This window comes from Maribacter dokdonensis DSW-8 (assembly GCF_001447995.1).
Taxonomy (GTDB): domain Bacteria; phylum Bacteroidota; class Bacteroidia; order Flavobacteriales; family Flavobacteriaceae; genus Maribacter; species Maribacter dokdonensis.
On record NZ_LDPE01000001.1, the window covers coordinates 1,095,758 to 1,153,428 of the forward strand.

The window sequence follows — 57,671 nt, forward strand, 5'->3', positions numbered from 1 at the left end:
CTCAACAAGAATACCAAGCAGATATTGTAATGACGGGAATTGACAATTTAGGTTTGGTCAGTGATATAACAGAAGTTATTTCTGATATTATGCACGTAAATATGCGAAATCTAAATTTCAGTACAGATGGTGGCACCTTTAAAGGTAAGATTACTGTGGTGGTCAAAAACAAAGCTGTCTTGAAAAAATTGACCGATAATCTTATGAACATCAACGGTATTGATAAAGTTACTCGTATTTAGAAAAAGGAAATTAAAATTTAACTGTACCTTTGTGCATTAATGCAGTAAATATGTCTTCTGATAAAAATCAAGAAATTGTAAAAAACGTCTTCACTACCTTTTTAGAGGACAAAGGACATAGAAAAACACCCGAACGCTACGCTATTCTACAAGAAATTTACGAAAGTGATGAGCATTTTGACATAGAGTCACTCTATATTAAAATGAAGAATAAAAACTATCGTGTAAGTAGGGCAACTCTCTATAACACCATTGAACTTCTATTAGATTGTAAATTGGTTCGCAAGCATCAATTTGGTAAAAACCAGGCGCAATATGAAAAATCATACTTTGACCGTCAGCACGATCATGTAATCTTAACGGATACGGGTGAAGTAATGGAATTTTGCGACCCTAGAATACAATCTATCAAAAAAACAATTGAAGAAGTTTTTGATATTAAGATAAATACACATTCCCTATATTTTTATGGGACTAAAAATACTCCTGCCAAAGATGCAGGTAAAAAAGAAATAAAATAAGACTAACCAAGTATATAATATTTAGATGGCAGTAGATTTATTGTTAGGCCTACAATGGGGTGACGAAGGAAAAGGTAAGATAGTTGATGTATTAACCGAAAATTATGACATTATTGCTCGCTTTCAAGGCGGACCAAATGCCGGTCATACTTTAGAATTTGATGGTATTAAGCATGTTTTACACACTATTCCTTCAGGTATTTTTCACAAAAATGCGGTAAACGTAGTTGGTAATGGGGTGGTTATAGATCCTGTTATCTTTAAAAAAGAATTAGATGCGTTAAAGAAGTTTAATTTAGATGTAAATTCTAAATTATTCATTTCAAGAAAAGCACATTTAATTTTACCTACCCACCGTTTACTTGATGCAGCCTCAGAAGCATCTAAAGGAAAAGCAAAAATTGGTTCTACTTTAAAAGGTATTGGTCCTACATACATGGATAAGACCGGTAGAAACGGTATGCGTATCGGTGATCTGGAATTAAACGACTGGAAAGATAAATACCGTAGTCTAGCCAATAAGCACGAAGCCATGATCAGCTTTTATGACGTAGACATTCAATATGATTTGGCTGAGCTAGAATCAGATTTCTTCAAAGCTGTAGAAGAATTGAAAAAATTGACCTTTATAGATAGCGAAGAATATCTATACCAAGCTCAAAAAGCGGGTAAAAAGATATTGGCGGAAGGTGCACAAGGATCATTGTTAGATATTGATTTTGGTACATACCCATTTGTAACCTCATCAAACACTACTGCAGCAGGAGCATGTACAGGCTTAGGTGTAGCCCCTAATCAAATCGGAGAGGTAAAAGGTATTTTTAAAGCGTACACAACAAGAGTTGGCAGCGGTCCTTTCCCTACAGAACTTTTTGATGAGGATGGTGAAACTATGGGCCGTGTAGGTAATGAATTTGGAGCTACTACAGGTAGACCAAGACGTTGTGGATGGTTAGATTTGGTTGCCTTAAAATATGCGGTTCGTGTTAATGGCGTAACAGAGCTAATGATGATGAAAGGAGATGTTCTTAGTGGATTTGAAAAACTAAAAGTTTGTACCGCTTATAATTACAAAGGTGAACAAATAGAGCATTTTCCATATAACATTGAAGCAGAGAATGTAACTCCCGTTTATTCTGAAATGGATGGTTGGAAAGAAGATTTAACCAAAATGACCTCTGCCGATCAATTACCAAAAGCATTAAATGCATATATAGATTTTCTAGAGAAAGAATTAGAAGTGCCTATTAAAATTGTTTCTGTGGGTCCAGATAGAACGCAGACAATTCTAAGATAAGCATTAAGCGGCTAGAACAGGTTGTTCAACTTTCGAGAATGGCGATATAGGGAAATACCTTTATCGCCATTCTTTTTTTTTGTATTTTCAAGTTTATGTAAAATTTACATTTTACAATTCAACAACAACTTAACTACAACTCAAAAAAATGAAAAAAACCACCTGCTCAACTTTGCTTTTTTTTCTTGTATTGACAATAGCTTGTAAAACAGAAAAAAAAGACAAAGCTGAAGAACAAACCGTTACCCAACAACAAACCGAAAACGAATGGATCACCCTATTTGATGGTACATCTACAAAAGGATGGCGAGCTTATAACGGAAAAGAATTACCACCGGGCTGGATCGCAAAAGACGGAGAACTACAATTTGACACCGAATTAGGTAAGGAACAAGACTACACCGGCGGCACAGATATTATATATGGAGCTGAAGAATTTGACAATTTTGAATTCTACGTAGAATGGAAACTACCAAAAGGAGGTAACAGTGGCATTTTCTACCATTTAAAAGAAGGGTATGATAGCCCACCGGAAGTTGCTCCTGAATACCAATTGATAGATGACGAAAATTACGCAAGCATTCACGACCTTACAGATTACAATTTAAGTTTAGGGTATACTGACAACCCGGAAGAACTAAAACCATTACAACAGACCGCATCTGATTATGCCATGCACGCAGCAGACCCTGAAGGGAAAATTCTGCACCCTGTTGGCGAATGGAATACTACAAGAATTATTTTCACCCCAGACCAGGTAGAACATTGGTTGAACGGTAAAAAAGTAGTTTCCTTTGTTCCATGGGATGAAGCCTGGTACGAAAAAAAGAATTCAGATAAATGGAAAAACAGCGAAGATTACGGCAAGTTTAAAACTGGCTATATCGGTTTTCAAGATCATTCTAGCCCTATTTGGTTCAGAAATATAAAAATCAAAAAACTATAACTACCACACCAATGAACAAAAGAGACTTTTTAAAGAACGCAGCGGCATTGTCCACATTTGTATTATTACCATCTGGACTCTGGTCTTGTAAAAAAGAAGTAAAAAAACTGACCAGATTACGCACGGCGCATATTGGTGTAGGTAATATGGGGGCAGAAGACTTAAAAGCCATTTCATCTCACAATAAAGTGGATGTCACTGCACTTTGTGATGTTGACGCCAACAATCTGGCTGCAGCAAAAGAACTTCACCCAAATGCAAAAACGTATACAGATTACAGAGTAATGCTGAAAGAAATGGGCGAGGAAATAGATGCAGTAGTTGTATCTACACCTGATCACACCCATGCTCCCGCTTCTATGATGGCAATGGAAATGGACAAACCCGTATATTGTCAAAAACCCCTCACCCATTATGTATCAGAGGCCAGGGCTATGAATAAACTAGCTCAAGAAAAAGGATTGGTCACTCAAATGGGAATTCAGGTTCATTCATTTTATGACTATAAACTTGCCACCTTATTGATTCAATCTGGTATTATAGGTAAAGTACACACGGTTCGTGCATGGTCCCCAAAAGATTGGGGTTATGACGGACCTGAACCTACAGGTTCTGACCCTGTTCCTGATTCATTAGACTGGAATTTATGGTTGGGCACCTCAGCAGAGAGACCATATAAAGAAGGTTTTTACCACCCTGGAAATTGGAGAAAACTAGTTGATTATGGTTGTGGAACATTGGGAGATATGGGAGTTCATATTTTTGACACCCCTTATAACGCACTGGCTTTACAGGTACCCAAAACCATAAAAAATGAATGCAGGGAACCTAATGGGTTTGGCTTTCCTCAAAACAATGTAGTAACCTATGAGTTTCCACAAACTGAATTTACTACAGAAACATTAAAATGGGTTTGGTACGACGGTCCCGGTGCACCAAAAGATCATGAAGATTTAATTTTACCGGGTGCGGAAAATGTAGTCACCAAAGATGATAGTTCCAAGGATAGTATGGAAGATAAAATGTCCTTAGACACTAAAACTGCAGATGAAGGAACACTACCAGACCAAGGTGCTATGTTCATTGGAGAAAAAGGAAGGTTATTGCTACCTCACTTTATGCAACTACCTAAAAAAATAGTAGACGGTAAATACGTAGACATTTCCGCAGAAATAGAAGCAGTGGAAAAAGCGAACAATATGGGCAAACCAATTCGTAATTATGATACTGAAGGTCCTAAACATTATCATCAGTTTGTAGATGCTTGTCTAGGTACAGATAACACTACAGCACCATTTTCGTATGCATCAAGGTTAACGGAAACTATATTATTAGGTGTCATTGCCGGTAGATTCCCCAACCAAGTATTGCACTGGGATAGTGAAAATGCCAAGTTTGCCGAAGAAGAAGCAAATGCATTTTTACAAGGCGATTATAGAAATTTCTAATCAATATTATATCATAAAAAACCACTTTCGAGTGGTTTTTTTATACCTATCTTTAAAAGAACATACCACCACCAACCTTTTCATCAATGTCAAAAATCTTTAATATCATCTTTAGATGTATTCTACTGTTCATAGGCATTCTTATCCTTGAAAGCTGTAAAGAAAGTACTCCTCCAATAATTGACATAAAACCGCATTCTTCAATTGTCCTTATAGGAAATAACTTGGGATCTAGAATGATGGAGTATGGAAGCTTAGAAACAGAATTCCATTTGCGTTATCCTACAGATTCACTTTTTATAAGAAATATGTGCGATGCCGGAGACACCCCAGGCTTTAGACCACATTCTGGTCGTGTTTCCCCATGGGCTTTTCCCGGTGCAGAGAATTTTCAAACAGAACTTGCACAAAATTCTGGAAGTGAAGGAGAGTTTGAAACGCCAGACGAATGGTTAACTCGTCTTAAAGCTGATATTGTCCTAGCCTTTTTTGGTTACAATGAATCATTTGAAGGCGCTGAAGGTTTAGATAATTACAAAAAAGAATTAGATGCATTCATAAAGCATTCATTAAAACAACGCTATAATGGTACTACTACACCGCAATTGGTATTGATTTCCCCCATTGCTTTTGAAGACTTATCAGACCATATAGATGTCCCTAATGGTCAATTAGAGAATAAGAATCTAAATTTATATACTGCTGCAATGAGCGAAATTGCAAAAGCAAACAACATACCTTTTATTAACGTTTTTGAAGCATCAAAAAAATGGTTTAAAAATACCAATGATGATTTCACCATTGATGGCTCACAAATGAATAAAGTAGGATATGAAAGTTTTGCCAAATTCTTAGCTGATCAACTTACCGGCAATACTTCCGTAAAACTAGAAAATAAGAGAGTAGCAATTAAAGAAGCTGTTCTAGAAAAGAATTTCTATTGGCACAATGATTATAAGATACCCAATGGCGTGCATGTTTTTGGCAGAAGACACGCACCCTACGGACCAGACAATTATCCGTATGAAATAAGAAAAACAAGAGAATTAACAGCGATCAGAGATACTGCTATCTGGGCGGCAGCACAGGGAAATACATACAACTTTAAAGCTGCAGATGCATTAACAAGCAAATTGCCCCCAGTAACAAGCAATTATAATTTAAGCGAAGGAGATGCTATTCATTACAAATACGGAGAAGAAGCCCTAAAAACATTGACCGTACCAAAGGGCTATAAGGTAGAATTGTTTGCCTCGGAAAAGGAATTCACCAATTTGGCAAATCCTGCACAAATTTCCTTTGATAACAAAGGTCGTTTATGGGTTGCTACCCTACCCTCTTATCCACATTACAGACCGGGCGATGCCAAGCCAAACGACAAGATTATTATTTTAGAAGATACCGATAACGATGGCAAAGCTGATAAGGAAACAGTATTTGCCGAGAACTTACATTTACCCATTGGATTTGAGTTCTCTGCGGAAGGTGTTTATGTAAGCCAAGGCACTACCCTAAAGTTATTCAAAGACACTGATGGTGACGATAAAGCTGATACGATAGAAACCATACTAAGTGGATTTGATGATCATGACACCCATCATGCCATTTCTGCTTTTTGTGCAGACCCTTCTGGCGCTTTTTATATGTCAGAGGGGCTATTTCTTCATACCAACGTAGAAACCTCATACGGTCCGGTCCGTGCTACCAACGGTGGGTTTTATAGATATAATCCACAGCGTAAACATTTGGAGCGAACCTTACAAGTGCCTGTTCCTAATCCGTGGGGTATTGCTTTTGATGATTGGGGGCAAGATTTCTTTTTGCATACCTCTGGTCCTAAAGTAAATTGGATGATGCCCAGTTCTTTAAAGCCCATCTACGGAATATCATCACCGTTAACGGAAGAGTTGATCGAAGAAGCACATCGTGTAAGACCAACTTCTGGTCTGGAATTTGTTTCAAGTAGCCACTTTCCGGAAGAAATACAGGGCGATATGTTACTAGCCAATTCCATTGGCTTCCTAGGATTAAAACAACACAGAATGCTAGAAGATGGCACCGGTTATACCACCAAACACCGACAAGATTTAATAACAAGCACTGATCCTAATTTTAGACCGGTTGAGCTAGAATTTGCACCAGATGGTTCACTTTATCTAGTTGATTGGCACAATGTATTAATTGGACACATGCAACACAATGCCCGTGACCCATTACGTGATCATGTACATGGTAGAATTTATAGGATTACTTACCCTTCTAGACCTTTGATAAAACCTGCACAAATTGATGGCACAACAATATCCCAACTTTTTGAGAATTTAAAATTGCCAGAATATAGAACACGCTATAGAACTCGTAGGGAATTAAGGGGAAGAAATGCGACAGAGGTATTGGACTATTTAAAAATTTGGATTACCAGCTTAGATAAGAACGACCCCAATTATGAACATCATAGGTTAGAGGGTTTGTGGGTATCTTGGGGAATGAACAAGGTAGACCAACCATTACTGGAGTCATTGTTAAAATCTAACGACCACAGAGTACGATCTGCCGCAGTTAGGGTCACAAGGTATATGGGGCATCAATTGAACAATGCACAAGAATTACTGAAGAGTGCTGCAAATGACTCCCACGGTAGAGTTAGGTTAGAAGCTATAACAGCAGCATCATGGTTACCAAAATCTGAAGGAATGGAAATTCTAGAAGTTGCAAAACAACATCCACTAGATGAATGGATGACCGATGCATTCAATTTTGCGGAAACCAGATTAACAGGTAACTTCCTAAAAACTAATAAAGAAGAATTATTAGCATCACATTTAAAGGGTGCAGATTTAGAAGTTTTTGCCAAAGGAAAAAAAATATATGAAACCGAGGGTTACTGCATAACTTGTCATCAAGAAAGCGGTACCGGATTACAAAAAGCCGGTTATCCAACACTAGTGGGGCAAGAATGGGTTTTGGGCAATGAAGAAAGATTGATAAAATTAGCCCTTCACGGACTTTACGGACCAATGAATATCATGGGCAACCATTACAAAGGTCAAGTACCCATGATGGCTTTCAAGGGGCTGTTAAATGATGATGAAATTGCTGCCGTACTTACGTATGTTAGAAATTCATTTGGCAATAAAGCATCGGTCATCGATCCTGACAAGGTAAAAGAAATTAGGGAAGCCACTAAAGACCGTAATAAGTTCTATACCGCAGACGAGTTGTTACAAGAGCATCCTATGAACTGATACAATAAAATAGAGACCATATGAAATTGAAATATGCTACATTACTAATTTTGACCATATTAATAGCTTGTGGTGAAAAAACAAAAAATAAAAAAGAAATCATTTCAGAAGAAATTAAAGCTCCACACATTGTTTTTGTCACTGGCGAGGAAGAGTACAGGTCAGAGGAAACGTTTCCTATGTTGGCAAAATTGGCAAAGAGAGAATTAGGCGCAAAAGTCTCCATTGCCTATTCTATTGACAGCTCAGGATTTATTGACCCTAACAGAACTGACCATATTGAAGGATTAGAAGCTTTGGAAACTGCTGATTTAATGGTCGTATTCATGCGTTTTAGAAACCTACCTAAAAAAGAACTAGATTACATAACCAATTATGTAGAATCGGGCAAACCAATTGTGGGTTTTAGAACCACTACCCATGCATTTAAATATGATAATGACTCTACTTTAACAACATATAATGAAGAATGGCCCGCAAAAGTTTTTGGGCAACAATGGATTACGCACCATGGCCACTTTGATGATGGCAAATTTCCTGTCACGGATATTTCAATTAAAGAAGGTAAAAGTGATAATCCAATTTTAAACGGCTTTTCCGAATTTGAAGCATATTCATGGTTATACCATGTTGATGGCGGAGATTGGAAATTGCAGGGCGATAGTAAACCTATTTTAATGGGGCATTCCACCAAATCTCAACACGAAATGAATGGCAAACTAGATCAATTTTCTTTGGACAACCCCGTTGCTTGGACAAAAAGCTATACTGGCACTTCTGGTAAACCTGCAAGAGTATTCTTCACTACCCTTGGTCACCCCTATGATTTTAAACTTCCCGTAATGCGCAAAATTGCCATGAACGGAATTTATTGGGCGTTAGGTAAAGAGGGCAATATCCCGAAGGAAGGAGTAAATGTAACATTAGATGAGCCGTTTGAACCAAACAACTCGGGTTTTGGGCAGAAATTTAAAAAGAATCAAAAACCATTAACCAATTTTTAAAGTATGGCTTTATCACGAAAAAATTTCATCAAAACCAGTGGATTAGGAGCTTTGGCACTAGGTACTGCATCTTTTACAGCTAACTCAAACAGTAAAAAAACAGCAAACACTACCGATCATCAACTTAACATTGGGTTGGCTTCCTATACACTTAGAAAATATAGCTTAGATGAACTCATAAATATCACAGAGCGCTTAGGATTAAAAGATGTAGCGTTTAAAAGCTTTCATTTACCATATGAAGCAAATAAGAAAGAACTCACCTTTATACGTGAAAAAGTTACCGCAAGGGGACTCAATTTATATGGCGGTGGGGTCATTTATATGAAATCACCTAAAGATGTAGAAACCTATTTCAATTATGCAGATAATGCAGGTTTGCCTATGATTATTGGAGCACCGGAACATGATTTATTACCATTGGTAGAGCAAAAGGTAAAAGATACGGGTATCAAATTGGCTATACACAATCACGGTCCGGAGGATGTAGTTTTTCCCTCCCCAAAAAGTGTCTATGAAAAAATTAAGGGCTTAGATTCCAGAATAGGTCTATGCATAGATGTTGGTCATACTTTTAGGCTAGGACTTGACCCGGCAGAAGAACTTATAAAATATCAAGATAAATTATTTGATGTCCATATAAAGGATATAGATGCGCCAATAGAAAAAGGTCAAAAAACCATTTTAGGCCACGGCAAAATAGACTTACCTGCCATTTTAAGTACTTTAAAGAAGATTAATTATGCCGGTATTGTTGCTATAGAATATGAAAAAGACGCCAACCACGCCATTTATGGACTGTCAGAATCTGTAGGATATATAAGAGGTGTTTTAAAAATGATATAATTTCTGACCTGGATTTTTTAAATAATAACACGGTATAAATTGCTTTGTATAAAAGTCACTTTTGCACAAGTAAATGTCAAAAGTATCTTAACCATGGTAAGGCTCTTTTAAAATATCCTATTTTTGAAAAAATTTTTAGGTTGAAAAAGATTTATTCAGTTGTTCTTTTGTTCTTTGCCTGTTCTTTTTTTGGTGTTGCCCAGCAAGATGGCAATGAAGAAGAACCCAAGCAAATTAATATTGTTTACGGTGCCAACTTCACTAAAAACGAAGCTGAATACCCAGGCGCCTCTATATTCAGTAAAGATACACGCCAAGTACAATTTGAACACCAAGGTGCCGATCTGTGGTGCGATGTAGCAATTTACTACCAATTAGAAAACCGTTTAGAAGCTATTGGCAATGTCATTTTAAAACAGGGTGACTCCATAAAAATGACCAGTAAAAAAATCAACTATTTGGGCGATGTAAAACTGGCAAAGGCTTGGGGTAATGTAGTTCTTACTAATTCTGACATGACGTTAAGAACAGATACCCTTCGCTTAGATCGTGAAAAACAAGAAGCATTTTATCAAGATAATGGTACTGTAGTTGATTCCGCAAATACATTGACCAGTAAAATTGGCAAGTATTTTATGGAACTCAAAAAGTATCAGTTCTTAGATAGTGTTCATGTTCAAAATCCGGAATACACTTTAGATTCTGAACAGCTAGATTACTATACAACTTCTAAAAATGCTTACATGTACGGGCCGTCGACCATAAACGGGGAAACGTATAAAATTTATTGTGAAAGAGGGTTTTACGACACCAAGGTAGAAACCGGCTATGGTATCAAAAACACGCGTATAGATTATAACAATCGTATTATTGAAGGTGACAGTGTGTACTTCAACAAAGTTCAAGAATTTGCTTCGGCCACCAATAACATTACCGTAACCGATACTATTAACAAGGGTATTATCAGAGCCCATTACGCAGAGGTGTTCAAAGCCAAAGATTCTGTCTTTGCAACTAAAAGAGCTGTTTCTATTTCTGTTCAAGAAAGAGATTCGCTGTATGTACATGGAGATACCTTAATGGTCACCGGCAAACCAGAAGATCGTGTTCTAAGAGCGTTTAGAAATGCAAAATTTTACAAAACAGATTTGAGCGGTAAGTGCGACAGTATTCATTCCGAGGAAAAGACAGGCATTACTCAATTGATAAAAAACCCTATTATTTGGAACGGTGCCAACCAGATGACAGGCGATAGTATTCATTTAAAATCGAACTTGGAAACCGAAAAGCTAGATTCTTTAAAAGTACTAAAGAACGCCTTTATAATTTCTTTAGACAGTGTAAGCATGACAGGCTACAATCAAGCTAAAGGAATTAATTTGTTCGGCAAGTTCATTGATAACGAGCTAAAACTAATTGATCTGGTTCAAAATACCGAGGTGGTATATTATATGTATAACGATGATGATGAACTTATTGGAATTGACAAAACGGTCTGCAGTAAAATCAGAATCACCATGGTAGATAATGATATAGAAGATCTGACCTTTTACACCGATCCAGATGGCGATATCTTCCCCGAAAAAGATTTACCGGAAAACAGTAGAATATTAAAAGGATTTGTATGGCGTGGCGATGAGCGCATACTAACCAAGGAAGATATATTTGATGAAGACGATAATAACCTGAAACTCGTGGTTATTAATGGTATAGACAACCCCATTGATATTGATGCAGAAGAACAGCAACGTAGTCAAAACGAATCTGACCCTATCAACAACATACCTGCGCAAGACAAAGCAACAGATCCTAAAAAATCTGTAAAACCTAAAAAGGTGAAATAAATATTTCACATGAACAAGGACTTTTTAAAATACCAAGCACAAACCTCTCCGTATCCTTTAGGTATGGAGGTATCATACGCAAATGGCAGTTATATTTATGATACCGCAGGTAATGCACATTTAGACTTTGTGGCCGGTGTTTCCGCTTGTACACTTGGGCATTGTCACCCCAAAGTAGTGGAAGCCATTAAACATCAAGTTGAAAAATACATGCATGTTATGGTGTATGGTGAGTATGCACAATCACCGGCAACCGACTACACAAAGCTATTGGCCGAACAATTGCCTGCACCTTTAGAGGTAACTTATCTGGTGAACTCCGGCACGGAGGCTATTGAAGGAGCATTAAAATTAGCGCGACGATATACAGGTCGCTCAGAAATTATTGCAGCAAAATCCGCATATCATGGCAATACAATGGGCAGCCTAAGTTTAATGGATTTTGAAGAACGCAAAAGTGTTTTCCGACCACTCTTGCCCGATGTTTACCATATAAAATTCAACAAAGAAAAAGATTTAGAAAAGATCACTACCAAAACGGCCTGTGTCATATTGGAGACCATACAAGGTGGTGCCGGCTTTATTTTACCGGAAAACAATTATTTAAAAAAAGTTAAGGATCGTTGTAAAGCTGTTGGTGCATTATTAATATTGGATGAAATACAACCTGGTTTTGGCAGAACGGGAAAGCTGTTTGCATTTGAACATTTCAACTGTGTGCCAGATATACTTGTAATTGGAAAAGGAATGGCATCTGGTCTTCCTGTAGGTGCCTTTACAGCAAGCAAAGAGATTATGCACAGTCTAAGTGATAATCCTAAAATGGGACATATAACTACTTTTGGCGGCAATCCAGTAATTGCGGCATCTAGCTTAGCTACACTGAACGTATTGCTGAATTCTTCGTTAATAGAAGACACATTAAAAAAAGAACAACTTTTTAAAGAACTTTTAAAACATCCAAAAATAAAAGAGGTCAAAGGCAAAGGTCTCATGTTGGCCCTAATTATGGATTCACCAGAAACGGCCAATGAACTAGTACTAAGAGCCAAGGATAAGAATTTGATTCTATTTTGGCTATTGTTTGAAAATAGGGCCGTACGTATTTCTCCACCATTGACCATATCAGAATTGGAAATTAGGGAAGGATGTGCCATTATTTTAGCGCTACTTAACGCTATGTAAATCAATGTTGTTAACTAATTTGTTAATAATATAGATTGGCACAATGGCTGAAAGCCCTTACAAACACTTACTTTTAATATATCTTGTAAAACTAAATAGTGCCTATGGCGTTAGAATCTAACGAGAGACCGGACAAGCCAATTACGAAATTTGAATCAATGTTAAAGACAGATGATGTCTACTTCTTTGATGCCGAAGATTTTGAAGATATTATACACCACTATTTAAACCATGGTAAAATTTCCTTGGCTAAAAAGGGGATAAAAATTGGGCTACAACAACATCCGGGTTCTATTGAACTTAAGTTGCTTCAAGTAGAGGTGATGGTTTTTGAAAACCAAATGGAAAAGGCTGAAGCCCTTTTAGATGAATTGCAGTTACTTGACAATCATAACGAAGAAATTTATATACAACGTGCCAATATTTTATCCAAATTGGATAATCATGAAGGTGCAATAGAGCTTTTGCAAAAAGCGCTTAGTATTACCAATAACAGTTTTGATGTGTATAGCCTTTTGGGCATGGAGTATTTATTTATGGACAACTTTGATAGTGCCAAAGAAAGCTTCATGAAATGTGTAGAGTTCGATGAGCAAGATTATTCATCGCTATATAATGTAGTATACTGTTTTGAATTCTTAGAAGACTATGAAGGTGCCATTGTATATTTAAATGGGTATTTAGAAAAAAATCCATATTGTGAAGTTGCTTGGCACCAATTGGGCAAACAGTATTACTATAAAGAAATGTATAGTGAAGCTTTGACCGCATATGATTTTGCCATTATTTCAGACGATACCTTTATTGGGGCTTATTTTGAAAAAGGCAAAGTTCTTGAAAAATTAGGCAGATATAAAGAAGCTATAGAAAACTACGAAACTACCATATCCATTGAAGATCCAACCTCCCATGCATTTTTAAGAATAGGAAAATGCTATGAAAAATTAAAGGATACTGATATGGCCAAGTATTATTTCTACCAAACAGTTCACGAAGATCCTTTATTGGACAAAGGCTGGTTGGCCATCACCAATTTGTACTACAATAAAAGAGATTTTGAAAAAGCGGTATTCTATATTAACAAAGCGTTGAATATAGATGGTGAAAACCCACAGTATTGGAAAAAATGTGCTAAAATACACATGGCGCTAGAGAATTACGACCAAGCTGACTTTGCTTTTAAACAAGCCGTAGATTTAGGAAATTACGAATTGGATACTTGGCTAAAATGGGCAGAGGTCGTAAGAATCAACGGTGAAACCGAAGCTGCTGTTCAAATACTTTCCCAAGGAAGGGAATTTTACCCTGAAAGTTTAAAATTGTTATATAGATCTGTAGGTTATCTACTATTGGCAAATGATCCTATAAACGCACGAATTATGCTAATGGATGCTTTAAAGATTGATATAAAACAGAAAAAGCTTCACCTGTTCACTGAAAATTTTCCTCAATATGGCAAATCTGAATGGACCCAGGAAATTGTAAAAAAATACAATAAAACCAAGTAGAAAAGGTTCTACACCATATGGAAAATAGAAAACTTAAAGATTATACCGTAATTTCTTTAAAAGGAATGGCAATGGGCATTGCCGAACTGGTACCTGGGGTATCTGGAGGCACAATAGCTTTTGTTACAGGTATTTACGAAGAGTTCATCACCTCTATCAACAACGTCAACCTAACGACTCTAAAGGTTTTAAAGGAAGAAGGCTTTAAAAGTTTTTGGAAAAAATTGAACGGCAACTTTCTTTTGGCCTTGGTCATAGGTATGATGATCAGTATTTTCTCTTTATCAAAAATAATTGCCTGGCTTTTAGAAGAGCACCCTATACCTACTTGGTCTTTCTTCTTTGGCTTGGTTTTAGCAAGCGTTATATTCGTTGCAAAATCCATTAAAAAATGGAATATACTTGCCATTGTACTATTTATTGTTGGAACTGCAAGTGCATTTTATATTACGACCCTACCCCCTTCTGCAAGTTCTGGTAGCTTGCCCTTTATTTTCCTATCTGGGGCTATTGCTATTTGCGCAATGGTTTTACCCGGTATTTCCGGATCCTTTATTCTAGTATTACTTGGGTCTTACAGAACTGTTTTAGAAGCTGTCAATGAAAAAGATTTTGGCATTATTATTACATTCGCTTTTGGTGCTGCTTTTGGTATTTTAAGTTTTGCCAGAATCTTAAAATGGATGTTTACCAATTATAAAGATGCCACACTTGCGGTGTTAACTGGTTTTATTTTAGGTTCTTTAAATAAAATATGGCCTTGGAAAAACATCATAGAAATTATTCAAATTGGAAAAAAAGAAATCATAATTGATGAAAATATTTCACCTTTTGCTTTTCAAGGTGACAATCAATTAACTTTTGCCATCGTAGCTGCTATCATCGGTTTTTCCCTTATTTTTATATTGGAAAAATCCGCTTCAAAGAAGTAATGCGATAACCTACATGAACACACCCCGTACCTTTACCGATAAATTTTTCTTGGTTGTTAAAGGACTTTGTATGGGCGCCGCCAATAAGGTTCCTGGCGTATCGGGTGGTATAGTTGCTTTCGTAGGTGGTTTTTACGAAGAATTTATTTATTCTTTACAAAAAGTAAATGCAAAAGCATTTAAGCTATTTGTTAATGGCCGGTTTAAAAGTTTCTACCGCTATATTAACGGCTCATTCTTAACACTGCTTATTTTTGGTATGCTGGTAAGTTATTTTAGCATTTCAAAAGTGTTAGATTATTTTCTAGTGAAACGGGAACTCTACGTTTGGGCCACATTCTTTGGCATGATACTAGGATCCATCTATTATATAGGTAAGGATTTCGACTATTGGAAAAAGAAAACCTTTACCGCCGCGTTCATTGGCCTAGCTGTAGGCATAGCTATAAGTTTTCTTAGTCCGGCAAAAGAAAATGACAATTTGCTATTTATTTTTCTATGTGGCATGATCAGTGTTTCAGGTATGACCTTGCCCGGTCTATCAGGTTCTTTTATTTTAATCTTACTAGGCAATTACGTATTGTTATTAGTAGATTCAGTCAACGCATTATATGATACATTTTCAGAATTATTGGTCGGTGATTTTAGCTTTACGAACAATACGGAGCGTTTACATACATTAAAAATACTTGCTGTCTTTACTTTGGGGTCTGCAACCGGCCTTGTAACCTTATCACACTTGTTAACCTATGTATTAAAACATTACAAGCATGTAACCACGGCAACAATTCTTGGCTTTATTACAGGATCATTAGGCGTGGTCTGGCCATGGAAAAAGACAATTTATAAAACAGATTTTGACGGAAACCTCATATTAGATTCTAATGGAAAGCAAATAATTATGAATTATGAGCGTTTTCTTCCGGATTTGACCATTGTAGAAAATTGGATCGCGATTTTCTTTATAATAATCGGTATTAGTATTTTACTACTTTTAGATTGGTATGGAAAAAACAGAAGAACAGAAAGCTAATTATGGCTTAATAGGAAAAAATATTTCCTATTCATTTTCAAGAGGATATTTTAAAAAGAAATTTGAAGAAATGGGCTTAAATGACCATGTCTACCAAAACTTTGACCTAACCTCAATTTCAGATTTTCCAGCAATCTTCAAGAATATTAAAAATGTAAAAGGGCTGAACGTTACCATACCATATAAAGAAGAGGTCATGGCTTTTTTAAACGACATTGATCCCGCAGCTAAAAAAATTGGTGCAGTGAACACCATAAAAGTCAGTAAAGAAGGTCTTAAAGGCTTTAATACAGATGCATATGGATTTAAAAAATCACTGGAACCACATTTAAAAAAGCACCATCAAAAAGGATTGATCTTAGGTACGGGCGGGGCTTCTAAAGCTATAGCCTACGTTCTTGAAGAACTAGATATCACCTATTCTTTTGTCTCCAGAAGTGGTAAAAATAATGGATTCACTTATGATGAATTGACGGATGATATTATAAAAGAACATACGTTGATCATTAATTGTTCTCCCGTAGGTACATTTCCCGACATTGAAAAAAAACCAAATATACCCTACAGAAAAATCAACCAAAAACATTTGCTGTTCGATCTCATTTACAATCCCGAAGAAACAGCATTCTTAAAAGCCGGTAAAACAAATGGGGCAACCATTTGTAATGGTTACAACATGCTAGAATATCAAGCTGAAAAATCTTGGGAAATCTGGAATAAATAAATACCGTATTCACTTCACCAACCATCTCAAGACCTTATTTATTGAAATTTCCTATCAAATTGGGTTTTGTAATAGATTTAAAAAGAGTAATCAATTCTTTGCCAGTACTAGGGTTGTTACTATCTTGTAAGCATATAACATAGGATTATGTCTGAGGATAAACAACAAAAGCTACAAGAAAATTCAACGGAAGAAAAAACTACTGCCCAAGCAATTGAAAGCAAGGTAGAAGAAACTGTTGATGACAGTACAAATTCAACAGCGCAACCTGAAGAAAATGTACCTGAATCAAATGAATCTGCCGTAGAAACTGACGTCATGAACGAAATTGACGATTCTAACGCTGAAGATGCAGAAGATAGTGATACAGAAAAGAGACATGAAATTCCTATGCCAGACTACCATGAAATGAACATGGAAAACTTGGTTGGTGAACTACAGCGATTGGTAAAGCATGAAAAAGTTCAGGCCATAAGAAAGCATGTAGACAATATCAAAGATGAATTCAATCAGAAATTTGATGAATTTATAGAGGAAAAGAAAGAAGAATTTATCGCGAATGGCGGCAATGAAATTGATTTTAGATACAATTCCGTAGACAAAAGACAATTCAATGAAGTATATACAGAGTATAGAGAAAAGCGTAATCAGTACTACAAAAGCCTAGAAAAAAGTCACAAAGAAAATCTAGCGTACAGGTTAGATCTAATTGAGCAATTAAAGGCATTGGTCAATGTAGAAGAAGATATAAACACAACGTATAACAACTTTAAAGATATACAAGCAAAATGGCGTCATGCCGGTCCTATACCCCGTGCAGATTACAATAATGTATGGAAAACCTACCATCACCATATTGAAATATTCTACGACTTTCTTAACATAAATAGAGATTTAAGAGATTTAGATTTTAAGCATAATCTTGAAGAAAAAAGTAAGATCGTTGCTAGAGCGGAAGAACTTGCCAAAGAACCAGATTTAAATAGGGCTTTCAGAGAATTACAAGTGCTGCATAAGATTTGGAAAGAAGATTTAGGTCCGGTAGGAAAAGATCACAGAGAAGAAATTTGGGATCGATTTAGTGCTGCCACAAAAATTATACATGAAAGACGCCAAGACTATTTTAAGAATCTTGACAAAGTAAAAGAAGACAATCTAGAGCGTAAACATGCCATTATTGCTGAAATAAATACCCTTACCGAAAATGTATCGGACAATCACGGTAAGCTTCAACAACAGATTAAAAAGTTAGAAGAACTTAGAGAAGCATTTTTCACGGCCGGACAAGTACCACAAAAAGTAAACTCTAAAACATGGAACAGTTTTAAGGCCGCTGTAAGAGAGTTTAATCAGCATAAAAACGCATTTTACAAAAACCTTAAAAAGGAGCAGCAAGAAAATTTAGATAAAAAAAGAGCATTATTAGAGATAGCGATATCTTTAAAAGATAGTGAAGATTGGGATGCTACTACTTCTGAAATGAAACGAATTCAAGGACAATGGAAAAAAATTGGCCATGTACCTAGAAAGTATTCAGATAAATTATGGAAAGAATTTAAAACGGCCTGTAATCACTATTTTGATAGATTAAATGCCCTTAAAAATGATGCTTTTAAAGAAGAAGAAGCAAATCTAAAGCAAAAAGAAGCTTTAATGGACCGCCTTAAATCTTTTGAATTAAGTGGCGACAAGTCTAAAGATCTTGCTGACATCAAAAAGTTTTCAGAAGAATGGAAAGGTTATGGTAGAGTTCCATTTAAAAAGAAAAACATTAACCAAAAATTCGATAAAATAATTGACGCTCTCTATCAAAAATGCGGAGTGAGCAAGCAAGAGTCGGAGTTATTGAAATACGGAAACAAAATTCAACAGCTTGCTGATAATGACAATCAAGAACGTGCAATACAAAATGAACGTACGTTTATCAGAAAGAAGATTGACGAAAGCAAAGATGAGATTAGACAGTTAGAGAATAATCTACAATTTTTCTCAAATGCTTCTGAAAGCAATCCTTTAGTACAAGATGTCATAAAAAGAGTAAACCAACACAAAGAATCGTTAGCTGCGTGGAAAGCAAAACTTAAAAAGCTAAATATTTTAAAAAACAATCTACTTAAAGAAGATGATGAAGGGGAATCTGTGGATGAAGCCCAAACAGACGAATAAGTGTATTTTAAGTTCTTGTAGATATAACATTTGAACAATTCAAGCGTTAACAAGTAAGAAAAAACCTACATTTATAATGTTAGGTAATATGTTATATCCAAAAAAATGGTAAAACCAGAAATACCAAAAAACGAACAAACTAGATTAGAGGTTTTAAATAGTTTCAATGTTTTAGACACATTGGAAGAAAAGGAATATGATGCTATAACACGCATTGCTGCTGAAATATGTGATACACCCATGGCACTTGTATCTTTAGTTGACAAAGATAGGCAATGGTTTAAATCGCATCATGGTATTGACGCCACCGAAACACCAAGGGAACTTGCTTTTTGTGCTCATGCCATTAATTCCCCAGATTCCTTATTAATCGTAAATGATGCCAATAAAGATGACAGGTTCTATGACAATCCTCTGGTAACCGGCGGACCTACGGTTCAGTTCTATGCAGGTGCTCCATTGAACACCAAAGAGGGAGCTTCTATTGGAACGCTTTGCGTTATAGATACCAAACCAAGACAAGCTTTTACAGAAAAGCAACAAGCTTGCCTAAAAGATCTAGCTGACCAGGTAATAGCACAGTTAGAGCTACGAAAGCAGAACATTCAACAAAAACTAATCAATGAAGAATTACGTATAAAGAATGACCAGTTAAAACATTTATCATACCGACTAGCCCATGATATGAAAACACCATTACTTGGCATAAGTTCTATGGTAGCCTTTATCAATGAAGATTATGATGATTTACTTAAAGATACCGAAATACCAAGTTATCTAGGCACTATAGATAACAGGGTTGAGTATATGGAGGCATTGATCAACGGTATAATCAACTATAATTCTATAACCAATGCTGAAATAAAATTAGAAAAGTTTAACGTAACAAAAGAGTTACAACAAGTACTTCATAAGCACTCAGATATCCATAACGTAAAGTTACAACTGATCAATTGTGATCAAATTATAAACCAATCTTTAAATAGTTTTGATCAGATATTTAGGGATTTATTTTCCAACAGTCTAAAATTCGCCAACTCCCCTTCTACAGAAATCATAGTAACATTTAATGAAGACCAAGATTTTTATTACTTCACTTATGAAGACAATGGCCCCGGAATAGCAGAAAAATATTGGAAAAAAGTATTTGGACTTTTTGAAAAACTAGGCACAGATGATGCTAAGGATACGGGTATTGGTCTAACGACTATTAAAACATTAATAGAGAAACTGGGTGGACAAATAAAGATAAATAACCGTGAAAATAATAAAGAAGGCGTGTTTTTTAGTTTTTCACTTGCTAAGTTTCATGCATTATAAATATATCAGGTACAAATTTAAACCATCATAAAATTTATTTTAGTAGGCATAAAAAAAGCCTCTATACTAGAGGCTTTCATATGATAAGTCAATAACGATTATTTGGCAACATTAACCGCACGTGTTTCCCTTATGACTGTTACTTTCACTTGACCTGGGTAGGTCATATCCGTTTGTATTTTTTGAGAAATTTCAAAGGATAGTTGAGCAGCTCTATCATCGTTTACTTTTTCACTTTCAACAATTACACGAAGCTCTCTACCTGCCTGAATAGCATATGCTTTTTGAACACCACTAAACCCAAAGGCAATTTCTTCTAGATCCTTTAAACGTTGAATATATGAATCTAACACTTGTCTTCTAGCTCCTGGTCTTGCTCCGCTTATGGCATCACAAACCTGTACTATAGGCGCAATCAATGTCTTCATTTCTATTTCATCATGGTGTGCTCCAATGGCATTGCAAACTTCTGGTTTCTCCCCAAATTTTTCTGCCCATTGCATACCTAAGATAGCGTGTGGAGTTTCCACTTCATTTTCAGTATTAGGTACTTTTCCAATATCATGTAAAAGTCCGGCTCGTTTGGCAATTTTAGGGTTCAAGCCTAGTTCAGATGCCATTACACCACAAAGTTTTGCAACTTCTCTTGAGTGCTGTAACAAGTTCTGGCCGTAAGACGATCTATACTTCATTCTACCCACTGCACGAATAAGCTCTGGATGAAGACCGTGAATACCTAAATCTATAACGGTACGCTTTCCTATTTCAACAATTTCCGTTTCTATCTGCTTTTCGGTCTTCTTAACGATTTCCTCAATTCTTGCCGGATGAATTCTACCATCGGTAACCAGTTTATGAAGCGAAAGTCTTGCGACCTCTCTTCTAACCGAATCAAAACAAGAAAGTATAATTGCCTCAGGTGTATCATCCACAATGATCTCTACACCAGTAGCTGCCTCTAAAGCTCTAATATTTCTACCCTCTCTACCAATTATACGCCCCTTTACATCATCTGATTCTATATTGAATACAGACACACAGTTTTCAACAGCTTCTTCCGTACCTATTCTTTGAATAGTATTGATAATAATTTTACGAGCTTCTTGTTGTGCGGTAAGTTTAGACTCTTCAACAGTAGACTGTATAAAGGCCATTGCATCTGTTTTGGCTGTTTCCTTTAAGCTTTCTACTAGTTGATTTTTTGCTTCATCCGCAGATAGACCAGAAATAACTTCTAGTTGCTGAATTTGACTTTTATGCATTTTATCCAACTCCTCATGACGCTTTTCAAAAAGTTGTCTTTTTTGTTCAACCTCTTTCAACTTATTGTCTAACTGAGCATTCATGCTCTTATTTTTGGCAAGCTCACTACTTACTTGAGATTCTTTGTCTCTAGTTCTCTTTTCGGCATCATTGATTTTCTTATCCTTAGTATTGATAACTTTTTCATGTTCGGCCTTTAATTCTAAAAATTTTTCCTTTGCCTGTAATATTTTTTCTTTTTTGACACTTTCACCTTCTGCATTAGCATCCTTTAAAATGCGTTCAGCATCTTTTTTAGCATTGATTATGGTTTTAGAGGCCTTCCCTTTTTCCAAAAATTTTGCAATCGCAAAACCTACTGCCAGCCCAACTATTGCGGCTATAACTATCATTGTACTATCCATAGTGTAATTTATTAATAAAAAAAAAGCCCACATTGGAGAAGTTTTGATCAAACTCCGGTAAACAGGTTTAGGGCTAACAGACTGATCAAGGATCCCTATACGAGTAGGGCCTGCTTTTACAATCTAAACTCACCCTTTTTAAAAAAAATAAATGTTGAGTTTGTCAAAAGGTATTACCAATGTGGGCAGTAACTTAATGTATTTATAAGAACGTTTTTATTTAAAAGCTAATTTAGAATTTACCAAGTCTTCAAGCGCTTTTAAACGTTCTTCAGCCTCTTTGGTACCCTCTACTTGCTCTATGCCATTCTGTTCAATTTTAGACGCAAATTGTAAGGCGCACATTGCCAAAACATCTTGTTTGTCCCTAACTGCATAGTTCTGCTCAAATTTTTTAGCCAACTGTTCTATGTTCTTGGCCGCTTTACGCAAGCCTTCTTCTTGAGAGGGGTCAATTGTTAATGGATACACCCTGTCAGCAATAGAAAGTTTTATTTTGAGCTTATCTGACATATTATTATAAACATTACTCCGATAATTGGGCTATACAATGATCCAACTCTCGTATTAATGTATTTATTTTAAGCTTAGCTTCTGTTTTATTGGTATTACTGCCAAGCATTGAGTTTGCAAGTTTAAGCGAATTATATTTTTCTTCCCATTCAGAAACTGTTTTACTAGCGTTCTCTTGAGAAGATTTTATTGTACGTAATTCTCTTTCCAATTCAATATTAGCATTGTTCAAAACCTCAAGTTTATGCAACAGCTTGCTAATTTTATTTTCTAAAGAATCAACGATTTTAATTAATTCGCTCATACATTACCGTCAATGCGATTTACACAAAGTTAACATACATATTATGACTTAGCAATAGTTTTGTGAAATATTCGTAGTTCATAAAATCTTAATTGATTTTTGCTTATGCAAAACGCTTTTACTTTATATTAATTTTAGCGACAGGTTCTTCATAGAATTGTCAATGATTATTTATTTTCGCAGTATTGCATTCTACCTATGAAAAAAATCTCAACAAGCCTGCTTTTTTTATTTTGTTTTGCCCTTTTTGCTCAAAAAGATTATCCTAAAGGAGTTTTTGCCCCACCTATGGACATACCTATCATTTTGGCAGGTACTTTTGGCGAGCTGCGTTCTAATCACTTTCACTCTGGTGTAGACATAAAAACACAGCAAAGAGAAGGTATACCTATAAATTCAATTGGTGATGGTACAATAACTAGAATTAAAGTTTCTCTTTGGGGCTATGGCAAGGTATTATACATTGCACACCCTAACGGCTATACTTCTGTTTACGGTCATCTTCAAAAATTTTCTCCTTCCATTGAAGAATACATCAAAAAAATACAATACGATAAAAAATCATTTGAGGTAGAAGTTTTTCCCGACTATGGCGAATTAAAGGTCTCAAAGGGAGAACTAATTGCCTATAGCGGAAACACTGGTGGTTCTGCCGGTCCGCACTTGCATTTTGAGATAAGAAGTAGTATTTCTGAAAAACCTACCAACCCGCTACTCTACGGTATGGATGTTGCAGATGCTACTAACCCGATTTTAGAGAAGCTATTTGTGTACCCACTAACCGATCAATCTCATGTAAACGGTAACTATAGCAGAACCCAAGTCAATTTCAAAAGACAAAGTGATGGTTCTTTTTTAGCAGATGACGTAACTGCGCTCGGTGATATTGGCATAGGCTTTGTTGGTTTTGACCGATTGGATATGGCCGCTAATAAAAATGGCGTTTACAGTGTAGAACTCAGTGTTAACGGAAAAGTGTACTCGTTATACGATTTTGAATCGTTCTCCTTTGGTGAAACTAGGTATATCAACACCTTAATAGACTATGATTACTATGGCAGAAATAGGCAGCGCATTCAAAAAAGTTTTAAATCCCCAGGTAACAATTTAAGTATTTATAAAGAATTGTTCAATGACGGAAAAATAAAAGTAAACGAGGGTCTAAGCTACAACGCAAAACTATTGATCAAGGATTTTGCAGGCAATAAACTTGTTATGAACATACCGGTTACGGGCAAGAAAAATCTTTTGGGCAACAAAAAAGAAACGATGACCACAGATAATTATATTACAGCAAAAAGGCCTAATAATTTTGATTTGGACGGTGCCAAGGTATATTTCCCTGCCAACACGTTCTATGAAGATTTTTATATCGACTTAAAAAAAGGAAAAGACACGGTTACCATACACACCAATACGGTGCCTGCACATAGAAATTTCACAATAACTTTTGATGTTTCCAAATATTCAAAAGAAGAGCAAAAACAGTTATTCATTGCCAGGTTAGACTCTAAACTACGACCTAGCCACGCAAACACCTATAAACGAGGTAATGAATTTACCACTCGTACCCGTAATTTAGGAACCTATACTTTAGCAAAAGACACTATTGCACCAACCATTAGAACCAAAAATTTCAAAGAAAAGCAGTGGTTGAACAATTATAAATATCTAAGTGTTCAAATTGCAGATGACCTTAGTGGTGTAGATACTTACAAGGCAACTTTGAACGGTGAATGGATTTTAATGGAATACGAACCAAAACGTAATACGCTAACGTATAATTTTGACGATAAGATTGCTGACCAAACGCAATGCGTACTTAAAGTTACCGTTACTGATAATGTAGGTAATGAAAATACCTTGACCACTTCGTTTTATAGAAAATAGAATAATTGAAACTTAGCAATGTACAAAACCTTATAATTCTGCTGTGCAGCACCATTGGTTTTGCTCAGAACGCTACTATTTCGGGTGTTGTATTAGATGAGAACAATAAACCGCTGCCCAATGTGAACATTACGGCCAAGGATTTGGGTACAATTTCCGACTCGGACGGATTTTACCTTCTGGAAATTATAGCGGATAAGGAAAATACGATTTCCTTTTCTCACGTAGCCTTTAAAGATGTAGTTCTTGAAAATTTAATCCTAACTACGAACGAAACATTTGAATTCAATCCGGTTTTAAAAAGTGATGTCACCCAAATAGATGGTGTTACCGTTACCGCTACAGGAGAAAGAACAACCAATAATATTCTGAACATTACCCCAGAAAAAATCAGAAAAATTCCTGGCGCAAATTCTGGTGTTGAAACCATACTGAAACTATTACCGGGCGTATCTTCTAACAATGAGTTGAGTACCCAATACGCTGTGCGAGGCGGTAACTATGATGAAAATTTGGTCTACGTTAATGAAATTGAAGTGTACAGACCATTTTTAATTCGTTCTGCGCAGCAAGAAGGGTTAAGTTTTGTAAATAGCGACCTTGTTCAAAATGTAAAATTTTCTGCAGGAGGTTTTCAAGCCAAGTATGGAGATAAAATGTCCTCTGTACTTGACATTAAGTATAAAACGCCTACCCTATTTTCCCTGCGTGCAGATTTAAGTTTTTTGGGTGCTAGTGCCAGTTTAGAAACGATCTCTAAAAACAAAAAGTTAAGTTCGGTTTCAGGAATTCGCTATAGAAACAATGCATTATTAGTAAATAGTCAACAAACACAAAGCAATTTTAACCCTTCATTCACTGATGTCCAAAGCTATTTAACCTACCATGTCTCACCCAAATTTCAATTCAATTTTCTAGGAAATATTTCGGTCAACGATTACAAGAATGAACCCATTAATAGACAAACCAATTTTGGCACTATAGACAACCCACAAGCCTTAATCGTTTATTATGAGGGACAGGAAACAAACAAGTACAATACTGCTTTAGCAGCTTTAAAAGGCAGTTATTTTTTAGATGAAAACACGACAATAAAACTTATTTCATCAATCTATCATACTACAGAAGAGGAATACTCAGATGTAATTGCCGCTTATGAACTGGGCGATATAGATAGTAATTTAAATAGCGATACCGCAGGCCAAGTTTTAACGTCTCGTGGTATTGGGTCACAATTCAATAGAACAAGAAACGATCTCGATGCTCTAATTTTCAACTTAGAACATAAAGGGAACCACACCAAAAACAACTCGCTTTTGGAATGGGGCGTAAAATATACGCACGAGGATATAAGAGATCAACTAAGAGAATCTGAGTTTATAGATTCCGCCGGATATTCCATTAGACCTCCACGAGCAGAATTCACGAACAACCAGCCTGCAGAACCGTTTGACGCCCCTTTAGTCGCTTATAATGGTCTTAGTGCTTTAAACTTTGTGAAAACAAATCGTTTTTCTGGTTATATTCAAATTGGCACCCACAAAACTTGGAACAATACAGATATCTACTATAATGCAGGATTACGCTCTCATCATTGGACAGTTAGTGGTACCGGTGTTGATAAGGTATCACAAACAGTAGTTAGCCCAAGGGCACAATTTGCCATCAAACCAAATTGGGAAAAAGACATGTTGTTCAAACTTTCTACGGGCATTTACCACCAACCCCCGTTTTACAGGGAACTAAGAGATAGCACTGGCACTATACAACCTAATGTAAAGGCACAAAAGGCATTTCATTTGGTAGCAAGCAATGAATATAGTTTTCAATTATGGGACCGTCCTTTTACACTCATAAGCGAAGCGTACTACAAAAAATTGAACAATGTAAATCCATATTCACTAGAAGATGTACGCATTAGGTATACGGCAACAAATGATACCGAAGCTTATGTCTACGGTGCAGAAGTACGACTAAATGGTGCTTTTGTTCCGGGCACCGAATCTTGGGTTAGCCTAGGCTATTTGAAAACAGAGGAAAATAGAGATAATAGAGGTTATATAGCTAGACCAACCGACCAACGCTTTAAATTTGGCATTCTTTTTCAAGATTACATACCCACCATTCCTGATTTTAAGATGTATTTAAATTTGGTATACCAGACCGGTGTTCCAGGTGGTTCTCCTAGTTATGCGGACCCATATATATTTCAGAATAGATTAAGAGATTATAAACGTGCAGATTTGGGAATTTCCTATATTTTTGCAAACAAGGACAAACAATATTCAAGTACACATTGGCTTCATAGTTTTAAAGAATTGAGTTTAGGTTTTGAAATTTTTAATCTCTTCAACAATCAGAATTCAATTACCAATACTTGGGTAAGGGATGCGGATAGCAAAAATGAATTTGCCGTTCCAAACTACCTTACATCTAGAGTATTAAATTTAAGACTGGGAATTCGCCTATAAAAAATAAAAATGAAAAGATTACTTTTCTTAATAGCACTTACTTCTACCCTAACAGTCGTAGCTCAAAAGAACATTTACGAGAGTCCAAATTTTGACCACTTAAGTGAAGACCATCAGGTTTTGGCGATCATACCTTTTCTCACCAATTTAGATCTTAATGAGAAAGTATCTAAATCTGAACAAAAGAGATTAGAAGAAAATGAAGGGTATGCTGTACAAAATGCCCTTGAAACCTATTTTTCTAAACGAAGTAAAAAGAAAAAATTACCGGTAACCTTTCAAAACATAGAAAATACCGCTGCGATATTAGCTAAGAAAAATATAAGCTATGAGAATATTGATGTATACACCACCAAAGAGTTAAGTGAAATATTGGGTGTAGATGGCATCATAAGCGGTACGTTAGATCTAAATATACTATTGTCCAACGGAGTACCTACAGAATTCAGTTTTACAGATTACTTCTCTGGTGGTGCCAATTATGGAAGAATAGGTATAAAGATCAGTGATGGCAATACCGGCAAACTTCTATGGAAGTATGAAAAAGAAATAAATAAAAAGACAGGTAAAAACACTACCGATCTTATTGATCGTATGATGAAATTAGCTATTAGAAAATTTCCGTACGAAAGAGAGCGCAAACGCGATAGAAACAAGAGCTAATTACGCTTCAATTATTTCTTTAAGAACATTGACGGTATAATCAATATCTTCTTTTGTATTGTACGTTGAAAATGAAAAACGAACAGAAGGCTTTTTCATATCTTCATCATTTAGAATTTGTGTTAGTACATGAGAGCCCATATCACTACCAGATTGGCAAGCACTACCTTTAGAACAAGCAATACCTTTCATATCTAAATTAAATAGCAGTAGCATAGCCTTTTCTTCTTCAATTGGCAAGCAAACATTAACTAAGGTATAAGTACTTTTTTCCAAATCTCCAGAGTGTCCGTTAAATTTGGCACCTGGTATAGCAGACTTCACCTGATCTATAAAATAAGACTTTAAATCTTCTACATATTTCTTTTCTGTGTCCAAATTGTCATAGGCATGTTTAAAAGCCTCTTCCAAACCTACAATGTTATGGAATGATTCTGTTCCTGCCCGTAAGCCTCTTTCTTGAGAACCGCCCGAAATCATACACCCAAGACCAGAATTTTTTCGAATAAAAGCAAAACCAACACCTTTTGGACCATGAAATTTATGAGCTGCAGCAGCCAAAAAATCAATAGGAAAAGCTTTTACATCCCAATTATAATGTCCTAAAGATTGTACAGTATCAGAATGCACCAAAGCCCCATACTTTTTGCTTAATAGGGTAATTGCCTCTAAGTCTATCTTATTCCCAATTTCATTATTAACATGCATTAGGCTCACCAATTTTTTAGAATCATCTTTTTGCAATAAAGATTCTAAATGTGCTAAATCTGGATTTCCATAGGCATCAAGATCAACATATAATAATTTTATTAGCCCTTTCTCCTCCAATTCTTCTACGGTATGTAAAACAGCATGGTGCTCTATTCTTGTCGTAATAATAGTCGTAACCCCTAAATCACGTACGGCACATCTTAGAATCATATTATCCGCCTCGGTACCACCAGAAGTAAATATTATTTCAGAAGGTTGGGCATTCATATATTTAGCAATGGTTTTACGCGCACTTTCAATAGCTGTTTTAGCCGTTCTACCAAAACTATGCGTTGAAGAAGGGTTGCCATAAACCGCCAAAGCCTCTTGCATTTTAGCTATAACATTTGGGTGTACTTGAGTAGTTGCTGCGTTATCTAAATATACATGTTTCATATATGCGTACTCTTAAATAAATAAAGGGCAAAAATAGTTAATTAACCTATAAATGACCGTAATGCAACAGACAGATTTCCAAATTTTAAATTAAATTTGATCTATGAAAAAATATCTTTTACTTGGCAGCTTGTTTTTGTTGTTGGCTTGCGATGATGGCGATTTACAAATAGAAACCGTAGATTTTGATAGTATTGACGAAATAGAGTTTTGTGATGAAATTACGGTCAATGTAGAAAATGTTGTTTTCAAGATAAATGATGATGAAGCTTTAATTTTAACTTTGGCCAGTTCTCTAATTCAAAACTCAGCAACTACTACGGATAGGGAAAGCGCCGTGCCCGGTAGCTCACAAGTTACTTACAGAATTTTTTCAGAGACCGTTACCAGTAGTTATTTTTGTGACTCACCACCACCAATAACCCCCACTGTTTCAGAAGAGATCGAAGCCGAAGGCGGCACTATATTTGTTACGACCACAACAGAGAACGACACCTTGTTTACCCATACCATTCAACTAAGTGGTGTTACCTTCTTAAATGAGAACGGTAGTAGAATTACAGATTTACAGATCAATGAATTTGGTACGGTAACCACATCTATAGAGTAACTACTTAATAATTCTGGAAAATATATACCTCTGTAGCGCCCAAGCCATATTTTTGGTAGTCCGCATCATAGAATTTAACATTGTCATATTTTCTGAACAAATAACCTAGTTCTTCTTTTAACACCCCCTCACCCACACCATGAATAAAAACTACTTTTTGTATGCGTTTATTAATGGCAAAGTCCAACTGCCTTTTAGCGGTATCTAATTGTAGATTCAGCATATCAAACTTGCTCATAGATTTAGGGTTTTTAACAAGCTGATTTATATGGAGGTCAACTTCCATTTTTGGTGCAGTACGCTCTTTTGGCTTTAGAACAGTTGTTTTTTTTCGCTTAGGTAATTCTTTTTCTTTTTTAATCTTGGCAACTTCATAATTACTGACCCTTATCTCATTAGAAACCAATACAAGTTCACTAGCTGTAAATGTTAAAGGAAAACCGTCTTCACTTATGAGTGTAACAGTATCATCAATAACAGATTCGACAACGCCCTTTATAACATCATCTATAGTTTCTACGGTATCGCCAATCTTAAATTGAGACATGTTTTTGTTTTGTAAACACAAAAATAATGGTAATTTTCCGACTATTAATTAATTTACAGATGCGCGTAAAGGCATTAATTCTTTTTTTAGCATTGGAAAATTTTATGCTGCCCTGTTTTACTAAACAGTTGCTTGGCGTAGATTGCCCTGGATGTGGATTGCAACGTTCTTTATTATTTTTGAGCAAGGGCGAATTTGTTTCCGCTTTTTTAATGTATCCTGCAATTTACCCTATGCTAGCATTATTTACCTTCTTAGGAGTCAACAAATTTTTTCCCATTAAATATTCTAATCATATTACCATTACTCTTGCGGTATGTACCGTAGGTTTTATATTAACCAATTACATTTTAAAATTCATTTAATTAAACCTTTACATTATGGAACAACAAAAATTACCCAACGTAACAATAGCCTTAGTTCTTTCTATTATAGGATTTGTCTGCTGTTGTATAGGCGGGCTACCTGGTATTATTTTAGGCGGGATAGCATTTTTCTTAGCATCAAAAGACGAAAAACTATACAAGGAAAATCCGGAAAACTATTCCAACTACAGTACCTTAAAAACGACTAAAACCATTTCAATTGTCGTTTTGGTATTAGGAATTTTATATTTAGCATATTCTATCTATGGTATAATGAGCATTGGAGGTTGGGATGCATATATGGAACAAGTTAGAATTATGTCTGAACAATATTCACAATAATTAAATGAACAATTCCGAATATCAACAAATACCAGGCTCTAGCAATGCATTGACCTTTGGCATTTTATCTATTGTATTAACCCTTTTCTGTTGTGGGCCTTTTGGGGCTATATTCAGCTTTATAGGTTTGAGCAATGCTAAAAACGCAAAGCGTTATTTTGAAGCAAACCCTGGTAATTATAGAGGATACGAAAATATTAATACGGGAAGAATTCTCTCTTATATCGGTTTAGCATTATCGCTAATTTATCTGATATTTTGTATTCTTTATTTTGGATTGATCATCGCATTATTTACTACTGCAGATTTTCAATAAAAACAATAATCAAAAAAAATCCCCGACTTACATCGGGGATTTTTTTATTATTAATTTTTAAACTCTTTCAGTGTTTTAATTATAATTGAAACACAATCCAAAAGCTGTTCTTTTGTCATCACCAATGGCGGTGCAAATCTTATAATATTACCGTGTGTAGGTTTAGCAAGTAGACCATTTTCTTTAAGTGCCATGCAAATATCCCATGCAGTAGAACTATCTTCACTGTCGTTAATAAGTATAGCATTTAATAAACCTTTACCACGAACACTATTTACCAAATCTGTATGCGGAATAAACTTATTAAGTTCATCTCTAAAAAGTTCACCAAGTTCAAAAGCATTTTCGGCTAACTTTTCTTCCTTTACCACCTCTAAAGCAGCTATGGCAACAGCAGCCGCTATAGGGTTACCTCCAAAAGTACTTCCATGGTTACCTGGTCTAATAACTCCCATAATCCTATCATCTGCTAAAACAGCAGAAACTGGGTATGCACCTCCTGATAATGCCTTACCTAAAATAAGAATATCTGGTTTTACCTCTTCATAATCTACAGCGATCATTTTACCGGTTCTAGCGATACCGGTTTGTACTTCATCTGCAATAAATAGTACATTATACTTCTCGCATAATGCTTTGGCTCCGCTTAAATAACCTTCAGAAGGCACGTAAACTCCTGCTTCACCTTGTATAGGTTCCACTAAAAAACCTGCAACATTCGTGTTTGATTTTAAAACTTCTTCTAGAGCCGAAAGATTATCATACTCTATTTTAATAAATCCGTCTGTATACGGTCCAAAATTCTTTCGGGCAACAGGATCGTTAGAAAAAGAAATTATGGTAGTTGTTCGTCCATGAAAATTATTCTCACAAACAACAATTTCAGCATTGTTCTCTACAATTCCTTTTTCCTCATACGCCCATTTTCTACAAATTTTTAGTGCCGTTTCAACAGCTTCAGCACCGGTATTCATAGGCAACAACTTATCAAAATGAAAAGTTTCCGTAGCATATTTTTCATACTTGCCAAGCATATCATTATAAAATGCCCTTGAGGTCAAGGTAAGGGTCTTTGCCTGTTCTGTCATTGCATTAACAATCTTTGGATGACAATGACCTTGGTTAACTGCAGAATACGCGGAGAGAAAATCATAATACTTTTTACCTTCAACGTCCCATACATAAACACCTTCACCTTTGCTTAATACAACAGGTAATGGGTGATAATTGTGTGCTCCGTGTTTATCTTCTAATGCAATAGCATCTTTAGAAGATGTGATGTTTTCTAAAATTGACATGATAAAATTACTTTAAATAAAACTTTAGCAATTCCTTCTATACCTTTTTCCTTTCGAAGAGTCGAAAATTCAGCGTGGGAGAGAAATCATCCTTGTAGAATTTCAAAAGTACAAATTTATAATATGAATCATAAAATTTACGCTAAAACGTTTCAATATCTTGTTAATACTATCACTAACTATATTCCCAATCCAAAGAAACCCATTATTTTTGCGCTATGCGAAAAAAGAAGAAACGTTTAGTTTTTGAAAATGTAACCGTTACCGATGCTGCTGCCAAAGGCAAAACCATAGGTAAAGCTCCAGATGGTAGAGTAATTTTCCTGAACAACACTGTACCAGGTGATGTGGTAGATGTACAAACCACTAAAAAGCGAAAAGCTTATTTTGAAGGCACTGCGATCAATTTCCATAGTCTTTCCGACAAAAGGGTTGATCCAGTTTGTCAGCATTTTAATGTATGTGGTGGTTGTAAGTGGCAAGATATGGGCTATGAGCATCAACTTTTTTATAAGCAAAAAGAAGTAGAAAACAATCTTAAAAGAATTGGGCATTTAGATTTACCAGAGCTTACACCAATACTTGGTTCAGAGCAACAATATTTTTACAGAAATAAAATGGAATTTTCGTTTTCCGATAGCCGTTGGCTAACTCTTGACGAAATTCAATCTGATCAACAAATTGACAACAAAAATGCCTTGGGTTTTCATATACCAGGCATGTGGGATAAAATATTGGACATTAAAAAATGTCATCTTCAAAAAGACCCATCAAACGCAATTCGTTTAGAAACAAAAAGATTTGCGATTGAAAATGGATTAACCTTTTTTAATCCAAGAAACCAATATGGAATGTTACGTACATTAATGTTACGAACATCATCTATTGGCGAAATTATGGTTTTGGTACAATTCTTTGAAAATGACAAAGAGAAAAGGGAGTTGCTGTTAAATCATCTTTCTAAAACATTCCCAGAGATAACATCTTTGTTATATGTAATCAATCCAAAACAGAATGATACCATATACGATCAAGAAATTATCTGTTTTTCTGGTAGAGACCATATATTCGAAGAAATGGAAGGCTTGAAGTTTAAGATAAACGCCAAATCTTTTTATCAAACGAATTCAGAACAAGCATATGAGTTATATAAGATCACCAGAAATTTTGCAGATTTAAAAGGTGATGAATTGGTATATGATTTATATACAGGCACAGGAACCATTGCTCAATTTGTTTCAAAAAAAGCTAAAAAAGTAATTGGAATTGAATCTGTCCCAGAAGCTATTTTAGATGCCAAGGCAAATGCAGAGCGAAATAAAATTGAAAACGTAGATTTTTTTGTTGGCGATATGAAAAATGTTTTCAATGAACAGTTTATTGCTCAAAACGGTGTGCCAGATGTTATTATTACAGACCCACCTCGTGATGGCATGCATAAAGAAGTAGTACAGCAAATATTGAACATTGCGCCTAAAAAAGTAGTTTATGTGAGTTGCAATAGCGCCACACAAGCAAGAGACTTAGAACTGATGAAGGAAATTTATACCATTACAAAGGTTCAGCCTGTAGACATGTTTCCGCAAACGCATCATGTAGAAAATGTTGTACTTTTAGAAAAGAAAGCCTAAAATGAAAAAAATTCACATCGGGTTACTACTATTATTAGGAATAATCTTTATCTCATCTTGTGAAAAAGATGATATCTGCGTAGAAGGTGACACTCCTTTGTTGGTCATAGAATTTTACGACGCCGAAGATACATCCACCTTAAAAGAAGTTTCAACTTTAAGGGTTGTTGGTGTAGGACAAACAATAACCGTAAATACGGTTACAGACCGCAGTAATTTGAGCACCATTTCTATACCACTAAAAACAGATGAAGACAGTACTAGCTTTATATTAATTAATAGCTCAGCGTCTGATGATGATGGTGCCGAAACAGGAAACCTGGACACCATTAATTTCTCTTATTCCAGAATTGAAGATTTTCTTTCACGCGGATGCGGTTTTATTGTCAATTATGATGAACTAACAGCAAATGTAACAGCAGATACCGATAATTGGATTCAAGATATAGAAATCACACAGTCTTTAGTCACCAACTCAGATTCTACACATGTCAAGATATTTCATTAGTCTTATAGTACTTTTAACTACGGTTACCGTATTAGGTCAAAATAAACCTATAGACCTTAACCCTAAAGACACGGTTGAACACAAACAATATTATGGACTTAGGTTAGGTATAGATTTAAGTAGGATAATCACTGGTTCTTTAGATGATAATTATACAGGGTTTGAAATTGTAGCCGATTACCGACTAACACAAAATTTGTATTTAGCGGCAGAATTAGGTAGTGAAGAAAAAACAAGACAAGAAGATCTTTACAATTTTACAACTTCAGGAAACTACATTAAGATAGGGGTCAACAAAAACAACTATGCAAATTGGTATGGTGAACGTAACCTTATTTACATAGGAGGTAGATTGGCATTCAGTACGTTTGACAATACTTTAAATAACTACCAGTATTTTGACACCAATAGATACTGGAATCCGGATGATTTCGCCAATGGTTCTGATACTCCCGAGAACTTCTCAGGGCTTTCAGCAACCTGGCTAGAAGGTGTATTTGGTACTAAAGTAGAATTATTACATAATGTGTATGTTGGCGCTAGTGTGCGCTTAGGACTCATTCTTAGCCAAAAAGAAGATGAACGTTTTCCAAACCTATGGGTTCCCGGCTTTAATAAAGTTACTTGGGATAGTAATTTTGGTGTTGGATACAACTTCAGCATCTCATACTTCTTGCCTCTTTACAAAAAGAAGAACAAAGCAAAGAAAAAAGTTGAAAGTTCAACCGAACCCCAAAGTCCGCCACCAAGACAGAACGAAGGTTTATAAAACCTTAAACCCTTTGGTAAAAATCCATTTCATTACAATTTTTTCAACACCTTCAATTTTGGCTACAGCAAACTTAGGGGCTAAAAATGATGCTAAAATTGCGGCAAATACAGATAAATAAATTGAACTAATTGTTAAAGTCATATACAATACAACACGGAAAACAATAAAAAGTATTGCGAAAGCTAAAAAATTAAAAACTAATACTTTGTGTTTTAATTTCATTTCTCAGTTCTGTTTTGATGTTTAGCTTTTTTACTACCTTCATACATCTCGTATTTTACCAACCTAGATTCTAGGTGACTATTAAAAACCTTTATTTTTCTAGAAGGCCGTAAACCCACAAATTTCAAGGCAGGTAAATTACTAGTTACAAACCAAGCATTGGTTCCTGGATATCCCTGTTTTAAAGTATCTCCAATAGCACTATAAAAATTTTCCATCTCTATATCCAAACGTTCGCCATAAGGAGGGTTAAAACACATATGTAAAGGTCCTTCGGTTTGTTTGGTAGTTCTGAAAAAATCTTTTCTTTCAACGGTAATATAATCCTCTAAATGAGCATTTTCTATATTATCCTGTGCCTTTCTTATTGCTGAAGGTGCTTTATCATATCCAATAATCTTAAAATGAAACTCTCTTGTTTTCTTCAAACTAGATTCTACAATCTTCTCATATAGTTCAGCATCAAAATCTGTCCATTTTTCAAAAGCAAAACTCTTTCTATTAATATTTGCAGGTATATTGCATGCTATCATAGCCGCTTCTGTCAACATAGTACCACTACCACACATAGGATCCATAAAATCACATTGACCGTCCCAACCACTTAACAAAAGTAAACCTGAGGCAAGTACCTCGTTGATAGGAGCAATATTAGTAGCTGTACGGTATCCTCTTTTATGTAATGAATAACCAGAACTATCCAATGATACATTACATTCATTATTGTGAATATGAATATTAATACGTAAATCTGGATCCTTAACATCAACATCTGGCCTAGTACCATCAGTATCTCTAAACTTATCTACAATAGCATCTTTAGTTTTTTGAGACACATACAATGAATGCGTAAACTGATCTGAATTTACCGTAGCATCTATTGCAAAAGTTTCACTGACAGAAAGATATTCCGTCCAGTCCATTGCATAGATTTTCTTATAAAGATCATTTTCATCCCTAACTCCAAATGAATGTATAGGTTTAATTATTTTAATTGCGGTACGCAAACAAAGATTAGCCTTATACATAAATCCGTTATCTCCTTCAAAAGATACATTTCTAACACCTTCTACAACATTACTTGCACCAAGATTTCTTAGCTCTTTAGATAAAAGTTCCTCAAATCCGAATAAGGTCTTAGCGACCATCTTAAAATTATTACCCATATTCATTTTTTCTCGAACCACAAAAATACGCTAATTTTGACGCCTGTTTAATTTATGACCTATTTCCTTTTATAAAAGGTTTATCAGCAACACATGATTTATATATTACCTATTCTAGGAGTACTTATCAGTTTTCTTTTTGTGGTTGTTGCAAAACCCAAAAAAAATGAGTCCTTTAAACTTTTATTAGCTTTTAGTGGAGCATTTCTGTTAGCCCTAACAATTTTTGAAATGTTACCGGAGGTATACGCAAATACCAACCCAAAATCTATTGGTGTTTTTATTATGTTGGGCATACTATTTCAAATTTTCTTAGAGTTTTTCTCAAAAGGAGCTGAACACGGTCATGTGCACATTTCCAAGGAAAGTCAGAACTTTCCATGGTTACTTTTTTTTAGTCTTTGTATACATTCATTGCTAGAAGGTCTTCCAATAGGCACAAATGACACCATCATATACGGTATATTAATTCACAAAATTCCAATTGCAATAATCTTAAGCATTTTTCTTTTAGGCTCAAACATTAAGCCACTACATGCTGCTTTTTTTATGCTATTATTTTCCGTAATGACTCCTATCGGCACTTTATTAGCCCATACAACAACTATTCTATCAAGGTACGACATGTATTTAAATGCTTTAGTAATTGGCGTATTCTTACATATATCAACAGTAATTTTATTTGAAAGTTCTGAAGGTCATAAATTCAATCTTCGAAAACTTTTGGTAATTATACTAGGTATCACCATTGCTTATTATTTATAAATGTTCAGTAAAGAAGAATCGAGAAAACTACGAGAAGAATTTTGGATTGCATTTGGAAAATCCTTTCCAAATAAATGGACTTTATATAAAACTGAAGTTAAGGGATTATCTTTTAAATTTCATTTTGATTTAAAAAGGGCTATAGTATCTATAGATGTAGATTCAGATTTTGAACAACGAATAAGAGTATGGGATAAATTAGTTGCCCTAAAATCAATTTTACTAAATGATTATTTACATGAAGCTACCTTCGAAGATTTCTATTTACTAGAAAACAAAAAAGAGATATCAAGAATTTATGTAGAGCTAAACCATGTATCTATACACAACAAGAATACTTGGAGAGAAACGATGGTATTCTTAAACCAGAACATGCTACAGATAGAAAGGTTTTATGAAGAGTATAAAGACATCATAGATTCATAATTACATTCTATTGTTGAATCTATTAGACTACATCTCGATAGATGAAAAACCAATGGCTTATTGCACCGCACAGGACAAAAAGATGCCATATGAAATGATTATAGGGGATTCTTCTAACGGCATAAAAAATTATCCCAATAGTATAGAAAGCACCACCTAGCATAAGTAAATTAATTCCATTTTCAGACGTATTATCTACTAAATTTTGAAAATCTAATACTATCAACCATCCCATAGCTAAGTATAGCAACAATGATATAATTTCAAACTTACCAGTAAAAAACAACTTTAAAATAGTCCCCACAGCTGCAATTCCCCATACCGTTCCAAATATCAACCATCCATTACCATTAATAAGAGTTATAAGTGCCACAGGGGAATATGTTCCGGCAATTAGATAGTATATATTAATATGATCAAGAATTCTGGTCCTTAGTTTCCAAATTCTATTTTCAACAGCGTGATAGATTGTAGACACTGTTAACATACTAATTAAGGATATACTGTAAATAATAATACCTAATGTTGCATATACCGATTTATGACTATTAGCGTTGATTAAAACAATCATACCAACCATTGCCAATACGGCACCGACACCATGTGAAATGGCATTAAATTTTTCTTCCTTTTCTAACGAATTTAGATATGGCATAACGATTATTTTAACTTAATCCTTATCATATGCTTTTGGCACATATAGCAATACTTATTATCTATTTGCGCCAAAATTAAGTCTATTAAATAATATCTGATAATGCTACGGTAATTATTGAAAGGATATTTTGGCAGTCCTTGACTTTAAGGTATAAAAAAAGCCCCTTACATTACTGTAAGGGGCTTTCGAAAAAGGCGGCTACCTACTCTCCCACTTGGTATAGCAGTACCATCGGCGCAAACGGTCTTAACTTCCCTGTTCGGAATGGTAAGGGGTGGGCCCCGTCGCCATGGCCACCTAAGTTTTGGATCGGACATTGCCGACCGCGGCCTTCGCCGCAATATCGTTGACATGAATGGAACAGGATTCCTATAAAGGAAAGAAACATGTATATCGTCAAGTATGTTTCAGAATCGAAAGAAAGAAGTAAAGATCGTCGTGCGCCCCTCCACAAGGAAGGGACGTACGTATGCGCAAGCCTGACGGGCAATTAGTACTACTCGGCTACGGACATTACTGCCCTTCCACCTATAGCCTATCAACGTGGTCATCTCCCACGGCCCTTTAAAGAAATCTCATCTTGTGGCCGGTTTCGCGCTTATATGCTTTCAGCGCTTATCCGATCCCGACATAGCTACCCAGCGATGCTCCTGGCGGAACAACTGGCGCACCAGCGGTCGGTCCAACTCGGTCCTCTCGTACTAGAGTCAGATCCACTCAAATTTCTAACGCCCGCAGTAGATAGAGACCGAACTGTCTCACGACGTTCTGAACCCAGCTCGCGTGCCACTTTAATGGGCGAACAGCCCAACCCTTGGGACCTTCTCCAGCCCCAGGATGTGACGAGCCGACATCGAGGTGCCAAACCCCCCCGTCGATATGAGCTCTTGGGGGAGATCAGCCTGTTATCCCCGGCGTACCTTTTATCCTTTGAGCGATGGCCCTTCCATGCGGAACCACCGGATCACTATGCTCTTGTTTCCAACCTGATCGACCTGTATGTCTCTCAGTCAAGCGCCCTTGTGCCATTGCACTCTACACACGATTGCCAACCGTATTGAGGGCACCTTTAGAAGCCTCCGTTACTCTTTTGGAGGCGACCACCCCAGTCAAACTACCCACCACGCACTGTTCTCTCATAAGAGAGTTAGGCCCCGGACAAGCAAAGGCTGGTATTTCAACAATGACTCCACCACACCTGGCGATGCAGCTTCAAAGTCTCCCAGCTATCCTACACATTGCTTGACCAAGGTCAATACGAAGCTATAGTAAAGGTGCACGGGGTCTTTTCGTCCCACTGCGGGTAACCGGCATCTTCACCGATACTACAATTTCACCGAGCTCATGGCCGAGACAGTGTCCAGATCGTTGCACCATTCGTGCAGGTCGGAACTTACCCGACAAGGAATTTCGCTACCTTAGGACCGTTATAGTTACGGCCGCCGTTTACTGGGGCTTCAATTCAATGCTTCTCCCCGAAGGAATGACATCTCCTCTTAACCTTCCAGCACCGGGCAGGTGTCAGGCCCTATACGTCATCTTTCGATTTTGCAGAGCCCTGTGTTTTTGATAAACAGTCGCCTGGACCTCTTCACTGCGGCCCCCCATAAGGGGGCGACCCTTCTCCCGAAGTTACGGGTCTATTTTGCCTAGTTCCTTAGCCATGAATCTCTCGAGCGCCTTAGAATACTCATCCCAACCACCTGTGTCGGTTTACGGTACGGGCTGCTTCACTCGCTTTTCTTGGAAGTCGATATGCTGGATTATCACCTTGGCCGTGGCCTCGGTGTACTATCGGGGTATTACTACTCCCTTCAACGTACAATTCCGTCTGTACGCACCAACTTCTCGCCTCCGTCACTTTTAGCGTGAGCAGGTACAGAAATATTAATCTGTTGTCCATCCACTATCCCCTTCGGGTTCGCGTTAGGTCCCGACTGACCCCCAGCTGATTAGCATAGCTGGGGAAACCTTGGTCTTTCGGCGTGCGGGTTTCTCGCCCGCATTATCGTTACTTATGCCTACATTTTCGTTTGTAACCGCTCCAGCATCCCTCGCAGGTACGCCTTCGACGCAGTTACAATGCTCCCCTACCCCTTGTATAAATACAAAGTCACGGCTTCGGTGATATGCTTATGCCCGATTATTATCCATGCGGAACCGCTCGACCAGTGAGCTGTTACGCACTCTTTAAATGAATGGCTGCTTCCAAGCCAACATCCTGGCTGTCAATGCAGTTCCACCGCGTTATATCAACTTAGCATATACTTTGGGACCTTAGCCGGTGATCTGGGTTCTTTCCCTCTCGGACATGGACCTTAGCACCCATGCCCTCACTGCGCAGAAACATTTTATAGCATTCGGAGTTTGTCAGGAATTGGTAGGCGGTGAAGCCCCCGCATCCAATCAGTAGCTCTACCTCTATAAAACTATCTACACGCTGCACCTAAATGCATTTCGGGGAGTACGAGCTATTTCCGAGCTTGATTGGCCTTTCACCCCTACCCACAGGTCATCCCAAGACTTTTCAACGTCAACGGGTTCGGTCCTCCACTATGTGTTACCACAGCTTCAACCTGCCCATGGGTAGATCGCACGGTTTCGCGTCTACTACTACTGACTATGGCGCCCTATTAAGACTCGCTTTCGCTACGGCTCCGTTCCTGAAGAACTTAACCTTGCCAGTAAAAGTAACTCGTAGGCTCATTATGCAAAAGGCACGCCGTCACCCATATGGGCTCCGACCGCTTGTAAGCGTATGGTTTCAGGATCTATTTCACTCCGTTATTCACGGTTCTTTTCACCTTTCCCTCACGGTACTGGTTCACTATCGGTCTCTCAGGAGTATTTAGTCTTGGCGGATGGTCCCGCCGGATTCATACAGGGTTTCACGTGCCCCGCACTACTCAGGATACCACTATCTAAATGCTCTTTGCCTATACGGGACTATCACCCTCTATGGCCGCTATTTCCAAAGCGTTCTAGTTCATTACATCTCGAATGTCGTGGTCCTACAACCCCGCACATGCCGGAACATGTACGGTTTGGACTAATCCGATTTCGCTCGCCGCTACTATCGGAATCACTTTTGTTTTCTCCTCCTCCGGGTACTTAGATGTTTCAGTTCCCCGGGTTTGCTTGGCTTACGCCATGACATATCTTCAATATGCCGGGTTGCCCCATTCGGATATCTACGGATCATATCGTGTGTGCCGATCCCCGTAGCTTTTCGCAGCTTATCACGTCCTTCTTCGCCTCTGAGAGCCTAGGCATTCCCCATACGCCCTTTTCCAGCTTGTCGCCAGATCTTTAATCTATTCTATCTTATTCGTACTCTTTACTTAATAAAGATTCGTGTTTCTTTCTTTTTTAGTCGGTAAAACATTAAAAATGTCTTACCTCCTGTTCCAATATGTCAATGAACGTTGAACAGTTAACAATTATCAGTGAACAATGAACAATTAAAAATTGTTTATTGCCAATTGAACATTGTCAATCGTAATGTGGAGAATATCGGAGTCGAACCGATGACCTCCTGCGTGCAAGGCAGGCGCTCTAGCCAGCTGAGCTAATCCCCCAATTCCATAAGTCGGCTGTTGCCAGTTTACAGTTGACAGGTAGCACAACTTCTAAAATTTCCTTCAATATTTCAATATATGAACGTAATGCCCCATGGGCACCCTTTCTTGTTTGTAGTCCCAGGCAGACTCGAACTGCCGACCTCTACATTATCAGTGTAGCGCTCTAACCAGCTGAGCTATGGGACTGTCCCTACTCTTCCTCTTCAGTATAAATACCTTCCCGGAAAAGCAATTACTTATATATCATGATTATGGAGATCTTTATTCTTATTCGAACACTATTTTTTTTTTGAAAACAATCGTATTAAACCAAAAGACCGGGACCGTTATTCCGATTCTTCGTTTCGCCAGGGACCGTCCTTAAAAGGACAATCTCTAGAAAGGAGGTGTTCCAGCCGCACCTTCCGGTACGGCTACCTTGTTACGACTTAGCCCTAGTTACCGATCTTGCCCTAGGCCGCTCCTTACGGTGACGGACTTCAGGCACTCCCGGCTTCCATGGCTTGACGGGCGGTGTGTACAAGGCCCGGGAACGTATTCACCGGATCATGGCTGATATCCGATTACTAGCGATTCCAGCTTCACGGGGTCGAGTTGCAGACCCCGATCCGAACTGTGACAGGTTTTATAGATTCGCTCCGCCTTGCGACGTGGCTGCTCTCTGTACCTGCCATTGTAGCACGTGTGTGGCCCAGGACGTAAGGGCCGTGATGATTTGACGTCATCCCCACCTTCCTCACGGTTTGCACCGGCAGTCCCGTTAGAGTCCCCATCATGACATGCTGGCAACTAACGGTAGGGGTTGCGCTCGTTATAGGACTTAACCTGACACCTCACGGCACGAGCTGACGACAACCATGCAGCACCTTGCAAATTGCCCGAAGGAAAAGTCATCTCTGACCCTGTCAATATGCATTTAAGCCCTGGTAAGGTTCCTCGCGTATCATCGAATTAAACCACATGCTCCACCGCTTGTGCGGGCCCCCGTCAATTCCTTTGAGTTTCATTCTTGCGAACGTACTCCCCAGGTGGGATACTTATCACTTTCGCTTGGCCGCCCAGAACTCAAGGCCCCGGACAGCTAGTATCCATCGTTTACGGCGTGGACTACCAGGGTATCTAATCCTGTTCGCTCCCCACGCTTTCGTCCATCAGCGTCAGTATATAGTTAGTCACCTGCCTTCGCAATCGGTGTTCTATGTAATATCTATGCATTTCACCGCTACACTACATATTCCGGCAACTTCACTATAACTCAAGACCGACAGTATCAAAGGCAGTTCTACCGTTGAGCGGCAGACTTTCACCCCTGACTTATCGGCCCGCCTACGGACCCTTTAAACCCAATAATTCCGGATAACGCTCGGACCCTCCGTATTACCGCGGCTGCTGGCACGGAGTTAGCCGGTCCTTATTCTTACGGTACCGTCAGTAAGCTACACGTAGCTCTTTTTCTTCCCGTATAAAAGCAGTTTACTACCCATAGGGCATTCTTCCTGCACGCGGCATGGCTGGATCAGAGTCTCCTCCATTGTCCAATATTCCTCACTGCTGCCTCCCGTAGGAGTCTGGTCCGTGTCTCAGTACCAGTGTGGGGGATCCCCCTCTCAGGGCCCCTACCCATCGTAGCCATGGTAAGCCGTTACCTTACCATCTAGCTAATGGGACGCATGGCCATCTTGTACCGCCCGAAGGCTTTAACCGTATAACGATGCCGAAATACGGTACTACGGGGCATTAATCCAAGTTTCCCTGGGCTATTCCCCTGTACAAGGCAGGTTCCATACGCGGTGCGCACCCGTGCGCCGGTCGCCGGCGGAAAAGCAAGCTTTTCCCCGCTGCCCCTCGACTTGCATGTGTTAGGCCTGCCGCTAGCGTTCATCCTGAGCCAGGATCAAACTCTTCATCGTTGTTTTGTAAATATTCGTCCCAACGAAACCAAATCCATCCCGGCCCCGACTCTCGATTCAATATATCCAAATATGCACAAGGCACATTATATGGTATGTTTCTTAATTCGTGTTCCTCTCGAACAGGTCCTCACCCGTTCTCGATTCTTAAATCTCCACAATATTTCAATGAACTTCCATCCACTCCGCCCTTGGATCATGCGACCTTCCCGGCTTCGTTTCCCTTAGGTGTTTCCCTAAGCGGCTGCAAATATACAACTGTTTTTTAACCTGGCAACTTATTTCGAAAAAAAAATATTTTTTTCTTTTTTTTCCCAGACCAACCAACATATAAATGAACCTTTTCCGACTCCCGATTCAGAACTCGTCTTCCTCGCTAGCGGGGTGCAAATCTACAACCTATTTTCTAATGAACAAGACTTTTTTTGCAAAATAAATACAAGGTTTTTTCATGTGTAACGACAACCAATTTATTTACAGCACTTTACACTCAAAATAAAAAAAGCGGTATTAAATTTAATAAAAAAATCAATACATATACAGTTGATTATATTAAAATCTTACAGGCAAACTAACACCACACCAACTAAAACAATCGTATAACAACCATAAGCCTCATAGCCCTTCTTTAAGACTACAGCAAAACATAACACTATTCTATTGCGGACATGAATAGTTCATATTATCTTTGACACCCTATAATATGTACAAGAAATGATTAAAATTACACTTCCCGACGGATCGGTCAAGGAATTTGAAAAAGCAACTACGCCAATAGAGGTTGCAAAAAGCATAAGCGAAGGATTAGCCCGCAATGTTATTTCGGCAAAATTCAACGAAACTATTGTTGAAACCACTACCCCGTTAGAAACAGACGGCAGCTTAGTACTATTCACCTGGAACGATAAAGAAGGAAAAACAGCTTTTTGGCATTCAACTTCACATATTGTAGCGCAAGCTATTGAGGAATTGTACCCGGGAGTTAAACTAACTATAGGACCCGCCATAGAAAACGGCTTTTATTACGACGTAGAATTACCAAATGGCTCTATTTCAGAAAAAGATTTTACCGCTATAGAAAAGAAGGCTTTAGAGATTGCCCGTGGAAAACACGACTATAAAATGAGAGCGGTATCAAAAGCCGATGCAATTGCATTCTATAAAAAGCAAGGCAACGAATACAAGGTAGAGTTGATTGAAAACCTTGAGGATGGTACCATTACGTTTTGTGATCACGATACATTTACAGATTTATGTAGAGGTGGACACATTCCTAATACCGGTATTGTAAAGGCTATAAAAATATTAAGTGTAGCAGGTGCATACTGGAGAGGTAACGAAAACAACACACAACTTACACGTATATATGGTATCTCATTTCCAAAACAAAAAGAGCTTACCGAATATTTGGCACTTTTAGAAGAAGCAAAAAAGAGAGACCACAGAAAGCTAGGTAAAGAACTAGAACTATTTACTTTTTCGCAAAAAGTAGGTCAAGGACTACCATTATGGCTCCCTAAAGGTGCTGCATTACGTGAACGCCTTGAAAACTTTTTAAAGAAAGCCCAAAAGAAAGCCGGATATGAAATGGTGGTTACACCACATATTGGTCAAAAAGAATTATATGTTACCTCTGGACATTATGAAAAATATGGTGAAGACAGCTTTCAACCGATACATACACCCAAGGAAGGTGAGGAATTTCTTTTAAAACCGATGAATTGCCCTCACCACTGTGAAATCTACAACACAAAACCATATAGCTATAAGGAACTACCTAAAAGATTTGCGGAATTCGGTACGGTATATAGATATGAACAAAGTGGAGAACTTCATGGACTTACCCGTGTACGTGGATTTACTCAAGATGATGCACATATTTTCTGTACACCAGACCAACTGGACGAGGAATTTAAAAATGTAATAGACCTATCCTTATATGTATTGGGATCCCTTGGATTTGAAAATTTTACCGCACAGGTCTCTGTACGTGATTTGGACAATCCGGAAAAGTACATTGGCTCAGTGGAAAATTGGGAAAAAGCAGAACAAGCCATCATCAATGCCGCTAAAGAGAAAGGATTGAATTTTGTGATTGAAGCCGGTGAAGCGGCCTTCTATGGTCCTAAACTAGATTTCATGGTGAAAGACGCACTTGGAAGACAATGGCAACTAGGTACAATTCAGGTAGATTACAATTTACCTGAAAGATTCGACTTAAGCTACAAAGGCAGTGATAACGAGCTACATAGACCCGTGATGATACACCGTGCCCCATTTGGTAGCATGGAGCGTTTTATAGCTTTATTATTGGAACATACTGGAGGTAATTTCCCGCTGTGGCTTACCCCAGAACAAGCTATAATTTTACCTGTAAGCGAAAAACATGAAAAATATGCCGAAAAAGTTTTAAAATCCCTAGAAAATAACGAAATTCGCGCCCTTGTAGACAGTAGAAATGAGACTGTAGGCAAGAAAATACGTGAAGCAGAAATGGCTAAGATACCTTTTATGCTGATCGTGGGAGAAAACGATGAGGCGGACAACACTATATCTGTTCGTAAGCATGGAGGTGAAGATTTAGGAGCAATAAGCATTGCAACGTTCACAGACTTGGTTAACACAGAAATAAATAGTACCTTAAAGACGTTTTAAATAAAAGTTTAATTAAAAAGAATTAGTCATAGCAATACGTAAAAGATTTAGACCGCAACCTAGAAGGGAAAATAAGAATCCTCATAATATTAATGAGAAGATTACGGCCCCTAAAGTTAGGTTAGTTGGTGACAATGTTGAAGTAGGTGTATATCCTTTTCCTCAGGCTCTTGAAAAAGCAGAAGAATTAGGTTTGGATTTGGTGGAAATTTCACCAAAGGCAGACCCTCCTGTTTGTAAGATTATGGAGTATAAAAAGTTTTTATACGAACAGAAGAAAAGGGATAAAGCCATGAAAGCGAAAGCTTCAAAGGTTGTTGTTAAAGAAATAAGATTTGGTCCCAATACTGATGACCACGATTATGAATTTAAAAAGAAACATGCTGAAAAGTTCCTTAAAGAAGGAGCAAAATTAAAAGCATATGTCTTTTTTAAAGGACGATCAATTGTCTATAAAGACCAAGGTGAGATTTTATTATTGAGGTTAGCATCTGAATTAGAGGAATTAGGAAAAGTTGAACAGATGCCTAAACTAGAAGGAAAGCGTATGACAATGTTCATAGCTCCTAAGACAAAAGGAAAATAAAATTTCGGTTTTTAAAAATCGAATATTAGAATACTGAATGCTGTCCGCCATTGGTGGACAGTTTCAGCATAAACAAGTGAGATTAATATATAAACTAGGAGAAAATGCCTAAACAAAAAACAAAATCCAGTGCTAAGAAGCGTTTTAAGCTAACAGGTACCGGTAAAATTAAAAGAAAGCACGCCTTTAAGAGTCACATTCTTACGAAAAAGTCTAAAAAGCGTAAGCTTGCTTTAACTCATGATACATTGGTTCACCAACATGATGTTAACAGCATTAAGGAACAATTACGTTTAAAGTAATTATAGTTCTTTAAAAAGGTAAAATTATTAACCATGGAGTTAGGCAATCAAAGTTCCTTAAAATAAAAAGGACGCCTACTACAAAAAATTAGAAAGAAATGCCAAGATCAGTAAATGCAGTAGCTTCAAGAGCCAGAAGAAAAAAGGTAATGAAGCAAGCCAAAGGTTACTTTGGAAGACGTAAAAACGTTTGGACAGTAGCCAAAAACGCGGTTGAAAAAGCAATGTTATATGCTTACAGAGACCGTAGAAACAAGAAAAGAACTTTTCGTTCATTATGGATAACCCGTATTAATGCAGGTGCCAGACAGCACGGAATGTCCTACTCTCAATTTATGGGAAAAGTAAAAGCTAATAACATTGAACTAAACAGAAAAGTTCTTGCAGATTTAGCAATGAACCACCCAGATGCCTTTAAGGCAGTTGTAGATCAGGTAAAATAAATTAATAACAATCTCACTTTTGAAAAATCCGATTCTTACGAATCGGATTTTTTAATTTTAGCGATAGCCGCTTTAAATTCTTGCCAATCAATTAGCTCATCACCATTCTTATCATAACCTTCAATCAATTTTGACGAAACAATACCTCTAATAAATCCACTTATTTCTGCTTGTTTCAACAAATTTACAATTTCAGATTTGGTCAACTTTTGATCATTATTCTCATCAAAAAAATTAAATGCCATTTCTGGTGTTTCAAAATGATTTGTAATCAGTATTTGAATTTTGTTCAGAATAGATTCTTCAGTAGTCATAAACTATGTTTTTCTTTTAATTTAAATAAATATCAACTTCCCCACAAGGTCAGAACAATGTTTCTGCCCGAGGCATAATTTCGATGTTCACATAAATATATACCTTGCCATATTCCCATATTTAATTTCCCATTGGATACGGGCACTTGAACAGACGCTCCCATTAATGAAGCCTTTATGTGTGCAGGCATATCATCTGGACCTTCATAATTATGCTTATAATAAGGTTCATTTTCAGGCACAAATCTATTTATATAGGACTCAAAATCTTCTCTGACTGTGGGATCTGCGTTTTCATTAATGGTTAAACTAGCAGATGTGTGTTTAATAAATACCTGTAGCATACCAACATCAATTTCTTGAATCTCTGGTAAATGTTCTAAGATTAGGCTGGTGATAATATGAAAACCTCTTTGGTAAGGTGGTAAACTAAACTGTCTTTGAAATAACTTCATACCTGGTATTTATTAATTAAAGGTAAAACTTTGATCTTTAAAGTACATGTTAACTTCCATTCAAATATCTTTACCATAAATTAAATAATTTATGGATTTATCAAAGATTAAAATGGTTGTTTCGGACATGGATGGCACCTTACTTAACTCTAACCACCAAGTCAGTGAACAATTCTTTGAGCTCTTTAAAGAATTACAATCTAGAGACATCACATTTGTTGCTGCCAGTGGCAGACAATACAATAGTATAATTGATAAGCTTGCTCCCATAAAAGACGAAATAATTGTTATTGCCGAGAACGGTGGATTTGCCAAAAAGCAAGATACCGAAATTCTAGTTACGCCATTAGACCAACAACAAGTAGCAGAAATATTAGCTACTTTAAATAAAATCCCCAATATACACCCTGTTCTTTGCGGTAAGCATCAAGCCTATTTAACCAATAAATCGAATGAATTTGTAAATAAATTGGCAGAATATTATACCGAGTTTGAAATCATAGATAACTTAAATACGTTTACTTCCGAAGTAATAAAAATTGCCATATATCATTTTGAAAGTTCAGAACAATTTATATACCCGTTTGTAAAACATTTTGAAAAAGATTTAAAAGTTAAAGTGTCTGGCGAAAACTGGTTAGATATATCTAACATGAACGCTCATAAAGGATATGCGTTATCAAAAGTCATGGACAGCTATAATCTTAAATCCAATGAAGTAATAATATTTGGAGATTACAATAATGACCTAGAAATGCTTGCACTATCAGATTACAGTTTTGCAATGTCAAATGCGCATCCAAACGTAAAAAAGGTTGCCAAATACAGTACATTGAGCAATGATGATAATGGTGTTGAACACATACTTAAAATGCTGCTAAAATAAAGATTAGCCAACTTGACGATTAAACACGATACCTATGCTATTGTACCGCAGGTTTCAACTCACTAGGCACATACCCCATGGTTCTTTTAAAAGCTGTAGTAAAATGTTGTGGATTAGCATAACCAACCTCATAGGCAGCATGCGCAATTGTAGCCCCGTCTTGAGTAATTAAACTTTTGGCAACTTCCATTCTTAACGCAGTGATATATTTAAATACGGTAACCCCGTACAACTTTTTAAAATCCCTTTTCAACTTGGTAGGATTGAACCCAGCTAAATCTGCCAAATCAATTATTTTTAATGGCTCTTTCAAATTTTTTCTGATATAATCCTCAACTCTTACTAAGGCCAAATAATCGGAATTTAAAAGTTTTACATTATTCTTAGAAACTCTTGAAGTTTGTCTTCCTAAAAGAAAATCTATCAACAATACCGTAAGCTTACTTTCCAGATATTTTTTTCTTAATTCACCTGTATAAGGACATTGAATGATCTCATTTATTTTACTACGAATATTTGGTGGAATAAATTTACTCTTATCCCATAGTACAAATGAATTGGAATTTTGGATAGCATTCTTCAACTTCTGAAAAGATTTTTCAAATTCTTTGCCTAACAAATTCTTTAGCAAACTAGGTTTAAGGTATATCTCAAAAGATTTTGCATTTCCCTTAAAAAACATATCTCTACCCTCTGTAATTGGATAATAGAACATATTACAATGATTTTCTGGAATTTGCACCAAATACTTTATGTGTTTAAGCGGCTGATAACCATAAGCACCTTCTAATGAGAAGTGTAATTTTATTAAATGTTCATCGCTAGAAACACAAATTTCCGAATCAAATTCCTGTAATACTTCATCATTAGAAAACTCCACTCCCTTAATAAAAGAACTATTGTTCTTAGTAGTCACCTCTACCTCATTAAACTGTACCGAATTGTTTAAAAAACTATTATTAAACAGCTCTTTTACCCGTATTTCTTTCCTTAACAATTCCTTCTTCATATCCATTGAATACCGCAAACCAATACTTCCTTTTGCGTATGTTTAAATTCCTTTCTCGGCACTTGTCTTTTCATTCCTTCTTTAGATTTGCAAAACTAATTTATTTAGACTAAATCTTAATAAAGATAGTAACCTTTTTTAAACCAAATGAAAAACCATTTTACCGTCATTTTTATATTACTCTTTGCATCTGTTCATTCTCAAGAGTTACTTAGTTCTATTTCAGGAACTGTTAAAGACGATTACAACAATCCTTTAGCTTTTGCAACTGTGATGATAGAGGGTCTTAAACTAGGCGTTTTAACAGACGACAACGGTAGCTTCCTCATTGAAAATGTACCTCAAGGAAAACACAATGTTATTGTTTCTTTTATTGGTTATAGAACACTTTTTAAAACCGTTGAAATTACCAGTAGTAAAAAGAAAATTACAGTCAATTATAAGTTAACGGAAAGTGTTGAAAACCTAGATGAAGTCAATGTTAACGGCAAGTCCAAAGAGACGGAGATAGAAACCAAAGGTTTTGCTGTTAATGCTATAAAAACTGAAGAAGCCAGTATTAGAAATATTCAGACCAATGAATTATTAAACACTACTGTTGGTGTAAAAATTAGACAAAACGGCGGACTAGGTTCTAATGTAGAATACTCTTTAAATGGTTTATCAGGAAATTCGGTTAGTATTTTTATTGACGGCATACCCATTTCTATGTACGGTTCTTCTTTTAGTTTGAACAGTATTCCTCCTTCAATGATAGAAAACATTGAAGTTTACAAGGGAGTGATTCCCGGACATTTGGCTGATGATGCACTAGGTGGAGCAATCAACATTGTAATGAAAAAAGGTGCACGTAATAATTTAAATGCTTCCGTATCATATGGATCATTTAATACATTACAAGCCAGCATTAACGGGTTGTATCGTTTTGATAAATCTGGTTTTACCGTCAAAGCCTCTGGTTTTCATAATTATTCTGACAATGATTATGAAATTAGCGGAAGAAATATTGTAGATAAAGGTCTAGGAGGGGTTGAAACACTTATCACAGCAAAAAGATTTAATGATGCTTATAGGTCTACCGGAGGAACAATACAGGCAGGTTATACTGACGTAAAGTGGGCGGATCAATTTTTTATTGGCGTTACAGGTTCCGATGATTACAAAGAAGTGCAACACGGTGCTTTTGTTACTAAAATACCGTATAAAGGCAGATTTTTAGAGTCCGATGCGTTGTTGGCTAATTTGACATATCTTAAAAAAGATATCTTTTTTAAAGGTTTAGATGTAAATGTTACCGGATTATTTGGGGAGAGAAATCGTATTTTGAATGACACCACAGCCGAGGCATATAGCTGGACAGGAAATAGAGCTATAGACTACAAAGGCGATGAATTTGAATATTCTTGGGGATCCCAACAAGAAGGCGGACCAACACTACTTAACATCAACAGGAAAGTTGCTTCTATAAGAACAGGAATTTGTTATGAAATAAATAAAAACCATAAAGTATTTCTAAACCACGTCTACAGCGGACTTGACCGGGAAGATAGTGATGAAATGATATCACTTTTAGAAAACACCTTTCAACAAACCAGTGATATATACAAAAATATATACTCCTTAAGTTATGAGCTAAATGCTATTGATGATAAATTAAAAGTGAATCTGTTCGGTAAGCACTATAGACAAAAGGTATTGAATACATTTCCGAGGTTCAACAGCAACGCCACAGAGGTTATTGATGAAGTTTACCAAAGCAATAAAGATTATAATGGTTACGGGTATGCAATTTCTTATCTGCTTATAAAAAATCTTAATATTCTCACCTCTGCTGAAAAAGCTATTCGTCTACCAAATGAGAACGAAGTATTTGGTGATGCAGGAGAAAATATTGAACCCAACCTTACCATTGAACCAGAAACCAGCAATAATTATAACCTCGGTTTTAGATTCGGAAGGTTCAACATAAAAAATCACGCACTTACGGTTTCTACCAATCTATTTTCTCGAAAAATTCAAAATTTAATTGGTTTTCCCGGTGATGCTCAGGATAATCAAGAACTAGGAGAAACTATTCAATATGGAAATTTTGATAGGGAAACCACTTCTAAAGGGGTAGAAGCAGAAATCAGCTATAACTTTAAGGACAACTTTGGATTTAATTTCAACCTGTCCAAACTAACGCTTCAAAGAAAAAATCTTCAAGATAATATTGTAAACTCTCCAAATGTTCCCTTGTTTACAATGAACACTTCGCTACGGTATTCATTCAATAATTTTATTCTAAATACAGCACGTTTTAATCTTTTTTACAATGCTTACTTCACAGATGAATTCTCCTATAAAGAGGAACAAGGTACTAATGTGGCAGGTTTAGAAGAGTTTTTAATTCCAACCCAATTTATTCAAGATTTTGGATGTAGTTACGTGTTTCCAAATAAAAGAGTTTCTATAAGCCTTGATGTCAAAAACGTATTTGATGAAGTTGCCTATGACAATTTACGGGTGCAAAAACCAGGAAGAGCATTTTATCTAAAACTGAATTACATAATCAATAATTTTTAAATATCTAAATAGAATATATTATGAAACGACCATTATTAAATTTAAAATCATTTGCCATTGCTATAGCTGCAGTAGGGTTTATGGCTTCTTGTAGTAGCGATGACGACACTGTAACTCCAGAAACTGAACAAGAAGAGGAAGAGCAAGAAGAGATAGAGGAAGAAGCAGAAGTAGCTTCAAGATGGATAACTATTGCCGGAGCTAAAATGGGTGAAGAACCTGGAGATGGTAACGGTGGAACATTAATTTATGCTGTTACTAGTGAAGATGCCAAAGACCCAACGGTACAAATAGACCCATTTAATAATGGTTTTATAGCACCATCTAACAGAACGGCAAGATTACAAGCTTCAGAAGATGGCAATACCATATTCAATATTAGTTACGCTGGTGATACGGGTGGTAATTACACCAAGTACATTGTAAATGGAGGACAAGATTTTGAACAAACAGGATCAGAAATTAGTATTGCAGAATATGTAGGTACTGCTCCTAGATGGATTAAATTATTTGATGGCGATAAAACTGGCTGTGCAGTAAGGGTAGATATTGAACATATTGTTGATGATAATGGTACTCCTGATGATGTAACAGATGATTCTTATGTTCGTACAAGCCAAACCGTAGGTATAGTGACATTAGATTTGGTAGATTCCCAAATCAACAACTTCCAACAAATTGATTTGTCTATAGGTGAAGAATTAGAATCTCAAGGGTATTACATTGGCAGAATTGATATGCCAACATTAAATGCCGCCGGAGACAAATTATACATTGGTGCCCGTATGAATAAAGTTGATCCTGCAACTTTAACTAGAGATGAAGAAAATGCAGCTGATCTTGAAAGTGATAGCGATTATGAGATTTTAGGTTCTAAAACGATAGTAGTAGATTATCCTTCTTTGGAAAACCCTACAATAATCACTTCTACAGTAGGACATGGAAACACTAATGGTTACCGTAGCATTAACGCTTTTGAATACAATGGAAGTGTTTATCAAGCCAATCAAAGTGACCCAGAAGGTTCTCATATCCTAAAAATTGGAGCAGACAATTTATATGATGATTCTTATGATTTTAATCTAGATGCTGCTTTAGGTGTTACCGGTGCTTATGTTTTAGCCTGGAGACCTGCTGCCAATGGTAAAGCTGTTTTAGCATACCGTCATGATGGGTCTGCAGAAGGTATTTCCGGTAGAGGGGAAAGCTTTTTTGCCTTAGTTGATTTGAACGCAAAGACAGCAACCTTAATCAATGATATTCCTTATGAAGTAGATTTTGAATTGTTTCAATACCAAGGGTATGCTGTTGATGGAACAGAAATCTATCTTACTCAAGCTCCAGTTGGTCAAAATGGAAACATTTACATTGTAGAAACTGAGACCGGTGAAGTAACTAAAGGTGCGGAATTAATCAATTCCACAGGTAGTCATTTCATTGGCGCTTGGTAATCTTTAAAATTAATAGTTTTAAAATACCATTATCGGCTATTACCGGTAATGGTATTTTTTTTGGATACCTCTTAAAATAAAAATTAGGTCTTTTGTTTTTTCTTTTTTGCTGCAGGAAACAAAACGTTGTTTAGTATTAATCTATAACCAGGTGATGTAGGGTGCAACTCCAATTCCGTTTTTGGATCCCCTACCCTATGTTGATAATCTTCTGGATCGTGTCCGCCATAAAAAGTAAAGAATCCCTTTCCTTTAATGCCGTGAATATATCTTGCTTCTTCGTTTATTTTATTCTCACCTAACACTAAAACAGTCGGCTTTATTTCAGAGCGTGTAAAGGCAGTTGTTTGCCCCATAAATCCTTTTACCAAAGATGTATGGTTTTGACATAACATAGTAGGCACAGGATCCCATTTTGCAGAAAAATCCATCAAAGAAAAATAATCCGACTCCTTAGGCACATTTCCCCTTTTACCGGTCATATCAATAGTAGAAAATTCATATTTAAGAGGGCTACGCTCCAATATAAAATCTGTGAACGCAAAGGTTTTACCATAATCTAAATTAGCCTGGTAATTTGGGTCAGACGCATCGCCATCGAACATAGGTTCAACTATATCTATACCATCTGCCGCCAAAGCAATATCAAAACTATCTGTAGCGGAGCACATGGCAAACATAAAACCACCGCCGATCACGTAATTTCTAATCTTTAATGCTACAGCTCTTTTTTCTTCCGAAACCTTATCATAACCTAACTTTTTAGCCAATTTTTCGGCATTTTTCTTTCCTTCTATATACCATGGGGTTGCTCTATACGCGCCATAAAATTTACCATACTGACCGGTAAAATCTTCATGGTGCAAATGCAACCAATCATATAAAGCTAGTTTATCTCCAAGTACCTCTTCGTCATAAATGGTGGTATAAGGTATTTCTGCATAGGTCAAAGCCATTGTTACGGCATCATCCCAAGGTTGTTTATCCTTTGGGGAATACACCGCAATACGTGGAGCTTTTTCCAATATAACAGCATCTTGATTTTTTGATGGGCTACTAATTTCATCCAAAATAGCATTAGCCTGTCCATCAGAAATTATTTCAAAGCTTACTCCCCTTATTTGACATTCTTTTCTAATACTTTCCCCATCTGGCAATAAAAAAGAACCGCCTCTGTAATTAAGTAACCATTGTACTTTTTGCTGTTTGGACAAAACCCAATAAGTTATGCCGTATGCTTTTAAATGATTTTTTTGAGTATCGGCATCCATAGGTATTAAAATAGATGAAGCAAATACTTGTACCGATAGTAAAAGAAAGAAAATGGAACTTACAATTTTAGACATATTATTAATTTCATTCACTCAAAGATAGAGCAAATAATAAGGTAGAATAACCAAGAACTTGTTAAAGCCATTATAGTTAAGATAACGAACAGTAATGAAAAACAATTGCAACAAAATAAAAAAAGTCCTCTAAACGAGGACTTTTTTAAAAATATTAATTGAGCCGAAACTTAGAACGGTACATCATTATCCTCTTCAAAATCTGGACTATTGTTCATACTACTGCCAAAAGCGTCATCTGCACTTGGTAAATTTTTAGTTGCGAACGGATTCTCTTCGTTTGCGTTCATTTTCGATTGAAATTCAAAAGGAGAGTCAAAATCATCAAGGTTGTCGAACTTACCTTGATTACCGATAAACTTAAGTCTAATATTCTCTAGTCCACCGTTACGGTGTTTAGCTACAATAAATTCTGCCTGACCTTGAGTTGGTGTATGTTCCTCATCATCCCACTCTTCAATCTTATAGTATTCTGGTCTATAAATAAATGATACAATATCCGCATCTTGCTCAATTGCACCAGATTCCCTCAAATCCGATAATACCGGTCTTTTACTACCTCCACGTGTTTCTACCGCACGAGACAATTGAGATAGTGCAATTACCGGAACGTTCAATTCCTTTGCAAGGGCTTTTAAGTTTCTAGAAATAGTAGAAATTTCTTGTTCCCTGTTTCCTCCTTTTTGACTACCACCAGCTGTCATTAATTGCAAATAATCGATCATAATCATTTTAATACCATGCTGAGAAGCCAATCTTCTTGCTTTGGCACGTAAATCGAAAATAGAAAGTGACGGGGTATCATCAATAAACAAAGGTGCCTTTTCTAATGATTTCACCTTTACGTTCAACTGCTCCCACTCGTGTTTTTCTAGTTTACCGGTTCTCAATTTTTCTGAAGACAACCCTGTTTCAGATGAAATTAACCTGGTAATAAGCTGTACCGATGACATTTCCAGTGAAAAGAAGGCTACCGGCATATTTGAGTTTACCGCCATATTTCTTGCCATAGACAAGGTTAATGCCGTTTTACCCATACCAGGTCTTGCCGCTACAATGATCAAATCACTTGGCTGCCATCCTGAGGTAAGTTTATCTAGTTTATCAAAACCAGAAGGTATACCACTCATACCCTCTTTACCAGCAATTTCCTCTATTCGCTTTTTTGCTTGAATCACCAAATCCTGAGCGGTCTCTGCAGATCGTTTTAAGTTTCCTTGGGTAACATCATAAAGTTTAGCTTCAGCAGTATCCAATAAGTCAAAAACATCTGTAGCTTCATCATAGGCCTCTTCAATTATCTCACCGGATATCTTAATAAGACTACGTTGAATATATTTTTGAAGTATAATACGGGCATGAAACTCAATATGCGCCGAAGATGCTACTTTTTGGGTCAGTTTTATAAGGTAAAAATCACCTCCACAAACTTCTAATTTGCCAGATTTCTTCAATTGGGAAGAAACGGTTAATAAATCTACAGGTTGTGATTCTTCAAACAAAATAAAGATAGCTTCATAGATGAACCTATGAGCATCTTTATAGAAAACATCGGGGTGCAAAATATCGATAACTTCATCGACACCCTTTTTATCTATCATCATAGCACCAAGCACAACCTCCTCTA

49 protein-coding genes, 2 tRNA genes, 3 rRNA genes and 1 other RNA gene (2 of these 55 running past the window's edge) are annotated in these 57,671 nt (G+C 36.7%); 35 read left to right on the forward strand and 20 right to left on the reverse strand.

Going from position 1 to position 57,671, the window contains the following annotated elements; all coding sequences use genetic code 11:
* The 16 genes from I600_RS04815 to I600_RS04890 all read left to right on the forward strand — a co-directional run.
* Positions 1-242, forward strand: partial view of a RelA/SpoT family protein gene (locus I600_RS04815; protein WP_058103354.1) — the end only. Its footprint begins 1,963 nt before the window's first position; only the last 242 of its 2,205 coding nucleotides appear in the window; the start codon falls outside the window, past its left edge; it ends in the stop codon at positions 240-242.
* A gap of 50 nt (positions 243-292) precedes the next feature.
* A complete protein-coding gene (locus tag I600_RS04820) occupies positions 293-763 on the forward strand; it encodes a Fur family transcriptional regulator (RefSeq protein ID WP_058103355.1) in 471 nt (156 codons plus the stop codon).
* A 25-nt stretch (positions 764-788) separates the two neighbouring features.
* Positions 789-2,060: an adenylosuccinate synthase gene (locus I600_RS04825; RefSeq protein ID WP_058103356.1), complete on the forward strand. Its 1,272-nt coding sequence runs from the start codon at positions 789-791 to the stop codon at positions 2,058-2,060.
* A 148-nt stretch (positions 2,061-2,208) separates the two neighbouring features.
* Positions 2,209-3,006 carry a 3-keto-disaccharide hydrolase gene (locus I600_RS04830; RefSeq protein ID WP_058103357.1) on the forward strand — a complete coding sequence of 266 codons (798 nt, stop codon included), beginning with the start codon at positions 2,209-2,211 and terminating at the stop codon, positions 3,004-3,006.
* Between the two features lie 11 nt (positions 3,007-3,017).
* Complete coding sequence (locus tag I600_RS04835) at positions 3,018-4,454, forward strand: Gfo/Idh/MocA family protein (RefSeq protein ID WP_058103358.1); 1,437 nt, start codon at positions 3,018-3,020, stop codon at positions 4,452-4,454.
* An 86-nt stretch (positions 4,455-4,540) separates the two neighbouring features.
* Positions 4,541-7,699, forward strand: coding sequence for a PVC-type heme-binding CxxCH protein (locus tag I600_RS04840; RefSeq protein ID WP_058103359.1), 3,159 nt, complete (start codon positions 4,541-4,543; stop codon positions 7,697-7,699).
* A gap of 20 nt (positions 7,700-7,719) precedes the next feature.
* Positions 7,720-8,703 (forward strand): ThuA domain-containing protein, encoded by a 984-nt coding sequence (locus tag I600_RS04845; protein ID WP_082642891.1) that lies wholly within the window; start codon positions 7,720-7,722, stop codon positions 8,701-8,703.
* Positions 8,704-8,706: 3 nt separating this feature from the next.
* On the forward strand, positions 8,707-9,549 hold the full coding sequence (locus tag I600_RS04850; protein WP_058103360.1) for a sugar phosphate isomerase/epimerase family protein: 843 nt from the start codon (positions 8,707-8,709) through the stop codon (positions 9,547-9,549).
* Between the two features lie 131 nt (positions 9,550-9,680).
* On the forward strand, positions 9,681-11,393 hold the full coding sequence (locus I600_RS04855) for an OstA-like protein (protein ID WP_394364954.1): 1,713 nt from the start codon (positions 9,681-9,683) through the stop codon (positions 11,391-11,393).
* 9 nt (positions 11,394-11,402) lie between these two features.
* On the forward strand, positions 11,403-12,578 hold the full coding sequence (locus I600_RS04860) for an aspartate aminotransferase family protein (protein WP_058103362.1): 1,176 nt from the start codon (positions 11,403-11,405) through the stop codon (positions 12,576-12,578).
* A gap of 104 nt (positions 12,579-12,682) precedes the next feature.
* Entirely contained in the window at positions 12,683-14,086 is a 1,404-nt protein-coding gene (locus tag I600_RS04865) for a tetratricopeptide repeat protein (protein ID WP_058103363.1), read from the forward strand.
* 17 nt (positions 14,087-14,103) lie between these two features.
* Positions 14,104-15,018 carry a DUF368 domain-containing protein gene (locus I600_RS04870; protein ID WP_058103364.1) on the forward strand — a complete coding sequence of 305 codons (915 nt, stop codon included), beginning with the start codon at positions 14,104-14,106 and terminating at the stop codon, positions 15,016-15,018.
* Between the two features lie 13 nt (positions 15,019-15,031).
* On the forward strand, positions 15,032-16,051 hold the full coding sequence (locus I600_RS04875; protein WP_058103365.1) for a DUF368 domain-containing protein: 1,020 nt from the start codon (positions 15,032-15,034) through the stop codon (positions 16,049-16,051).
* Complete coding sequence (locus I600_RS04880; RefSeq protein WP_058103366.1) at positions 16,023-16,775, forward strand: shikimate dehydrogenase family protein; 753 nt, start codon at positions 16,023-16,025, stop codon at positions 16,773-16,775. Before I600_RS04875 ends, I600_RS04880 begins: the two co-directional genes overlap by 29 nt.
* A 147-nt stretch (positions 16,776-16,922) precedes the next feature.
* Entirely contained in the window at positions 16,923-18,941 is a 2,019-nt protein-coding gene (locus I600_RS04885) for a DUF349 domain-containing protein (protein ID WP_058103367.1), read from the forward strand.
* Positions 18,942-19,046: 105 nt separating this feature from the next.
* Complete coding sequence (locus I600_RS04890; protein WP_058103368.1) at positions 19,047-20,261, forward strand: sensor histidine kinase; 1,215 nt, start codon at positions 19,047-19,049, stop codon at positions 20,259-20,261.
* A 98-nt stretch (positions 20,262-20,359) separates the two neighbouring features.
* On the opposite strand, the gene rny is transcribed toward I600_RS04890, so the two are convergent.
* The 4 genes from rny to I600_RS04905 all read right to left on the reverse strand — a co-directional run bounded on the left by rny (position 20,360) and on the right by I600_RS04905 (position 22,745).
* Positions 20,360-21,928 carry a ribonuclease Y gene (gene rny, locus I600_RS04895; RefSeq protein WP_058104281.1) on the reverse strand — a complete coding sequence of 523 codons (1,569 nt, stop codon included), beginning with the start codon at positions 21,926-21,928 and terminating at the stop codon, positions 20,360-20,362.
* Positions 21,929-21,977: 49 nt separating this feature from the next.
* Positions 21,978-22,088: non-coding RNA, 6S RNA (gene ssrS / locus I600_RS18920), on the reverse strand.
* 56 nt (positions 22,089-22,144) lie between these two features.
* Entirely contained in the window at positions 22,145-22,441 is a 297-nt protein-coding gene (locus tag I600_RS04900) for a cell division protein ZapA (protein ID WP_058103369.1), read from the reverse strand.
* Positions 22,442-22,454: 13 nt separating this feature from the next.
* On the reverse strand, positions 22,455-22,745 hold the full coding sequence (locus I600_RS04905) for a hypothetical protein (protein WP_058103370.1): 291 nt from the start codon (positions 22,743-22,745) through the stop codon (positions 22,455-22,457).
* A 198-nt stretch (positions 22,746-22,943) separates the two neighbouring features.
* Between I600_RS04905 and I600_RS04910 the strand changes: the two genes are divergently transcribed.
* The 3 genes from I600_RS04910 to I600_RS04920 are packed head-to-tail and all read left to right on the forward strand — an operon-like array spanning position 22,944 to position 27,769.
* Positions 22,944-24,635: a M23 family metallopeptidase gene (locus I600_RS04910; RefSeq protein ID WP_058103371.1), complete on the forward strand. Its 1,692-nt coding sequence runs from the start codon at positions 22,944-22,946 to the stop codon at positions 24,633-24,635.
* A gap of 5 nt (positions 24,636-24,640) precedes the next feature.
* Complete coding sequence (locus I600_RS04915) at positions 24,641-27,106, forward strand: TonB-dependent receptor (protein ID WP_058103372.1); 2,466 nt, start codon at positions 24,641-24,643, stop codon at positions 27,104-27,106.
* Positions 27,107-27,115: 9 nt separating this feature from the next.
* Positions 27,116-27,769 carry a hypothetical protein gene (locus I600_RS04920; protein WP_058103373.1) on the forward strand — a complete coding sequence of 218 codons (654 nt, stop codon included), beginning with the start codon at positions 27,116-27,118 and terminating at the stop codon, positions 27,767-27,769.
* Here I600_RS04920 and I600_RS04925 read toward each other — a convergent pair whose 3' ends face one another.
* Complete coding sequence (locus tag I600_RS04925; protein WP_058103374.1) at positions 27,770-28,915, reverse strand: cysteine desulfurase family protein; 1,146 nt, start codon at positions 28,913-28,915, stop codon at positions 27,770-27,772.
* 103 nt (positions 28,916-29,018) lie between these two features.
* On the opposite strand from I600_RS04925, the gene I600_RS04930 reads away from it, so the two are divergent.
* On the forward strand, positions 29,019-29,525 hold the full coding sequence (locus I600_RS04930) for a hypothetical protein (RefSeq protein ID WP_058103375.1): 507 nt from the start codon (positions 29,019-29,021) through the stop codon (positions 29,523-29,525).
* A 4-nt stretch (positions 29,526-29,529) separates the two neighbouring features.
* Here the strand turns inward: I600_RS04930 and I600_RS04935 are convergent, their stop codons facing one another.
* Complete coding sequence (locus I600_RS04935) at positions 29,530-30,072, reverse strand: Smr/MutS family protein (protein ID WP_058103376.1); 543 nt, start codon at positions 30,070-30,072, stop codon at positions 29,530-29,532.
* 59 nt (positions 30,073-30,131) lie between these two features.
* On the opposite strand from I600_RS04935, the gene I600_RS04940 reads away from it, so the two are divergent.
* The 3 genes from I600_RS04940 to I600_RS04950 are packed head-to-tail and all read left to right on the forward strand — an operon-like array spanning position 30,132 to position 31,095.
* Complete coding sequence (locus I600_RS04940) at positions 30,132-30,437, forward strand: DUF2752 domain-containing protein (protein WP_058103377.1); 306 nt, start codon at positions 30,132-30,134, stop codon at positions 30,435-30,437.
* A gap of 15 nt (positions 30,438-30,452) precedes the next feature.
* The gene (locus tag I600_RS04945; RefSeq protein WP_058103378.1) at positions 30,453-30,779 is read left to right on the forward strand and encodes a CCC motif membrane protein; all 327 of its coding nucleotides are present in this window, start codon (positions 30,453-30,455) and stop codon (positions 30,777-30,779) included.
* A gap of 4 nt (positions 30,780-30,783) precedes the next feature.
* Positions 30,784-31,095 carry a CCC motif membrane protein gene (locus I600_RS04950; protein WP_058103379.1) on the forward strand — a complete coding sequence of 104 codons (312 nt, stop codon included), beginning with the start codon at positions 30,784-30,786 and terminating at the stop codon, positions 31,093-31,095.
* Between the two features lie 50 nt (positions 31,096-31,145).
* Here I600_RS04950 and rocD read toward each other — a convergent pair whose 3' ends face one another.
* A complete protein-coding gene (rocD, locus tag I600_RS04955; protein WP_058103380.1) occupies positions 31,146-32,393 on the reverse strand; it encodes an ornithine--oxo-acid transaminase in 1,248 nt (415 codons plus the stop codon).
* A 218-nt stretch (positions 32,394-32,611) separates the two neighbouring features.
* On the opposite strand from rocD, the gene rlmD reads away from it, so the two are divergent.
* Genes rlmD through I600_RS04970 form a run of 3 tightly spaced genes read left to right on the forward strand, consistent with a single transcriptional unit; the run spans position 32,612 to position 35,301 of the window.
* A complete protein-coding gene (gene rlmD / locus I600_RS04960) occupies positions 32,612-34,024 on the forward strand; it encodes a 23S rRNA (uracil(1939)-C(5))-methyltransferase RlmD (protein ID WP_058103381.1) in 1,413 nt (470 codons plus the stop codon).
* Between the two features lies 1 nt (position 34,025).
* Entirely contained in the window at positions 34,026-34,532 is a 507-nt protein-coding gene (locus I600_RS04965; protein WP_058103382.1) for a DUF6452 family protein, read from the forward strand.
* On the forward strand, positions 34,513-35,301 hold the full coding sequence (locus I600_RS04970; RefSeq protein WP_058103383.1) for a DUF6048 family protein: 789 nt from the start codon (positions 34,513-34,515) through the stop codon (positions 35,299-35,301). The genes I600_RS04965 and I600_RS04970 overlap by 20 nt, the downstream gene beginning before the upstream one ends.
* Here I600_RS04970 and I600_RS04975 read toward each other — a convergent pair.
* Complete coding sequence (locus tag I600_RS04975) at positions 35,296-35,526, reverse strand: hypothetical protein (RefSeq protein ID WP_058103384.1); 231 nt, start codon at positions 35,524-35,526, stop codon at positions 35,296-35,298. The two genes, I600_RS04970 and I600_RS04975, sit on opposite strands and share 6 nt — an antisense overlap.
* Entirely contained in the window at positions 35,523-36,692 is a 1,170-nt protein-coding gene (locus I600_RS04980) for a THUMP domain-containing class I SAM-dependent RNA methyltransferase (RefSeq protein WP_058104282.1), read from the reverse strand. The genes I600_RS04975 and I600_RS04980 overlap by 4 nt, the downstream gene beginning before the upstream one ends.
* Before the next feature lie 93 nt (positions 36,693-36,785).
* Here I600_RS04980 and I600_RS04985 point away from each other — a divergent pair, with 93 nt between their 5' ends.
* Both I600_RS04985 and I600_RS04990 read left to right on the forward strand, forming a co-directional pair.
* Positions 36,786-37,457, forward strand: a complete 672-nt coding sequence (locus I600_RS04985) for a ZIP family metal transporter (RefSeq protein WP_058103385.1) — start codon at positions 36,786-36,788, stop codon at positions 37,455-37,457.
* Positions 37,458-37,883 carry a DUF4268 domain-containing protein gene (locus I600_RS04990; protein WP_058103386.1) on the forward strand — a complete coding sequence of 142 codons (426 nt, stop codon included), beginning with the start codon at positions 37,458-37,460 and terminating at the stop codon, positions 37,881-37,883. It abuts the gene before it with no gap.
* A 22-nt stretch (positions 37,884-37,905) separates the two neighbouring features.
* Here the strand turns inward: I600_RS04990 and trhA are convergent, their stop codons facing one another.
* From trhA to I600_RS05020, 6 genes are all read right to left on the reverse strand, one after another.
* Entirely contained in the window at positions 37,906-38,538 is a 633-nt protein-coding gene (gene trhA, locus I600_RS04995) for a PAQR family membrane homeostasis protein TrhA (RefSeq protein WP_058103387.1), read from the reverse strand.
* Positions 38,539-38,730: 192 nt separating this feature from the next.
* A 5S ribosomal RNA gene (gene rrf / locus I600_RS05000) occupies positions 38,731-38,842 on the reverse strand.
* Between the two features lie 168 nt (positions 38,843-39,010).
* Positions 39,011-41,843, reverse strand: a 23S ribosomal RNA gene (locus I600_RS05005).
* Positions 41,844-42,045: 202 nt separating this feature from the next.
* Positions 42,046-42,119: transfer RNA gene (locus I600_RS05010), tRNA-Ala, on the reverse strand.
* Positions 42,120-42,234: 115 nt separating this feature from the next.
* A tRNA-Ile gene (locus tag I600_RS05015) sits at positions 42,235-42,308 on the reverse strand.
* A 193-nt stretch (positions 42,309-42,501) separates the two neighbouring features.
* Positions 42,502-44,032: ribosomal RNA gene (locus I600_RS05020) — 16S ribosomal RNA — on the reverse strand.
* Together the 16S, 23S and 5S rRNA genes with 2 tRNA genes alongside form the textbook arrangement of a ribosomal RNA operon.
* A gap of 714 nt (positions 44,033-44,746) precedes the next feature.
* On the opposite strand from I600_RS05020, the gene thrS reads away from it, so the two are divergent.
* The 4 genes from thrS to rplT all read left to right on the forward strand — a co-directional run bounded on the left by thrS (position 44,747) and on the right by rplT (position 48,018).
* Positions 44,747-46,687, forward strand: a complete 1,941-nt coding sequence (thrS, locus tag I600_RS05025; protein WP_058103388.1) for a threonine--tRNA ligase — start codon at positions 44,747-44,749, stop codon at positions 46,685-46,687.
* A 28-nt stretch (positions 46,688-46,715) separates the two neighbouring features.
* A complete protein-coding gene (infC, locus tag I600_RS05030) occupies positions 46,716-47,273 on the forward strand; it encodes a translation initiation factor IF-3 (RefSeq protein ID WP_082642892.1) in 558 nt (185 codons plus the stop codon).
* A gap of 104 nt (positions 47,274-47,377) precedes the next feature.
* Positions 47,378-47,575 (forward strand): 50S ribosomal protein L35, encoded by a 198-nt coding sequence (gene rpmI, locus I600_RS05035; RefSeq protein WP_047245905.1) that lies wholly within the window; start codon positions 47,378-47,380, stop codon positions 47,573-47,575.
* Between the two features lie 98 nt (positions 47,576-47,673).
* Complete coding sequence (gene rplT / locus I600_RS05040; protein ID WP_027064529.1) at positions 47,674-48,018, forward strand: 50S ribosomal protein L20; 345 nt, start codon at positions 47,674-47,676, stop codon at positions 48,016-48,018.
* Between the two features lie 35 nt (positions 48,019-48,053).
* Here the strand turns inward: rplT and I600_RS05045 are convergent, their stop codons facing one another.
* Positions 48,054-48,332: an EF-hand domain-containing protein gene (locus tag I600_RS05045; protein ID WP_058103389.1), complete on the reverse strand. Its 279-nt coding sequence runs from the start codon at positions 48,330-48,332 to the stop codon at positions 48,054-48,056.
* A gap of 32 nt (positions 48,333-48,364) precedes the next feature.
* A complete protein-coding gene (locus tag I600_RS05050) occupies positions 48,365-48,787 on the reverse strand; it encodes a secondary thiamine-phosphate synthase enzyme YjbQ (RefSeq protein ID WP_058103390.1) in 423 nt (140 codons plus the stop codon).
* 91 nt (positions 48,788-48,878) lie between these two features.
* Here I600_RS05050 and I600_RS05055 point away from each other — a divergent pair, with 91 nt between their 5' ends.
* A complete protein-coding gene (locus I600_RS05055; protein WP_058103391.1) occupies positions 48,879-49,673 on the forward strand; it encodes an HAD family hydrolase in 795 nt (264 codons plus the stop codon).
* Between the two features lie 37 nt (positions 49,674-49,710).
* Here the strand turns inward: I600_RS05055 and I600_RS05060 are convergent, their stop codons facing one another.
* A complete protein-coding gene (locus I600_RS05060; RefSeq protein WP_167342523.1) occupies positions 49,711-50,682 on the reverse strand; it encodes a helix-turn-helix domain-containing protein in 972 nt (323 codons plus the stop codon).
* Positions 50,683-50,829: 147 nt separating this feature from the next.
* On the opposite strand from I600_RS05060, the gene I600_RS05065 reads away from it, so the two are divergent.
* Both I600_RS05065 and I600_RS05070 read left to right on the forward strand, forming a co-directional pair.
* On the forward strand, positions 50,830-53,247 hold the full coding sequence (locus tag I600_RS05065) for a TonB-dependent receptor (RefSeq protein WP_058103393.1): 2,418 nt from the start codon (positions 50,830-50,832) through the stop codon (positions 53,245-53,247).
* Positions 53,248-53,267: 20 nt separating this feature from the next.
* Complete coding sequence (locus tag I600_RS05070; protein ID WP_058103394.1) at positions 53,268-54,698, forward strand: hypothetical protein; 1,431 nt, start codon at positions 53,268-53,270, stop codon at positions 54,696-54,698.
* Between the two features lie 83 nt (positions 54,699-54,781).
* On the opposite strand, the gene I600_RS05075 is transcribed toward I600_RS05070, so the two are convergent.
* Together I600_RS05075 and dnaB are read right to left on the reverse strand one after the other, a co-directional pair.
* Entirely contained in the window at positions 54,782-56,044 is a 1,263-nt protein-coding gene (locus tag I600_RS05075) for a hypothetical protein (protein ID WP_058103395.1), read from the reverse strand.
* A 170-nt stretch (positions 56,045-56,214) separates the two neighbouring features.
* A protein-coding gene (gene dnaB, locus I600_RS05080) for a replicative DNA helicase (protein ID WP_058103396.1) crosses the window boundary here: on the reverse strand, positions 56,215-57,671 show its 3' portion. 94 nt of this gene lie beyond the right edge of the window; 1,457 of the gene's 1,551 nt are visible here — the last part of the coding sequence; the start codon falls outside the window, past its right edge; the stop codon is at positions 56,215-56,217.

Bases quoted from the DNA above. Each gene is read 5' to 3' on its own strand.
- I600_RS04820 (WP_058103355.1), top strand. From the start codon at position 293: ATGTCTTCTGATAAAAATCAAGAAATTGTAAAAAACGTCTTCACTACC.
- I600_RS04825 (WP_058103356.1), top strand. From the start codon at position 789: ATGGCAGTAGATTTATTGTTAGGCCTACAATGGGGTGACGAAGGAAAA.
- I600_RS04830 (WP_058103357.1), top strand. From the start codon at position 2,209: ATGAAAAAAACCACCTGCTCAACTTTGCTTTTTTTTCTTGTATTGACA.
- I600_RS04835 (WP_058103358.1), top strand. From the start codon at position 3,018: ATGAACAAAAGAGACTTTTTAAAGAACGCAGCGGCATTGTCCACATTT.
- I600_RS04840 (WP_058103359.1), top strand. From the start codon at position 4,541: ATGTCAAAAATCTTTAATATCATCTTTAGATGTATTCTACTGTTCATA.
- I600_RS04845 (WP_082642891.1), top strand. From the start codon at position 7,720: ATGAAATTGAAATATGCTACATTACTAATTTTGACCATATTAATAGCT.
- I600_RS04850 (WP_058103360.1), top strand. From the start codon at position 8,707: ATGGCTTTATCACGAAAAAATTTCATCAAAACCAGTGGATTAGGAGCT.
- I600_RS04860 (WP_058103362.1), top strand. From the start codon at position 11,403: ATGAACAAGGACTTTTTAAAATACCAAGCACAAACCTCTCCGTATCCT.
- I600_RS04865 (WP_058103363.1), top strand. From the start codon at position 12,683: ATGGCGTTAGAATCTAACGAGAGACCGGACAAGCCAATTACGAAATTT.
- I600_RS04870 (WP_058103364.1), top strand. From the start codon at position 14,104: ATGGAAAATAGAAAACTTAAAGATTATACCGTAATTTCTTTAAAAGGA.
- I600_RS04875 (WP_058103365.1), top strand. From the start codon at position 15,032: ATGAACACACCCCGTACCTTTACCGATAAATTTTTCTTGGTTGTTAAA.
- I600_RS04880 (WP_058103366.1), top strand. From the start codon at position 16,023: ATGGAAAAAACAGAAGAACAGAAAGCTAATTATGGCTTAATAGGAAAA.
- I600_RS04885 (WP_058103367.1), top strand. From the start codon at position 16,923: ATGTCTGAGGATAAACAACAAAAGCTACAAGAAAATTCAACGGAAGAA.
- I600_RS04890 (WP_058103368.1), top strand. From the start codon at position 19,047: ATGGTAAAACCAGAAATACCAAAAAACGAACAAACTAGATTAGAGGTT.
- rny (WP_058104281.1), bottom strand. From the start codon at position 21,928: ATGGATAGTACAATGATAGTTATAGCCGCAATAGTTGGGCTGGCAGTA.
- I600_RS04900 (WP_058103369.1), bottom strand. From the start codon at position 22,441: ATGTCAGATAAGCTCAAAATAAAACTTTCTATTGCTGACAGGGTGTAT.
- I600_RS04905 (WP_058103370.1), bottom strand. From the start codon at position 22,745: ATGAGCGAATTAATTAAAATCGTTGATTCTTTAGAAAATAAAATTAGC.
- I600_RS04910 (WP_058103371.1), top strand. From the start codon at position 22,944: ATGAAAAAAATCTCAACAAGCCTGCTTTTTTTATTTTGTTTTGCCCTT.
- I600_RS04920 (WP_058103373.1), top strand. From the start codon at position 27,116: ATGAAAAGATTACTTTTCTTAATAGCACTTACTTCTACCCTAACAGTC.
- I600_RS04925 (WP_058103374.1), bottom strand. From the start codon at position 28,915: ATGAAACATGTATATTTAGATAACGCAGCAACTACTCAAGTACACCCA.
- I600_RS04930 (WP_058103375.1), top strand. From the start codon at position 29,019: ATGAAAAAATATCTTTTACTTGGCAGCTTGTTTTTGTTGTTGGCTTGC.
- I600_RS04935 (WP_058103376.1), bottom strand. From the start codon at position 30,072: ATGTCTCAATTTAAGATTGGCGATACCGTAGAAACTATAGATGATGTT.
- I600_RS04940 (WP_058103377.1), top strand. From the start codon at position 30,132: ATGCGCGTAAAGGCATTAATTCTTTTTTTAGCATTGGAAAATTTTATG.
- I600_RS04945 (WP_058103378.1), top strand. From the start codon at position 30,453: ATGGAACAACAAAAATTACCCAACGTAACAATAGCCTTAGTTCTTTCT.
- I600_RS04950 (WP_058103379.1), top strand. From the start codon at position 30,784: ATGAACAATTCCGAATATCAACAAATACCAGGCTCTAGCAATGCATTG.
- rocD (WP_058103380.1), bottom strand. From the start codon at position 32,393: ATGTCAATTTTAGAAAACATCACATCTTCTAAAGATGCTATTGCATTA.
- rlmD (WP_058103381.1), top strand. From the start codon at position 32,612: ATGCGAAAAAAGAAGAAACGTTTAGTTTTTGAAAATGTAACCGTTACC.
- I600_RS04965 (WP_058103382.1), top strand. From the start codon at position 34,026: ATGAAAAAAATTCACATCGGGTTACTACTATTATTAGGAATAATCTTT.
- I600_RS04970 (WP_058103383.1), top strand. From the start codon at position 34,513: ATGTCAAGATATTTCATTAGTCTTATAGTACTTTTAACTACGGTTACC.
- I600_RS04975 (WP_058103384.1), bottom strand. From the start codon at position 35,526: ATGAAATTAAAACACAAAGTATTAGTTTTTAATTTTTTAGCTTTCGCA.
- I600_RS04980 (WP_058104282.1), bottom strand. From the start codon at position 36,692: ATGGGTAATAATTTTAAGATGGTCGCTAAGACCTTATTCGGATTTGAG.
- I600_RS04985 (WP_058103385.1), top strand. From the start codon at position 36,786: ATGATTTATATATTACCTATTCTAGGAGTACTTATCAGTTTTCTTTTT.
- I600_RS04990 (WP_058103386.1), top strand. From the start codon at position 37,458: ATGTTCAGTAAAGAAGAATCGAGAAAACTACGAGAAGAATTTTGGATT.
- trhA (WP_058103387.1), bottom strand. From the start codon at position 38,538: ATGCCATATCTAAATTCGTTAGAAAAGGAAGAAAAATTTAATGCCATT.
- thrS (WP_058103388.1), top strand. From the start codon at position 44,747: ATGATTAAAATTACACTTCCCGACGGATCGGTCAAGGAATTTGAAAAA.
- rpmI (WP_047245905.1), top strand. From the start codon at position 47,378: ATGCCTAAACAAAAAACAAAATCCAGTGCTAAGAAGCGTTTTAAGCTA.
- rplT (WP_027064529.1), top strand. From the start codon at position 47,674: ATGCCAAGATCAGTAAATGCAGTAGCTTCAAGAGCCAGAAGAAAAAAG.
- I600_RS05045 (WP_058103389.1), bottom strand. From the start codon at position 48,332: ATGACTACTGAAGAATCTATTCTGAACAAAATTCAAATACTGATTACA.
- I600_RS05050 (WP_058103390.1), bottom strand. From the start codon at position 48,787: ATGAAGTTATTTCAAAGACAGTTTAGTTTACCACCTTACCAAAGAGGT.
- I600_RS05055 (WP_058103391.1), top strand. From the start codon at position 48,879: ATGGATTTATCAAAGATTAAAATGGTTGTTTCGGACATGGATGGCACC.
- I600_RS05060 (WP_167342523.1), bottom strand. From the start codon at position 50,682: ATGAAGAAGGAATTGTTAAGGAAAGAAATACGGGTAAAAGAGCTGTTT.
- I600_RS05065 (WP_058103393.1), top strand. From the start codon at position 50,830: ATGAAAAACCATTTTACCGTCATTTTTATATTACTCTTTGCATCTGTT.
- I600_RS05070 (WP_058103394.1), top strand. From the start codon at position 53,268: ATGAAACGACCATTATTAAATTTAAAATCATTTGCCATTGCTATAGCT.
- I600_RS05075 (WP_058103395.1), bottom strand. From the start codon at position 56,044: ATGTCTAAAATTGTAAGTTCCATTTTCTTTCTTTTACTATCGGTACAA.